This window comes from Bradyrhizobium denitrificans (genome assembly GCF_013179005.1).
Lineage (GTDB): Bacteria > Pseudomonadota > Alphaproteobacteria > Rhizobiales > Xanthobacteraceae > Bradyrhizobium > Bradyrhizobium denitrificans.
This window is the reverse complement of record NZ_JABFDP010000024.1, coordinates 112,651-157,879: the sequence shown is the minus strand read 5'-3', so window position 1 is coordinate 157,879 and position 45,229 is coordinate 112,651. Positions and strand designations below refer to the sequence as shown.

At 64.4% G+C, this 45,229-nt stretch carries 42 protein-coding genes (1 of these 42 cut by a window edge); 19 read left to right on the top strand and 23 right to left on the bottom strand.

The annotated features are described in order from the left end of the window. Positions 1-628: 628 nt before the first annotated feature. The 5 genes from HL671_RS26395 to HL671_RS26375 form a co-directional block, all read right to left on the bottom strand. Positions 629-1,924 carry a S8/S53 family peptidase gene (locus HL671_RS26395; protein ID WP_172240129.1) on the bottom strand — a complete coding sequence of 432 codons (1,296 nt, stop codon included), beginning with the start codon at positions 1,922-1,924 and terminating at the stop codon, positions 629-631. Positions 1,925-2,031: 107 nt separating this feature from the next. Further along, positions 2,032-2,820, bottom strand: a complete 789-nt coding sequence (locus HL671_RS26390; RefSeq protein ID WP_172240126.1) for a hypothetical protein — start codon at positions 2,818-2,820, stop codon at positions 2,032-2,034. Between the two features lie 488 nt (positions 2,821-3,308). Then, positions 3,309-4,238, bottom strand: coding sequence for an aspartyl/asparaginyl beta-hydroxylase domain-containing protein (locus HL671_RS26385; protein WP_172240123.1), 930 nt, complete (start codon positions 4,236-4,238; stop codon positions 3,309-3,311). A 231-nt stretch (positions 4,239-4,469) separates the two neighbouring features. Continuing rightward, the gene (locus HL671_RS26380; protein WP_172240120.1) at positions 4,470-4,625 is read right to left on the bottom strand and encodes a hypothetical protein; all 156 of its coding nucleotides are present in this window, start codon (positions 4,623-4,625) and stop codon (positions 4,470-4,472) included. A gap of 179 nt (positions 4,626-4,804) precedes the next feature. After that, positions 4,805-5,494, bottom strand: coding sequence for a PilZ domain-containing protein (locus HL671_RS26375; RefSeq protein ID WP_172240117.1), 690 nt, complete (start codon positions 5,492-5,494; stop codon positions 4,805-4,807). 842 nt (positions 5,495-6,336) lie between these two features. Here HL671_RS26375 and cpaB point away from each other — a divergent pair. From cpaB to HL671_RS26355, 4 genes are read left to right on the top strand one after another with little or no spacing between them, the layout of a single operon-like run. Next, the gene (gene cpaB, locus HL671_RS26370) at positions 6,337-7,137 is read left to right on the top strand and encodes a Flp pilus assembly protein CpaB (RefSeq protein ID WP_012045595.1); all 801 of its coding nucleotides are present in this window, start codon (positions 6,337-6,339) and stop codon (positions 7,135-7,137) included. Between the two features lie 17 nt (positions 7,138-7,154). Continuing rightward, positions 7,155-8,624, top strand: coding sequence for a type II and III secretion system protein family protein (locus tag HL671_RS26365; protein WP_012045596.1), 1,470 nt, complete (start codon positions 7,155-7,157; stop codon positions 8,622-8,624). 32 nt (positions 8,625-8,656) lie between these two features. Beyond that, positions 8,657-9,394 (top strand): CpaD family pilus assembly protein, encoded by a 738-nt coding sequence (locus tag HL671_RS26360; RefSeq protein WP_172240114.1) that lies wholly within the window; start codon positions 8,657-8,659, stop codon positions 9,392-9,394. Then, the gene (locus HL671_RS26355; protein ID WP_172240111.1) at positions 9,391-10,659 is read left to right on the top strand and encodes a CpaE/TadZ family protein; all 1,269 of its coding nucleotides are present in this window, start codon (positions 9,391-9,393) and stop codon (positions 10,657-10,659) included. The genes HL671_RS26360 and HL671_RS26355 overlap by 4 nt, the downstream gene beginning before the upstream one ends. Before the next feature lie 2 nt (positions 10,660-10,661). On the opposite strand, the gene HL671_RS26350 is transcribed toward HL671_RS26355, so the two are convergent. From HL671_RS26350 to HL671_RS26340, 3 genes are all read right to left on the bottom strand, one after another. Then, positions 10,662-11,531, bottom strand: a complete 870-nt coding sequence (locus tag HL671_RS26350) for a tetratricopeptide repeat protein (protein WP_172240108.1) — start codon at positions 11,529-11,531, stop codon at positions 10,662-10,664. A gap of 84 nt (positions 11,532-11,615) precedes the next feature. Further along, the gene (locus tag HL671_RS26345) at positions 11,616-11,861 is read right to left on the bottom strand and encodes a PilZ domain-containing protein (RefSeq protein ID WP_041751628.1); all 246 of its coding nucleotides are present in this window, start codon (positions 11,859-11,861) and stop codon (positions 11,616-11,618) included. 139 nt (positions 11,862-12,000) lie between these two features. Further along, positions 12,001-13,923, bottom strand: coding sequence for an FAD-binding monooxygenase (locus HL671_RS26340; protein ID WP_172240105.1), 1,923 nt, complete (start codon positions 13,921-13,923; stop codon positions 12,001-12,003). 101 nt (positions 13,924-14,024) lie between these two features. Between HL671_RS26340 and HL671_RS26335 the strand changes: the two genes are divergently transcribed. After that, the gene (locus HL671_RS26335) at positions 14,025-14,477 is read left to right on the top strand and encodes a MarR family winged helix-turn-helix transcriptional regulator (RefSeq protein WP_012045602.1); all 453 of its coding nucleotides are present in this window, start codon (positions 14,025-14,027) and stop codon (positions 14,475-14,477) included. 246 nt (positions 14,478-14,723) lie between these two features. On the opposite strand, the gene HL671_RS26330 is transcribed toward HL671_RS26335, so the two are convergent. Further along, positions 14,724-16,235 carry a flavin-containing monooxygenase gene (locus HL671_RS26330; RefSeq protein ID WP_283813099.1) on the bottom strand — a complete coding sequence of 504 codons (1,512 nt, stop codon included), beginning with the start codon at positions 16,233-16,235 and terminating at the stop codon, positions 14,724-14,726. 96 nt (positions 16,236-16,331) lie between these two features. Between HL671_RS26330 and HL671_RS26325 the strand changes: the two genes are divergently transcribed. Continuing rightward, positions 16,332-17,060: a hypothetical protein gene (locus tag HL671_RS26325; RefSeq protein WP_172240099.1), complete on the top strand. Its 729-nt coding sequence runs from the start codon at positions 16,332-16,334 to the stop codon at positions 17,058-17,060. Between the two features lie 144 nt (positions 17,061-17,204). After that, on the top strand, positions 17,205-17,936 hold the full coding sequence (locus HL671_RS26320; protein ID WP_172240095.1) for an alanyl-tRNA editing protein: 732 nt from the start codon (positions 17,205-17,207) through the stop codon (positions 17,934-17,936). A gap of 118 nt (positions 17,937-18,054) precedes the next feature. Here HL671_RS26320 and HL671_RS38500 read toward each other — a convergent pair whose 3' ends face one another. Next, on the bottom strand, positions 18,055-18,519 hold the full coding sequence (locus HL671_RS38500) for an ATP-binding protein (RefSeq protein WP_246579529.1): 465 nt from the start codon (positions 18,517-18,519) through the stop codon (positions 18,055-18,057). 11 nt (positions 18,520-18,530) lie between these two features. Between HL671_RS38500 and HL671_RS26310 the strand changes: the two genes are divergently transcribed. From HL671_RS26310 to HL671_RS26300, 3 genes are all read left to right on the top strand, one after another. After that, positions 18,531-18,809, top strand: coding sequence for a PepSY domain-containing protein (locus HL671_RS26310; protein ID WP_012045607.1), 279 nt, complete (start codon positions 18,531-18,533; stop codon positions 18,807-18,809). A gap of 58 nt (positions 18,810-18,867) precedes the next feature. After that, positions 18,868-19,476 carry a cytochrome b/b6 domain-containing protein gene (locus HL671_RS26305; RefSeq protein WP_172240092.1) on the top strand — a complete coding sequence of 203 codons (609 nt, stop codon included), beginning with the start codon at positions 18,868-18,870 and terminating at the stop codon, positions 19,474-19,476. 171 nt (positions 19,477-19,647) lie between these two features. Next, positions 19,648-20,670, top strand: coding sequence for a M15 family metallopeptidase domain-containing protein (locus HL671_RS26300; RefSeq protein WP_172240089.1), 1,023 nt, complete (start codon positions 19,648-19,650; stop codon positions 20,668-20,670). Positions 20,671-20,934: 264 nt separating this feature from the next. On the opposite strand, the gene ahcY is transcribed toward HL671_RS26300, so the two are convergent. The 3 genes from ahcY to HL671_RS26285 form a co-directional block, all read right to left on the bottom strand. Continuing rightward, positions 20,935-22,356: an adenosylhomocysteinase gene (ahcY, locus tag HL671_RS26295; RefSeq protein WP_012045610.1), complete on the bottom strand. Its 1,422-nt coding sequence runs from the start codon at positions 22,354-22,356 to the stop codon at positions 20,935-20,937. Positions 22,357-22,570: 214 nt separating this feature from the next. Next, on the bottom strand, positions 22,571-23,767 hold the full coding sequence (gene metK / locus HL671_RS26290) for a methionine adenosyltransferase (RefSeq protein WP_041750909.1): 1,197 nt from the start codon (positions 23,765-23,767) through the stop codon (positions 22,571-22,573). Positions 23,768-23,831: 64 nt separating this feature from the next. Then, a complete protein-coding gene (locus HL671_RS26285) occupies positions 23,832-25,181 on the bottom strand; it encodes a hypothetical protein (protein ID WP_012045612.1) in 1,350 nt (449 codons plus the stop codon). 307 nt (positions 25,182-25,488) lie between these two features. Here HL671_RS26285 and HL671_RS26280 point away from each other — a divergent pair, with 307 nt between their 5' ends. After that, positions 25,489-25,878, top strand: coding sequence for a DUF2147 domain-containing protein (locus tag HL671_RS26280; protein ID WP_172240086.1), 390 nt, complete (start codon positions 25,489-25,491; stop codon positions 25,876-25,878). A gap of 150 nt (positions 25,879-26,028) precedes the next feature. Here HL671_RS26280 and HL671_RS26275 read toward each other — a convergent pair whose 3' ends face one another. The 6 genes from HL671_RS26275 to HL671_RS26250 all read right to left on the bottom strand — a co-directional run bounded on the left by HL671_RS26275 (position 26,029) and on the right by HL671_RS26250 (position 32,289). After that, on the bottom strand, positions 26,029-27,147 hold the full coding sequence (locus tag HL671_RS26275; protein ID WP_172240083.1) for a cobalamin-independent methionine synthase II family protein: 1,119 nt from the start codon (positions 27,145-27,147) through the stop codon (positions 26,029-26,031). 355 nt (positions 27,148-27,502) lie between these two features. Next, positions 27,503-28,219: an ABC transporter ATP-binding protein gene (locus HL671_RS26270; protein ID WP_012045615.1), complete on the bottom strand. Its 717-nt coding sequence runs from the start codon at positions 28,217-28,219 to the stop codon at positions 27,503-27,505. Beyond that, positions 28,219-28,965 carry an ABC transporter ATP-binding protein gene (locus HL671_RS26265; RefSeq protein WP_172240080.1) on the bottom strand — a complete coding sequence of 249 codons (747 nt, stop codon included), beginning with the start codon at positions 28,963-28,965 and terminating at the stop codon, positions 28,219-28,221. Before HL671_RS26265 ends, HL671_RS26270 begins: the two co-directional genes overlap by 1 nt. Continuing rightward, the gene (locus HL671_RS26260; RefSeq protein ID WP_012045617.1) at positions 28,962-29,999 is read right to left on the bottom strand and encodes a branched-chain amino acid ABC transporter permease; all 1,038 of its coding nucleotides are present in this window, start codon (positions 29,997-29,999) and stop codon (positions 28,962-28,964) included. The genes HL671_RS26265 and HL671_RS26260 overlap by 4 nt, the downstream gene beginning before the upstream one ends. Positions 30,000-30,006: 7 nt before the next feature. Further along, positions 30,007-30,876 (bottom strand): branched-chain amino acid ABC transporter permease, encoded by an 870-nt coding sequence (locus HL671_RS26255; RefSeq protein WP_012045618.1) that lies wholly within the window; start codon positions 30,874-30,876, stop codon positions 30,007-30,009. A 234-nt stretch (positions 30,877-31,110) separates the two neighbouring features. Beyond that, positions 31,111-32,289 (bottom strand): ABC transporter substrate-binding protein, encoded by a 1,179-nt coding sequence (locus tag HL671_RS26250; protein WP_172240077.1) that lies wholly within the window; start codon positions 32,287-32,289, stop codon positions 31,111-31,113. Between the two features lie 327 nt (positions 32,290-32,616). Between HL671_RS26250 and HL671_RS26245 the strand changes: the two genes are divergently transcribed. Further along, on the top strand, positions 32,617-32,871 hold the full coding sequence (locus tag HL671_RS26245; RefSeq protein WP_244424131.1) for a hypothetical protein: 255 nt from the start codon (positions 32,617-32,619) through the stop codon (positions 32,869-32,871). Between the two features lie 8 nt (positions 32,872-32,879). Here HL671_RS26245 and purU read toward each other — a convergent pair whose 3' ends face one another. Further along, complete coding sequence (gene purU / locus HL671_RS26240; RefSeq protein WP_012045621.1) at positions 32,880-33,743, bottom strand: formyltetrahydrofolate deformylase; 864 nt, start codon at positions 33,741-33,743, stop codon at positions 32,880-32,882. 157 nt (positions 33,744-33,900) lie between these two features. Here purU and HL671_RS26235 point away from each other — a divergent pair, with 157 nt between their 5' ends. Then, positions 33,901-34,734: a uroporphyrinogen-III synthase gene (locus tag HL671_RS26235; protein ID WP_012045622.1), complete on the top strand. Its 834-nt coding sequence runs from the start codon at positions 33,901-33,903 to the stop codon at positions 34,732-34,734. A 63-nt stretch (positions 34,735-34,797) separates the two neighbouring features. Here HL671_RS26235 and fcl read toward each other — a convergent pair whose 3' ends face one another. The 3 genes from fcl to HL671_RS26220 all read right to left on the bottom strand — a co-directional run bounded on the left by fcl (position 34,798) and on the right by HL671_RS26220 (position 37,621). Then, complete coding sequence (gene fcl / locus HL671_RS26230; protein ID WP_211400626.1) at positions 34,798-35,748, bottom strand: GDP-L-fucose synthase; 951 nt, start codon at positions 35,746-35,748, stop codon at positions 34,798-34,800. Further along, a complete protein-coding gene (gene gmd / locus HL671_RS26225; protein WP_012045624.1) occupies positions 35,729-36,814 on the bottom strand; it encodes a GDP-mannose 4,6-dehydratase in 1,086 nt (361 codons plus the stop codon). Before gmd ends, fcl begins: the two co-directional genes overlap by 20 nt. A 132-nt stretch (positions 36,815-36,946) precedes the next feature. After that, positions 36,947-37,621 carry a Crp/Fnr family transcriptional regulator gene (locus tag HL671_RS26220; RefSeq protein ID WP_012045625.1) on the bottom strand — a complete coding sequence of 225 codons (675 nt, stop codon included), beginning with the start codon at positions 37,619-37,621 and terminating at the stop codon, positions 36,947-36,949. A gap of 337 nt (positions 37,622-37,958) precedes the next feature. On the opposite strand from HL671_RS26220, the gene HL671_RS26215 reads away from it, so the two are divergent. From HL671_RS26215 to HL671_RS26190, 6 genes are all read left to right on the top strand, one after another. After that, positions 37,959-38,780 (top strand): ABC transporter ATP-binding protein, encoded by an 822-nt coding sequence (locus HL671_RS26215; protein WP_012045626.1) that lies wholly within the window; start codon positions 37,959-37,961, stop codon positions 38,778-38,780. Beyond that, the gene (locus HL671_RS26210; protein ID WP_172240074.1) at positions 38,777-40,708 is read left to right on the top strand and encodes a long-chain fatty acid--CoA ligase; all 1,932 of its coding nucleotides are present in this window, start codon (positions 38,777-38,779) and stop codon (positions 40,706-40,708) included. Before HL671_RS26215 ends, HL671_RS26210 begins: the two co-directional genes overlap by 4 nt. A 121-nt stretch (positions 40,709-40,829) precedes the next feature. Beyond that, positions 40,830-41,723: a branched-chain amino acid ABC transporter permease gene (locus HL671_RS26205; protein ID WP_012045628.1), complete on the top strand. Its 894-nt coding sequence runs from the start codon at positions 40,830-40,832 to the stop codon at positions 41,721-41,723. A 108-nt stretch (positions 41,724-41,831) separates the two neighbouring features. Beyond that, entirely contained in the window at positions 41,832-42,905 is a 1,074-nt protein-coding gene (locus HL671_RS26200; protein WP_172240071.1) for a branched-chain amino acid ABC transporter permease, read from the top strand. Positions 42,906-42,963: 58 nt separating this feature from the next. Next, positions 42,964-44,250 (top strand): ABC transporter substrate-binding protein, encoded by a 1,287-nt coding sequence (locus tag HL671_RS26195; RefSeq protein ID WP_172240068.1) that lies wholly within the window; start codon positions 42,964-42,966, stop codon positions 44,248-44,250. A 164-nt stretch (positions 44,251-44,414) separates the two neighbouring features. Continuing rightward, positions 44,415-45,229, top strand: partial view of an ABC transporter ATP-binding protein gene (locus tag HL671_RS26190; RefSeq protein ID WP_012045631.1) — the 5' portion only. It continues 25 nt past the right edge of the window; the window shows 815 of its 840 coding nt (coding positions 1-815); its start codon is at positions 44,415-44,417; the stop codon falls past the right edge of the window.

Genomic DNA, 45,229 nt, shown 5'->3' with positions numbered 1-45,229 from the left:
AAGCAGTCTCGTCTGATCCACAATCTCAAACAGCATCGGGCTGATCAGAGACACGAGCACCCACATTCTCGCGACGCATCCCGCGCCCGAGTGATGCCCGAAAGTCCCGCCCTCTTGAGAATGGAGGGCGCGAGGAAGGCCGGACCTCGGCTGAGGCCCGTGGCCCGCCTGCTAGACAAAAAAGCAGGCGGCAGTCACCACAGGTACAGCCGGACAGACCCGGCCTTCCCCACGCGATAGTTTTAACAGGCTATAGCGCGCTCTTCCTGGTGCACCGGGCTTTCTGGCCACCATCCCCAACGCGATGCCGTTAGGCATCATCGCCAGGTTGATACTAGCGTCGGAGTATCAGAACCACGCGCCTTCACCGTCCACGAGCCGACGTTCGTCCGTGCTGACAGCACTGCGCCGACCCGCGTCCACCGCTCCCCGCTGCCAACGTCCGTGACGACCGCGAACCGTCCCCTACCGTGCAACGGGATGGCGGGACTGTAATGCTGATTTGGGTGAGCGGAAAAGAGATTTATGTTTTTCAGAACCACTTGACATTGCATTTCTGATTTACAAAAAAACTACAGAGCCATATCCCAATTAAATCGATAATTCATTCGGAGCGCCATTTCGCCTGCTAGGATCGGCCGTAGAGCGGCAGACCGAGAATCAGATCATAGTTCGCGCAATACTCCGCAATGTTGTCGACCTGCTGCTCCGAAAACACCAATGGATTTCGAGTCTGCCTAATACGATCCGCCCACACTCTCTTCTGTGGGACTCCTTCACCTAGAACATCGACGAGATCAGCATAGCGCAGCTTCAGCAACATAGCCTTGATCCCGGCAGGCGAGAGGAAGCCTTCACCGATCTGCTCGCGAGACAGTCCGCTGACCGGAGCGCTTGCTCGCACCAAAAAAGCGCGCACCGCTTTGGCGCTGTAACGAACCGATATATTGACGGCAGGTGCAACAAGCATATCCCAGGCATCCTGCTTTTCGGCCGCCGACAGGCGGACCTGCAGTGCCCCAAAATGCCTTCGGGTATCGGCAAGTCTGTTTGCAAATGCGGGATGACCACGATCGAATGTACTATCGATGTAGGCACGAATGAACGGCGGAACACTGATGTTGACATCGACATCGGTAAGCGATGATAGTTTAAGCGTAAGTAAGTTCATCGCCTGGTGCACGAGGCACACATCGCGACTTAGGATGCCCGCAGCGAAACTCGTGCCGCTGGCTAGTTCGTAGCAGGCGGCATTTTCTTGACCGACTTGACTAGCGAGGTTTGCGCGTTCTTCTGCCTCAAGCTCTTCCTTTGTTTTCGGGGCGCAACCTGCCCGAGGTCCAATCGTATCGATACCAGGTGTACCAAACATGGTCATACCAGGCGGCATGGGCGATAAGAATCGAGACGAGCGCGCCCATAATTCAGTACCTGCGTAGTTCGTCGCAGCGGCAAGCAGAACGCCAGGAACCGCCCAACGATTTGTCAACCCTGGTTCCGGTCCAGAATTGCCAACTGCAAGCACAATCGGGATATTGTGACGATCGAGAATGAGCCTGAGCACGCGCTGGACAGCACGCTCTCCGCTGGCATCCTTCCCTATCAGGGAATGCGGCGGGCCGATGCTCAGATTGAGAACACCGAACTGGAAGACCTGGATATTATCGTAAAACCCGATACGATGCAGCTGTGCGATGAGGTGATAAACGACCTGAGCCTCTCGATCATCCAGCACGTCGACAAATTCGACGTCATCGTCGTCCCGCCATGCAAGCACATCGCTGCCGGTCACTTTGACGAATATCAGCCCGAACTCCGGAACAGTTTCAGACCGCCTGATGCCAAGCGACTTAATCACGCTCGCCTCTTGGCCCTGTTTGACTCCGACGATCACCACGAAGACATGGTCCGGATCATCGCTCAACCGACCAAGGGCCTCAGTTGCCAGGGTCACCCCGGCGAGCGCTGATCCGCAGCGGAGAAGAACGAAGAGGATCCCCGCGCTCCAAAGAACAAGCCTAGTTGCGCGCTTCATTTCGCGACCGCCTCGGGCGGGAATGAGATTTTGGTACGGAAACTTGCAACCGAGATACCGGTGGTCCACCAAGGCCCGTCATAGTCGACACGAATATCCGCCGTGACCAGCAAGTCCTTCGCGAGGCTCGCAATCGGACAGGCAACAACCAGCTTTAGTGGCAAGCCGCCAACCGGTTCACTATCCTGGGTCTTAACGAGCTGCCAAAAGGCGGTTCCGGATCCATAGCCAGAAATAACGTTTGGAAACTTCGGCGTATATTTGTAGACGACCGCTCCACTGATCCCTGCCGTTGCTCCCGCGTTGATCTTTGCGCCGTAAACATCCGGTTCGAACTTCAAATCGGCTCCCAGCTTCACCTCACCATTGGCCGAGATAGCCCTAGGTGTGAATTCGGTCTTTGGGAAGACGTCGATCACCAACGGCTGCTTGTCCATCGATCCGAGGCCAATGAAAGCCAACGACACATTGACGCGTTGCGCCGTCAATCCGGATTTCGGTGCGAGCGATATTTCGAGAGGCACAACAAAGAAGCGATGCGAAGTCTTCCAGGCATCCAGTAAGGGCTTATTCTCGGGTGTCTCAGAGATGGGGTACGCAAGGCTCTGATCCGGATAGTGGATGGCGCCGGAAGCATCACCACTTGCTCCAAGCAGGCCCGAGCTGGCGGCACTTCGAACATCTGTCGCGAGCAGGAGGGCCACACTCTTATCGGCTGCATAGGCTGGCACCGTCGTCAGCAGGCTTACAAATAGCGCCAGAGTTCCCGTATCAGTTTGCAGCATGTGTCCTCTCCAGCCTTAGCAATCTTTGCAAAGCGCATTGAGTAGCACCAAACCACTGAACGGAGCCGCGGCTCCGTCCCGGGAGGCAGCCTAACTCACCGACTTAGGAAGTAGTGAAATTTCTCCAATCATAAACCTATAGTAGAGACTAGCCAAGCACCATCTCGCTTCGAAAGACCGCACGCAGCATCGCCCTCCGAATGCAAACTTGTGCGCTTTTGATGCGCCTCTTGGATGCTAAGAATCTATCTTTCGCGTTTGCTGGAGCTTGACTGGCCAGGTCCGCGCAAGATCGCGGCTACAGCACGCAGCGGTAGCCCTGCGGCGGATTAGAACCGCCGATTCAAAGAATAATTGCGCGCGCGTGCGACATCGGAGAGTAACGAATTTGCGATGCACAAGATGACCTCTAGAGGCAGCACCCGACGTTCATCAACGAAAGACGATGGCGGATTACACTCCGCAAACCCGCCCTACTCCTCCGTCCATCACCGAAACGCCGACACCACGATCGCGCCGACGATCGCAACCGTCAGCGTGTACTTCGCCGCGTAGTACACCGTTCGGTTCCACGCCTTCACCTTGCGCGTGGCCAGATGAAACTCATACAGCTTGCCGAACACTTTGTTCAGCACGCCGACATGCTCGCCCTCGACGTTCTGCGTCGCCGAGGCCTTGACGATGTGATGGCTGACCCAGCGGTTGAGGGCGGTGAAGACGCCGTATTTCATCGGGCGCTCGACGTCGCAGAACAGAATGATGCGGTTGACGTCGGTCGCGTTCTCCGCACTATGGATGAAGGTCTCGTCGAACATGAAGGCCTCGCCGTCGCGCCAGACGCAGGGCACGCCGTCGACCAGGATGCGGCACTTGTCGGAGTTCGGCGTGACCAGGCCGAGGTGATAGCGCAGCGAGCCGGCGAAGGGGTCGCGGTGGGCGCCGAGCTTGCCGCCGGGCGGCAGCATCGCGAACATCGCGCCGTGCACGTTCGGAATCGAGTTCAACAGCTCCACCGTCTTCGGGCACAGCGTGCGCGCCGAGGGCAGGAAGTCGTCATACCATTTCAGATAGAAGCGCTTCCAGCCGCTCTTGAAGAACGAGTAGAAGCCCCAATCATTATTGGCGGCGGCGGCGCGAATAAAACCCTCGTCGAACAGGCGCACCGCCTCCTCGCGGATCTCCTGCCAACTGTCCGTCAGCTTCTTGAGCTCCGGAAACTGCTCGACCGGAATGACCGGCGTGTTCGGCACGGCCGAGCCGGCATACATCAGCACATTGTAAGGCGCGAGATAGGTGGAGTGATCGCCGAGCTGCCGGGCGAAGCGAAGCCGCTGCTTGCCGCGGAAATGGACGTAGATGGTTGCCCCGATCAGGATGTACAGCCCCACGAGCTGGGGCGCAAAAAGCTGTCTCAGCATATCCGGTTCCCATGACCCGGCCGCTCAGAGCGTAGTGCGCAGAACCACGTCGCCATCCCGGACGACGATTGAAACGGTACCTGATGCAGCCGCAAGGTCGCAGCATAGCGGGAAGCCCCGCGGGCTGCATCCCTCGGATGCAAGTTGTGAACAGAACGATCCGGTAAATTTGTTTGGGCGTGCCCTGGCTGCAACAGCCCTGGGTGGTCGTGACGCCGGAGCTCGCCAGAGCTAGCCCCTGGACATCTCCTGCAGCCCCTTGAAGGTCAGGCGCTTGGGGTCGCGGACACCGGCCTGATACATGCGCCTGATGCAGGCGGCCACGGCATCGCGATCGCAACCGGTCAGGACGACGATGGCGTCCACTGCGGTCTTCTGGGCCTCCATGGGACTCAATCCTCCTGGCGTGCGAACCCGGCCCTGCAAGCGTCCACGGTCGGGCTTAACACCGCGTTAACCGTGCACAGGGCTCGGCGTTCCATGCCTCGATTCCCGCCCGTCCCCAATACGCGAAACCGCGGATGCCGGACCGACCGCATGACGAAGGCGGCACGAGGCCGCCGCAATCACACCACGAAAAACTCGTCAGCGGACTCGACGATGTCATCGGCATGGGCGGCGAGCCGCTGCCGCGTCGGCCGCGTCGGCTGCGTGACCACGCGCCGTTCAAGCTCGGTCATGCTCGCCAGCGGGTCGACGAAGCGGACGGCGAACCCGTCGTGAAAATGCCTGACCACGCGGCCGACACAGCTGCCCACCGCCAGGGGCGTGCCGATCTCCGGCTGCAGCTCCGAGGAGACGGCGACGCCGGACACCGAGGCATCGATCACCAGGCAGGGAATGCTGCTGCCATCGGCCAGCATCAGCGCCGAATGCGGACTGTCCGGCACGTAGCGCGCATCGCGGCGCGCGTCGCGGATGGTCGGATCGCGCTGTCTCTTCTCCAGCCAGACCAGCTTCTCCGCAAGCTTGGCGCGCTCGGCGCGCGTCATCTCCAGCTCGAGCAGAAAGCCGCCATGAACCGTGTCGCTGATCTGGCCCTCGAACTTGCCGAACTCGCGGAAATAGCTGGTGAGGCGGTCGCCGATCTTGCCGACGACAGGCACGTCCAGCAAGGCGCGAAACGGCGACACGCGCGTGGTGCGACACGCGAATGACCGCAGCTTTCCTTCCGGATCGTACCAGTTCGGCAGCGTATACGATCCAACCGTCTGAATCCTGACCGCGCGCTGTTTCAGGAATCGGGCAACCGACATCCCACGCCTCCCCATGAACCAACCGAAAATGTGATGGGGCCATCGCGTGTAATGTGTCGGCAGGCGCAATCAGCTGCCGGCCTCATGGTTCTCAGGGCGATGCAACCGCATCGCCTCACCGCGCCGTGCACGGCGCTCCCGACCATCAGCCTCCTGGATCTCGTCGCAACATCTGCCCGCGTCCTCGGGCGCCCGCCAAAGGCGGGCGGCCCGAAGAGCGGAAGCGAGGTCCAGCCAACCCGCGCTGCTCTCAACATGCGATCGCCCTGCATGTCCTCCGGCTGGCGCTTGCCCCGCTTTCGCAGCAGTGCGACACGCATCTTGCAATCTTTGCGTGTATTCTTGAACGCACCATCATAAGTAGAAAGGTACCAGCCATCATGCGCGGAACCTGCGCGCATAATTGCTAAGAAAGTCTGTTTTTTGAGGTCAGATTTCCGGCCAACGGAATCGTATGTCCGACCCGTTTCCGGTTGCTGAAGATGCGATCCCGTCCGACTACGGTGGTCCGCGGATCGCGCGTCTGTACCAACAAGCTTAACGAGGCACCGCGCCGTCGCGCCGCTCGTCACGCTTGGCAACCCCTGGTTTGCCGGAGCACCGGAACCAACTACTTCCCCGCGCAGACGCGGCCAGCGTTAATCATCTAACATGCTCGACAAATTGTACGAATAGCCTGCTAACGCCGGATTCACCACTTGCGCAATCGGTGCTTTGGCCGGCCCCTGCGCCCTGCCTTGTGCAAGTTCGCTTATACCATTGCCGCTTAGTCATGAAGGACGGCACGCGCTGTTAGCTGATGATCGGCTACTCCGGCGCATGAGTTGAAAGTAGTAACGCGTATGATGACCGCACGCATCGTGGTGTTGACCATCGCTCTCGGCGCAGGCGGCGTCGCGGCCTATCTCGTCAGCACCTCGGAAAGCCAGCAGCCTGTTGCCGTCGCGCCGGTCGCGCAGCTGCCGACGGTCGAGGTGCTGGTCGCCAAGAACGACATCGGCCTGGGACAGGCGATCAAGCCCGGCGACCTCGTCTGGCAGACCTGGCCGGAAGCGGCGAGCAACATCTTCATCCGCCGCGGCGATCGTCCGGAAGCCGCGAACCAGCTCGTTGGCACCATCGCGCGCGCGCCGTTCGTGATCGGCGAGCCGATCCGCGAGCAGAAGCTGGTGAAGTCCGATGGATCGGGCTTCATGGCGGCGATCCTGCCTGCGGGCATGCGCGCGATCTCCACCGAGATATCGCCCGAAACCGGCGCCGGCGGCTTCATCCTGCCGAACGACCGCGTCGACGTCATCCTGTCGAAGCGCGACAAGAACCCGGACAAGCCTGGCGGGCCGGACTACGTCAGCTCCGAAATCATTCTCTCCAATGTGCGCGTGCTCGCGATCGACCAGGCGCCGAAGGAGAAGGAAGGCCAGAACACGGTGGTCGGCAAGACGGTCACGCTCGAGCTCAAGCCCGAGCAGGCCGAGACGCTGGCGCGCGCGCGACAGTCCGGCTCGCTGGCGCTGGCGTTGCGCAGCATCGCCGACGTGAACGCGGCCGACGGCAACAAGAACGAGACGCAGATGGCGCGACGGGGCAACGCCATCGAGATCATTCGCTACGGGATCACCAGCTCGCTCACGGCGCAGAAGTGATCGAAAGGACGGGGACCATGAGGGGTGGGTATCAGCATCGTGTGAGGACGGCGACCTGGCTCGTCCGCGCATTCTCGACCGCGGCGGCGATCGGCCTCGCGATCAATCCGGCGCTGGCGCCGGTCCACGCAGCCGAGGACCGGGACACGCCGGTCGTCTCGGTCGGCTCGTCCAAAGTGCATTATCTGTCGCTCGGAATCGGCAAGTCCGTCGTCGTCGACTTTCCGCAGGACGTGAAGGACGTACTCGTCGCCGACCCCAAGATCGCCAACGCCGTGGTGCGCTCGGCGCGGCGCGCCTACATCATCGGCGCCGCGGTCGGTCAGACCAATGTCGTGTTCTTCGACGGCGAGGGTCAGCAGGTCGCGGCCTATGACATCGCGATCAAGCGCGATCTCAACGGCGTGCGCCAGGCGCTGAGCCAGAGCATTCCCGGCGTCAAGATCGATGGCGTCGGCGACGGTGTCATCCTGACCGGCTCGGTGTCGAGCCCCGTCGAGGCGCAGCAGGCCGGTGAGATCGCAAGCAGGCTGGTCGGCGGCTCCGACAAGGTCGTCAACTCCATCGTCGTGCGCGGCCGCGACCAGGTGATGCTGAAGGTCAACGTATCCGAAGTGCGGCGCGAGATCGTCAAGCAGCTCGGCATCGATCTCAGCGCCAGCATGACCTACGGCACCGCGGTGGTGAACTTCAACAACACCAATCCGTTCACGGCCTACGGCAAGTCGCTGGTCAATGGCAACGCCCTGAACGTTTCCGGCGGCGGATTGTCGTCGGTCTCGGCGACGATGCGCGCGATGGAGACGGCGGGCGTCACCAAGACGCTGGCCGAACCGAATCTGACCGCGATATCCGGCGAATCCGCCACCTTCATCGCCGGCGGCGAATTCCCGGTTCCCGGCGGCTATAATTGCGATCCGACCACGCGGGTCTGCACCACCTCGATCACCTACAAGAAGTTCGGCATCTCGCTCAACTTCACGCCGGTCGTGCTCAGCGAAGGCCGCATCAGCCTGCGCGTCATGACCGAAGTCTCGGAACTGTCGAACGACAACGCGATCACCGTGTCCTATGCGCTGACCTCGACGTCGAGCTCGTCGGTCACGATCCCCGCGATCCGCACCCGTCGCGCCGAAACCACGCTGGAGATTCCGTCCGGCGGCTCGATGGCGATGGCCGGCCTGATCCAGAACCAGACCAAGCAGGCGATCAACGGCCTGCCCGGCGTCGACCAGCTGCCGGTGCTCGGCCAGCTGTTCCGCAGCAAGGACTACGTCAACAACGAGACCGAGCTGATGGTGCTGGTGACGCCCTATGTCGTGCGCGCCGTGGCGCAGAAGGAGCTGGCGCGTCCGGATGACGGCTTCGCGCCGGCGACGGATTCGGAATCGGCGCTGCTCGGCCGCATGAACCGGCTCTACGGCATCGCCGCAAAAGTCGACACGGCCACGGGCGAGCCGGCCGGCTTCGGCTTCATCATCGACTGAGACGGCGGGATCACGGGGACGGGGGAATGATCATGTCGAACACAAACGCAGAGAATGGCCGCCGCGCAATGCGCCGGTGTGGTGCCATCATCGGTCTCGCGCTGACGCTCGGCGCCTGCAACGCCACGACCGGCGAGGTCGTGGCGACCATTCCGGACGACTACAAGATCCGCCATCCGATCGCGGTCGAGGAAGGCCGGCAATCGATCGTCGTGTTCGTCGGCAGCGGACGTGGCGGCCTGACCTATCAGCAGCGCGCCGATGTGGCCGGGCTCGCGCGCTCCTGGCAGCGCGAAGGCACGGGCGCCATCGTCGCCGAAGTGCCTGCGGACACGCCGAACGCCCGCACCGCCGCCGACACCTATCGCGAGATCCATGCGATGCTGACGAGCGGCGGCGTGCCGTCGCGGGCCATCACGCTGCGGCATTATACGCCGGACGATCCCCGCCTGCTGGCCGCGGTGCGGTTGAGCTATCCGAAGATCGCGGCCGTCGCCGGTCCCTGCGGCCTGTGGCCCGATGATCTCGGACCCAACATCGACAATCCCAGCTACAGCAACAATCAGCACTATCACAATTTCGGCTGCGCCACGCAGCGCAACCTGGCTGCGATGATCGACAATCCCGCCGATCTCGAGCAGCCGCGCGCCGAGGTGGCGGCCTATACGCCGCGCCGCTCCGCGCTGTTCGAGAAATACCGCAAGGGCGAATCGACGGCCGTGACCTATCCGGAAGCCGAGAAGGCCAAGCTCAGCGATACAGGCAAATGATCAACGCGTCCCGTCAGAGCCAGGAGGAGACCGCCGGCCCCAGCGGCGCGGCGCTCAACGACCATATCGCGCCGGTGCCGCGCGTCTCGGTGCAGGCATTCTGCGAAACCGATCAGACCTCGGCGGCGATCCTCGCCGCCAGCCAGGACCGCCGGCTCGGCAAGGCGCATATCACGATCAAGGCGGGCGGCATGCCGCGCGCCATCGAGACCTACCATTCGCAGCCCACGCCCAACGTGATCGTGCTGGAGACGAAGCCCGGCGGCGACATCCTGGGCGGGCTCGACGATCTCGCCAGCGTCTGCGATCCCGGCACCCGCGTGGTGCTGATCGGCAACCCGGCCGACGGCGTCGCCTATCGCGAGTTGGTGCGGCGCGGCGTCAACGATTATGTGGTCGGACCGGTCGAGACCATCGACGTGATCCGCTCGATCTGCAGCCTGTTCTCGGCCTCGGAAGCGGTGATCACCGGCCGCATCATCGCCGTGATCGGCGCCAAGGGCGGCGTCGGCGCATCCACCGTCGCGCATAACGTCGCCTGGAGCATGGCGCGCGATCTGACGCTGGACTCGGTCGTCATCGACCTCGACATGGCCTTCGGCACCGCCGGGCTCGACTACAACCAGGATCCGATGCAGGGCATCGCCAATGCCGTGTTCCAGCCCGACCGGCCGGACACGGCGCTGATGGACCGCCTGCTCGCCAAATGCACCGAGCATCTCAATTTGCTCGCCGCGCCGGCGACGCTTGAGCGCGTGTATGATTTCGGCGCCGATGCGTTCGACGCGATCTTCGACACCTTGCGCATGACCCAGCAATGCATCGTGCTCGACGTGCCGCATCAATGGTCGGCCTGGACGCGGCATGCGCTGATCAATGCCGACGACATCCTGGTCGTCGCCGAGCCCGACCTCGCCAATCTGCGCAACGCCAAGAACCTGCTCGGCGTGCTCAAGGCGTCGCGGCCCAATGACCGGCCGCCGCTGTATTGCCTCAACCAGGTCGGCATGCCTCGCCGGCCGGAGATCGACCTCAAGCGCTTCGCCAAGACCGTCGAGGCCGAGCCGGTCGCGGTGATTCCGTTCGACTGCAAGCTGTTCGGCACCGCCGCCAATAACGGCCAGATGATCGCGGAGATCGCAGCGCTCAACCGCACGCCGAAGCTGTTCCTGGAGATCGCAAACCGGCTCACCGGCCGCGTCGACCCGAAGCCGCAGCGCAGCTCGCTGCTGGCGCCGATCGCCAGGCTGCTCGGGGCGAAATAGGCTCAGTCGTCGGCGCGGCTGAGCGCGCGCGCGAGTGCCTTGTCGGTCTGGCCCGCGGCGGGGCGATCGCGCCGCGTCGCCAGCTCGCGCTGGGCGACCTGCCGGCGCTCGAGAATGCGCTTCACATAAGCGACATTGGCGTTGGCCTGCGCCGGCGGCAGACCTGATCGCGCAATGCTCTCGGCCTCGCTCATGCGGCCCTGCAGCCCGACGATGACGGCGAGATTGGTCCTGACCCGCGGGCTCGCATCCGGGTTCACGCTGGCCCTGCGCAGCTGCTCCTCGGCCTTGGGCAGTTCGTTCGAAAGCGCGTAGGACAGACCGAGATTGGACAGCACCGAGGGATCGTCGGGCGCGATCTTCAGCGCCGTCGCGTAATACTGCCGGGCCTCGTCATGGCGGCCGAGCTGGTCGAGCGTGGCGCCCTGCGCCGACAGGATGCGCCAGTCGGGATCCTCGGGCGAATGCGCCCGGCTCAGCACGTCGAACGCCTGCTGGAAATTGCCGTTGTCGGCCAGCGCGCGGCCATACGCCGCCAGCAGCGCCTTGTTGCTGGGATTGGCGATCGTCGCCTGCTCCAGAACGGCGACCGCCTGCGACCGCTGGCCGGTGCCGCGCAGCGCGGTGCCGTAGCGCAGCGCCACATCGGGATCGTTCGGCGTGGCACGAAAGCGCTCGCGCAGCTGGTCGAGCTCGGCGCGCGGATCGCCGCCCGGCGCGCGCGTCTTGTCGGCGCCGCCGCCGAGCGCCCCCGTGACCTCTTGCAGATCGGTGGTCTGGCAGGCGCCGAGGCCGAGCAGCACGACGGCAAAGGACAGCGCGAACGCAGCCGGCCGCAACACAGGAGAACAACGAGAGGGCCGCATACGCATGCAACTGAACTACTTCGGGACCAGATGCCGCGCAGGCTGGCAGTTTAACCCTAAGGTCCCGTTAAGCGGTCCGTCGTTGGCGCCTCAATCGATGAATTCGGCGCCGAACTCACAGCCGATCCGCCACCGCAACCTGCACTTGCGCTGGTGATCCGGCGCAAAAATGATCGTGAATTCGGGAGGAATCTCGACGAATTCCGCGACCACCTTGACGCCGCCATCGGAAATATCAGTGATCGTGCAGTCCCGCGGCAAGGTGCCGGTGCCCCAATAGATCTTCGCAAGCCTCCGGCACAGCCGACGTTCGCTCTTGCGACGGTTCGCCAACATCAACATCTCGAGGTCTCACCCACTCAGTCGTCCATCCGGAGACATCGTTTCTAACGGGCAAAGATTTGGAACTGGCTAGCGTGAGGGCCGGGAATCCGGCGGAGCGATTTGCATTTCGTTTACCGTCTCCGCGCGCGCCTCAACGCACCGGCCGCATGAAGCCGGCAAAATACGCGGCCAGCCGTTGTACATCGTCGAGCGGCAGCACGTCGGCGACGTATTGGTCCGGACGCACGATCACCAGGCAGCCGGCGGCACGGTCGATGCCGCGCATCGCGAAGATGTCATGGCCGCCCTTGAGATCGGGGCAAAACATCTTTTCGTAGTCAATGAGGCCGTGGCGCCCTTTTCGCGGCAGCAGCAGCTCCGGCATCGCCTCGATGGCGAGATCGCGATGTCCCTGCTGGAATACCGCCCGCAGATCGATGACGGAATCGATGTCGGCGCCATCAGGCGTGTAGCGCCGCAGCGGCGACGCTGGATCGTCGCTCAGGAATCGGCACAGGCGGCGGATGGCCGCGTTCGGAGCCGTCGGATCCTCGGCGCCCGCGAAGGCGAACAGGCGGAAGCGGCCGTCCGCCTGCACGACATGCCCGAGCTGCAGCGGCTTGGCATCGCCCAACCGGATCACCGGAGCCGAATGGAAGCGCTTGCCGATGACGAAGCCGGTGGCGAGCTGCTGGAACGTGGCGTCGCCGGTGAGAACCGACGGACGATAATGCGTGGCGGTTCCCGCGGTGTAGCGGCCGTGGCGAACGAAATAATCCTGCGTCTTGGCGGCATCGGCACCGCCCTGCTTGGCGGCCGACGCCAGGATCGCAGCCCATTCGCGATCGAAGTCGATCAGCTCCTGCGCGATCGCCCGGCGCTCGGCCGAGTAGCTGTGCAGCAGCTCGGGCGCGCAGCGTCGACCCAGCACGGCTGCGAGCTTCCAGCCGAGATTGAACGTGTCCTGCATCGACACGTTCATGCCCTGTCCGGCCTTGGGGCTGTGGGTGTGGCAGGCATCGCCGGCGATGAACACGCGCGGCAGCCGCGTCGCGACCTCGGCCGTCGGCACGTCGTCGAACTTGTCGGTGATACGCTGGCCGATCTCATAGACCGACCACCACGCGACCTCCTTCACCTGCAACGTAAAGGGCGCGAGAATGCGTTGCGCCTTGGCGATCACCTCGTCGACGGTGATGTTGCGTCCCGCGACGCGCTCGCCAACCTCGAGCTTGGCAAGCTCGACATAGAGCCGGACGAGATAGCCGCCCTCGCGCGGGATCACCAGCAGGCTGCCGTCATGGGCGGACTGAATGAGCGATTTGAAGCGGATGTCGGGAAAGTCGGTGACGGCGAGCACGTCCATCACGCCCCAGGCATGATTGGCGGAATCGCCGTGCAGCTCACGGCCGATCGCCTTGCGCACCATGCTGCGGGCGCCGTCGCAGCCGACGACATAGCGCGCACGCACGGTCTCGACCTCGCCCTCATGCGCCGGATCGATGCGGTCGAAGCGGACGGTCACGCCGTGATCGCCGGCGTCCTTGGCATGATCGATCTCGAGATCGCGCAGCCGCCGCGCATAATGCGGCTCGAGCTTCGCCGCCGAGCGGCGCATGACGTCGAGGAAGAAGTCGTGCACGCGGGCCTGGTTGAGCACCACGTGCGGCATTTCCGACAGGCCGTCCTCGACGTCCTGCACGCGGCCGCTGCGGGCGATGTGCGCGCTGTTGGCGTCGTCCGGCTTCCAGAACGTGGTCTCGTTGATCCAGCAGGCTTCCTTCAGCACGCGGTCGGCGAAGCCATAGGCCTGGAACATCTCCATCGTCCGGCAGGCGATGCCGTCGGCCTGGCCCAGCAGCAGCCGGCCCGGCTTCTGCTCGACGATGCAGGTCTTGATGTCCGGGAAGGCGGAGAGCTGAGCGGCGAGATTGAGCCCGGCAGGACCGCAGCCGACGATCAGGACGTCGACCTCTGCAGGCAATGGACCGGTCGCGCCGTGGCTGGCGACACGCTCGGCGGCATCGAAGATCTCGGGATCGCCCGGCTGGAAGCCATTGAGATGAAACTGCACGTGACCACCCTCCCTCACATTCATTATTGATCAGTATGCTGATCATCAGTATGCTTGTCAAGCAAGCGTGGGGGAGAACCGGGTTGAGCGAGATGAAGGACATGCCGGGCCATCTGGCGCGCCGGTTTCAGCAGATCGCGGTGGCGGTATTCCTGGCGGAGGTCGAGGCGGCGGGCTTCGACCTGACGCCCGTGCAATACGCAGCCCTGGCGGCGATCGCCGCCAACCCGTCGATCGACCAGATCACGCTGGCCGGGCTGATCGCCTATGACCGCACCACGATCACCGGGGTGATCGATCGGCTGGCGCAGAAGGGCCTTGTCGTCCGCCAGGCGAGCGCGCGCGACCGCCGCTCGCGCGAGCTCTTGATCACCGATGAAGGGCGGCGGACGCTGGACGCGATCACGCCGGCGGTCGAGGCGGCGCAGCGGCTGATGGTGCGCGGCCTCAGCGATGCCGAGGCGCGCGAGCTGGTCCGCCTGATGCAGAAGGCGATCGCCGCCGGCAACGAGCTCAGCCGCGCGCCGTTACGCGAGGGAGCAAGCGAGCGGTGATCACGCCGCTCATGGTCCGTGGGCAGCGCCGTTCCGACGCCACATCCTCATGGTGAGGAGCGCCGCGCACCGAACACCGCGACAGCGCAGGCTCTCAATGGCGGCGCATCTCGAACCATGAGGCCGAGGTGACACGGGCCTCGTCCTTCGAGACGCCCGCCTTCGGGCGGGCTCCTCAGGATGAGGGTGGAGAGGTCGGGGCGCCGAGAGAAGCAGGTTCGACCTCAGTACGCCTGCCCCCGGCCCTCACGAATACCGCATCACGCCGTCATCGACCTTGCCGAAGCGCAGCGAGATGATGTCCAGCGCGTAGTTCTGGTACAGCCGCCACGGCCGCTTCGAGCCTTGCTTCGGCAGGTCGGCGACCGCGCGCTGCACATAGCCCGAGCTGAAGCTCAGCGACGGCAGCGGCGTGACCGAGGCGTCGTCATTATGCGGCATGCATTGGCGATAGCCGTGCCGATCCATGTAATTGAGCAGACGACAGACATATTCGCAGGTCAGGTCGCATTTCAGAGTCCAGGACGCGTTGGTGTAGCCGAGCGTGGCCGCGAGATTCGGCACGTCGGAATACATCATGCCCTTGTAGTTGAGCGCCTTGGCAAAATCGACCTTGCGGCCGTCGACCATCACCTCGATCCCGCCGAGCACCTGCAGCACCAGCCCGGTCGCGGTCACGATCACGTCGGCCTCGAGCTCGCGGCCATCCGACAGGCGCAGGCCGCGCGCGGTGAAGCTCTCGATCCCGGCCGTCACCACCGACGCCCGCTGCTCGCGGATGGTCTTGAACAGGTCGCCGTCCGGCACCAGGCAGAGCCGCTGGTCCCACGGATTGTAGCGCGGCGTGAAATGGGTGGCGATGTCGTAGTCGGGGCCGAGCGCGGCCCGCACGCCGCCCAGGATCAGCTGCTTGACACGCTGCGGCTTGCGCCGGCTGAGCTGGAAGAAATACATCCCGAACAGCACGTTGCGCCAGCGGATCAGGTGATAGGCGAGGCTGGCCGGCAGATGCCGGCGCAATTTGTTGGCGAGCGCGTCCTGCGCCGGGCGCGACACCACATAGGTCGGCGAGCGCTGCAGCATCGTCACATGCGCCGCGGTCCTGGCCATCGCCGGCACCAGGGTCACGGCGGTGGCACCGGAGCCGATCACGACGACGCGCTTGCCGGCATAATCGAGATCCTCAGGCCAGGCCTGCGGATGCACGATGCGGCCCTTGAAATCGGCCATGCCCTTGAAGTCCGGCAGATAGCCCGCCTCGTAGCGGTAATAGCCGGAACACATGAACAGGAAGCCGCAGGTGATCAGCACCGTCTCCGGTGTCCCCTGCTCGGTCCGGCGCTCGACCTCCACCGTCCAGCGCGCGTCTGCGCTCGACCACGCAGCGCGGCGGACGCGATGATGAAAGCGGATGTGGCGGTCGATGCCGTTCTCGGTCGCGGTGTCCTTGACATAGTTCAGGATCTGCGGCCCGTCGGCGATCGCCTTCGGATCCGTCCACGGCTTGAACGAATAGCCGAGCGTGTACATGTCGCTGTCGGAGCGGATGCCGGGATAGCGGAACAGGTCCCAGGTGCCGCCGATCGCACCGCGGCCTTCCAGGATGGCGAAGCGCTTGCCCGGACATTTGTGCTGCAGGTGATAGGCAGCGGCGATGCCGGACAGTCCGGCGCCGACGATCAGCACGTCGACATGCTCTGTTGACATGAGGCGGTCCTGGCGTTCCCTGGTCCAGCGTCTTGCGCCGGTGGCGGACAGTCGCAACCCTGCCTGTTCCTGTCAAATCGTGCGCGCGTTCGCATTCGATCAACCCTCCTGCTCTATCAACAGGATCATCCTCAGACGGATCTCGTGATGAACGACCTCGCCCCGCAGCACGAAACGCCCGGCAACGACGTCAGCCGGGACCGCGGGAGCGCGCAGGCGCAGCGCATCGCCCTGGGGTTCACCCTCGCCGCCATCGGGCTGGCGGGATGGTCGCTCTTCCCCAGCTTTCCGGCCGGGCAGCTGATCGCGGTCGTGACCGTCATTCCGCTGCTGGCACTGATCCTCACGCTGCGCTTTCCCGGCCGGTTCCGCATCGGTCTCGGCGCGGGCTACGCGGCGGCCAATCTCGGCACCGGCTGCATCGTGGCCGCCGGCACGCTCGCCGCGCGCACGCTGTCGGACATCAACCTCGTCAGCTGGCTGCCGCTCACGGCCTTCGCGATCGCGGTCGCGATCATCTTCCTGATCGTCGCCGCACGGTTCGAAACCCAGCTGCGCCGGCGCGGCTGGCGGCTGCTGCTCGCGGCGCTGTTCGTCGGCGCCTATGCGTTCGGCGCGCTCGGCCAGTTCAACACCGCGCTCGACCGCTCGGCCCCGGCGCTGCTGCGCAGCCGGGTGCTCGCCAAGCATCTCGGCCATAGCAGGCTCGCCACCTACCAGGTGACGCTGGAGCCCTGGGGGCCGTTCGCCAGGCCCTCGGAGGCCCATGTGCCGCAGGCGCTGTACGAGCAACTGCAGCCCGGCGACACCGTGTGCCTGGGTCTGCGCGACGGGGCGTTTCGGATGGCGTGGTTCGGCGTGGCGGCGTGCCGGTGAGGGCGGCAGGCACATTGCACGGACGAACGACGCTGCGTAGAATTCGTAGCCCGCATGAGCGCAGCGACATGCGGGGTCTCACGCGATTTCGGTGAACCCGGATGTCGCTGCGCTCGTCCGGGCCACGGCGGCAAATCGTTTCGCATGACGGACTTTCTTCCGCGCCCCTTCTCCGTCGACCATCCCGAGGTCCTGGCGCTCGACGTCGCGACGCTGGACGCGCGCCCCGGCGCCGTGCTGCTAGCGCGGTCACCATTCTATCCGGGCGGCGGTGGCCAATTGCCGGACCGCGGCACGATCGCCTGGAATGGCATCGTGCGCGAAGTGGTGGGCTTCGAGGTGACGGCTGACGGCCTCTGGCACCTGATCGGGGACGACGCCATTCCCGACGGGATGATCGAGCTGCGCGTCGACCAAGCCTTCCGCCAGCGGATGTGCGAACAGCACACGGTGGCGCATCTCGTCAATAGCGCCGTCTACACGCTGTTCGACGGCGCATTGCTAACCGGCGTCCGCATGACCGAAACCGACGAATTCAGCGTCGACTTCGATCTGCCGAAGGTGGCGCCAGAGCAGCTGCGCGCCGTCCAGGATGCCGTCAACACCGCAATCGCCGACGATCGTCCGGTGCGCACCTTCGACATGGATTACGACACTGCACAGGCCACCGCCGGCCTGTTCCGCGCCAAATCCGTCGCCCCGCCGCGCCAAGCCGACGGCCTGATCCGCATCGTCGACATCGACGGTCTCGACCGCCAGGCCTGCGGCGGCACGCACCTGGCGTCGACCGCGCGGGCGCGGCGGATTCGCATTCTGAAGGTCGACAACAAGGGCCGGCAGAACCGGCGGCTTCGAATCGGGATGCTGGACGCGTAGACGCGTCGCGCATCGGCTCGCGACGCGGAGCCCGGATGAGCGCAGCGACATCCGGGTCTCACGCGCCGTCACGCTGAACCCGGATATCGCTGAGCTCATCCGGGCGACGGCCCCAGCCTCAGCTCTCCGGCCGATGGACGACGACATCGAATCCCTCCTCGGGCGCGGGCGCCACCAAGTAGAAGGTGAACAGATCGAACGCCTCGTCCGTCACAGTGAACCCATGCCGTCCCTCCGCATTGCGCGCGCGCAGCCGCACCTTGCAGATCTCGTCGGGCACGCCGAGGTGATGAAGCTGGTGCCGCACGCGGCATTGCAAGCGAAGTAATCCAGTCCAGCCGCAGATCGACAGAAGCGCTGCCGAAGCCGTCGTGGGGTCAGCCGCCCGCCTGCTGACGTGCAGCAGCGTGGGAGCGAGACCTAACGTCGCGGATCCGATGATCGTCGTCGCGACCGTTGTTTTATAGGCCCGACACAAATTTGGAAAAGCTCTAAGAGCGATTCCAGCGGCCGCTCCGTTGACACATTCGGCCGGTTGCCGTCTTCCCTGATCCCACGATGCATCGTGTTTGAATTTGCTCATTGGAGGGATTGATGAGACTGACCACCGCCGCCGTGCTCGGCGCCGCACTTGCCGGATTCGCCTTCTCGCCGGCCCTGGCCGACGGCTACAAGGATTGCACCAAGCTCGACAAGGCGTCATGGAAGCCGGCGGCCGAGGCGGAAGCCAAGGCGAAGGCGCTGGGCTATGAGGTGCGCCGCTCCAAGGTCGAGGGCACCTGCTACGAAGTCTACGGCGTCAAGGAAGGCAAGCTGTACGAGCTGTTCTACAGCCCGGAGGATCTCAGCCTGAAGCACACGATCGCCAAGTAAGCTTCCAGATCCCCGGCAGACGGCGTGCAGCACCGCTGCACGCCGTGACGCAACGGCCATGCACGGCACAGCTCCGAGATCCACCGTGAAAGACCCGGACCCGGCCGAGACCGTGCTGGTCTGGGATCTGCCGTTGCGCCTATGGCATTGGCTGCTGGCTGTGCTGGTGCTCGTTGCCTGGGTGACGCCGAACGTCCATGACGAGCTGCATCGGCTGGCCGGCTATGCGATCCTCGGGCTGCTCGCCTTCCGCCTGATCTGGGGCCTGATCGGCACGCGTCATTCACGCTTTCGCAGCCTCCGTGCCCGGCTGCGCGCCACGCCGGCCTATCTGTGGAATCTGCGGCGCGGCAGGACCGGCCGCTATCTCGGCCTGAACCCGGCCGGCACGGCCATGCAGCTTGCGCTGCTACTGCTCCTCATCGTCTCGGCCGTATCAGGCGCGATGCAGGTCACCGTACGCTTCTTCGGTATCTGGTGGGTCGAGGACACCCACGAGGTGACGTCGTATATCTTGATCCCGCTTGTCGTCCTACACGTCGCCGGCGTCGTGCTGGTCAGCCGGCTGCAGCGCGAGAATCTCGCGCGCGCCATGCTCACCGGGCGCAAGCTGCTGCGGCGGAGCATTCATGGCGCGCCGGTGTCGAGCCCGAAAGCGGGCTCATAAGCGACACCCGGAACTCACAATCCCGCATCGTTGCGCACAAGCCACAGTTCCCGCAAAAGCTGCTGACGACACGCGCTGCGTTATTGCGCCCCGCCGCCAAGCGCCGAACAATCGCAGGTATCGGATGCCTGACCGCGCCTGTTCGCAGGGGCCTGGATTTTAGGAGACCGGATGATGAGCTCGCCGTCGGTTGTCACGCGTGCGTTGTATCGGTCCGTCGTCCTTGCAGCTTCCATCGCGGCGTGGCCCGCTTGGGCCGCCGAGATCGAGGCGGCGACGCCGCCCGTCGTCACCGAGCCGGTGGCAAGCTCGGCGCAGCCGCCGGCCGCAGACGCCGCGCTCACCACGGCCTCCATCGCGCCCTCGGCCAATCTGCCTGCCGACGAGTTGGCCGCGCCCAAGGCGGCTGACGATGCGCCCAAGCCCACCGTGGCCAGCGCCGACCGCATCGAGATCCTCGACGAATGCCTCGACATCGACGCCTGTATCGACCGCTATTTGTGGGCGCTGTATGAGCGCGCGCCGAAGCTCGACAAGATCAAGGAGACCGAGCGGCGCATTGTCACGGTCAAGCGCAAGGGCCGCATGGTCAAGGTGACGCGCAGCTTCACCAGGCTGGTCGACAACGACTTTACCTGGAAGGATCCGAAGGCCGCCGAGCGTGTCGGCCTCAGCATGAAGGACTACGTGATCGGCGGCATGGACCGCAGCTTCAAGCTGAAGCTGTTTCACACCTTGCATGCCGCCGAAGCCGCCGGGCTCGCACCTGGCATCACCAGCGCGTTCCGCGACGACTACCGCCAGGAGATCGCCAGCGGGCTGAAAGCCGCCACCAACCGCTCCTATCACGGCGGCAGCCTCCGCGGCGGCTATGGCCACGGCCTCGCCGCCGACATCGTCAGCGTCAATGGCGCGACGCGCGCGCAGCGCTGGGTGGCGACGGAGCAGCTGTGGAAATGGGTCGACGCCAACGGCAAGAGTTTTGGCGTCGGCCGCCCCTATCTCGATCGCGACCCGCCGCATGTCGGACCTGTCGACGGCCAGGAATATGCCAAGCACCGCGCGCCGGCCGTGAAGGTCGCGGCGGCGGAGACCAAGAAGCACAAGCGGATCGCCGCGCGGCCGGAGCATCATGCGGCGAAGCGTGCGAAGGCCGTGCGCGCCTCGGCCCTGGCGTCGCGGCGGACGGGGTGATCATCTCGTCGCAGCGCGTGGCGACTCTCGAGTGATGTCGTAGCGCGCGACGCAGTCTCCGTCATTGCGAGGAGCGCAGCGACGAAGCAGAGTCCCGCCCACGACTCCGGATTGCTTCGCAGAGCCTGTCATCAGGCCGCGCATCCCCGCGGCCCCGGCGGCTCGCAATGACGGCGCCTTATTGTCGGAGCGTCAGGGACGCAAACAAAAAGGCCGGGGCAATGCCCCGGCCTTCGTCGTCTCCGCCGCGCGTGGTGCCGGATCTCAGTAGCGGTAGTGGTCCGACTTGAACGGGCCTTCCTGCTTGACGCCGATATAGGCGGCCTGGTCGGGGCGCAGCTCGGTGAGCTTGACGCCGATCTTCGCGAGGTGCAGGCGCGCGACCTTCTCGTCGAGCGACTTCGGCAGCACGTAGACTTCCTTCTTGTACTTGCCGTCCTTGTTGTTGGCGTAGAGCTCGATCTGCGCCAAGGTCTGGTTGGTGAACGACGCCGACATCACGAAGGACGGGTGGCCCATCGCATTGCCGAGGTTCACGAGCCGGCCTTCCGACAGCAGGATCATGCGCTTGCCGTCGGGGAAGGTGATCTCGTCGACCTGCGGCTTGATGTTGGTCCACTTCAGGTTCTTGAGCGAGGCGACCTGGATCTCGTTGTCGAAATGGCCGATGTTGCAGACGATGGCGCGATCCTTCATCGCGCGCATGTGCTCGATGGTGATGATGTCCTTGTTGCCGGTGGCGGTCACGAAGATGTCGGCGCGCGGCGCGGCGTCCTCCATCGTCACCACCTCATAGCCCTCCATCGCCGCCTGCAGCGCGCAGATCGGATCGATCTCGGAGACCAGGACGCGGCAGCCGGCCTGGCGTAGCGAGGCGGCCGAGCCCTTGCCGACATCGCCGAAGCCGGCGACCATCGCGACCTTGCCCGACATCATCACGTCGGTGCCGCGACGGATGCCGTCGACCAGCGACTCGCGGCAGCCATAGAGGTTGTCGAACTTCGACTTGGTGACGCTGTCATTGACGTTGATCGCCGGCCACAGCAGGGTGCCGGCCTTCTGCATGTCGTAGAGACGGTGCACGCCGGTGGTGGTCTCCTCGGAGACGCCCTTGATGGATGCGGCGATTGCCGCGAAATAGCCCTTCGGCTTCTCCTTGAGCTGCTTCTTGAGCAGCGCGAAGAACACTTCCTCCTCCTCGGAGGCGGGCTTGTCGAGGAACGCCGTGTCGCCGTTCTCGGCGCGCAGGCCGAGATGGACGTACATGGTGGCATCGCCGCCGTCATCGAGGATCATGTTGGGATGGCCGCCGCCATGCCAGTCGAACAGCTTGGCGGTGTAGTCCCAGTAATCGGCCAGGGTCTCGCCCTTGACGGCGAACACCGGAATGCCGGCGGCGGCAATCGCCGCGGCCGCATGGTCCTGGGTCGAATAGATGTTGCAGGACACCCAGCGGATGTCGGCGCCCAGCGCTGCGAGCGTCTCGATCAGCACAGCGGTCTGGATGGTCATGTGCAGCGAGCCCGCGATGCGCGCGCCCTTCAGCGGCTGCTTCGGGCCATACTCCTCGCGCGTCGCCATCAGGCCGGGCATCTCGGTCTCGGCGAGCGAGATCTCCTTGCGGCCGAACTCGGCGAGCGAAATGTCCTTGACGATGTAGTCGTTGAAACCTGGCTTGGCGGTCATGTGAAACTTTCCTGGTCGGATGAATTGAGATTGGCAGCACAAGGCACGCCGCACGCCTCACGACGCGGTCTGCTCCCTCTCCCCGCTTGCGGCGAGAGGGTCGGGGTGAGGGGGAGTCTCCACGAGCTCGGGGCGTGGAGAGTCCCCCTCACCCGGATTGCATCTCACGATGCAATCCGACCTCTCCCCGCAAGCGGGGAGAGGTTGGCAACAATTACACCGCGCGCTTGAACGCTTCGGCGAGATCGGTCTTCTCCCAGGAGAAGCCGCCCTCATTGTCGGGCGTGCGGCCGAAATGGCCGTAGGCCGCGGTGCGCGCGTAGATCGGACGGTTGAGGTCGAGATGGCTGCGGATGCCGCGCGGGGTGAGGTTCATCACCTCGGCCGCCGCCTTCTCGAGCTTGTCCTCGGAGACCTTCCCGGTGCCATGGGTGTCGATATAGATCGACAGCGGCCGCGCCACGCCGATGGCGTAAGCGAGCTGCAGGGTGCAGCGGTCGGCGAGGCCGGCGGCCACGATGTTCTTGGCGAGGTAACGCGCGGCATAGGCCGCCGAGCGGTCGACCTTGGTCGGATCCTTGCCCGAGAACGCGCCGCCGCCATGCGGGGCCGCGCCACCATAGGTGTCGACGATGATCTTGCGGCCGGTCAGGCCGGTGTCGCCGTCGGGACCGCCGATGAAGAACTTGCCGGTCGGGTTGATGTGCCAGATCGTGTCCTTGGTGATCCAGTCCTTCGGCAGCGCCTCGCGCACATAGGGCTCGACCCGCTCGCGGACCTGCGCCGAGGTCATGTCCTCGACCAGGTGCTGATGCGAGACGACGATTTCGCGCACGCCGACCGGCTTGCCATTCTCGTAGCGCACCGTGACCTGGCTCTTGGAATCCGGGCCCAGCACCTTCTCGACGCCCGAGTGGCGGGCTTCGGCGATCAGGCGCAGGATCTTGTGGGCGTAGAAGATCGGCGCCGGCATCAGATCAGGCGTCTCGTTGCAGGCGTAACCGAACATGATGCCCTGGTCGCCGGCGCCCTCTTCCTTCACTTCACCCGGCTGCAGCGCATCGACGCCCTGCGCGATGTCGGCCGACTGCGGATGCAGCAGGATCTCGATGTCGCAGGTCTTCCAGTGGAAGCCTGCCTGCTCGTAGCCGATGTCCTTGATGGCCTCGCGGACAACGTGCTCGATGTGCTCGTTGGTCACCGAGGCCGGGCCGCGGGTCTCGCCGGCGATCACGACCTTGTTGGTGGTGGCGAGCGTCTCGCAGGCGGCGCGGATCTGCCAGGGGTCGATGCCGGCCTTCGGCCCTTCGCGGTAGAACAGGTCGACGATCTCGTCGGAAATCCGGTCGCAGACCTTGTCCGGATGGCCCTCGGACACCGACTCCGAGGTGAACAGATATGACGCGCGCATCAAGCAACCCCTTCTTCGCCGCCCACGGCGGTCGTTGTATTGATCCCAAGTAATCCCAAGGATGTCAGTCGCGACGCCGCGAGATGACGTAGGATTCGTCGTAGAACCACAGCCCGTTGTGCTTTCGCAGAACCTCTCTGGCGGCGTCGAGCGCACGAGACGAGTGGGCCACCTCGGTCAGGCGGTCTTCCTCGATCTGCGCGACATACACCGCCGCGTTCCAGGCTGCAAAGGCCGTCGAGGTTCCGATCGCACCGGTGACCTCGTTGGGCAGAGCCTCCATCTCATACCTGAAAATCGAGCGATTGTCCGCATAGGCGTTAAAATTTAGGTCTCGCCCACTGGAGCCCAGCTCGTATTTCACGGCGCGCAATAGCTCATGACGGCTGACCGAGAAAGGATTTTCTCCAGGCCAGACCGCCTGGATGATGTCCAACCCCGGATCATGGCCGTGGGAGTGGATTCCGATCAGGCGGCCGCCCGGCTTCAAGGCCCTCGCCAGCGGCGCGATGATGCGTTTGGCGCGGAAATTGACCGAGGAACGGGCGCGGTAGGGCTGCGACGCGATGATCAGATCGAAATTGGCCTCGACCCGGCCGGCGCGCGGGATGATGCCGTCGAGCAGGAAGCGGTGGTCCTCGCGGTAGAGCACCAGCGCCACCGGGCGCTCATAGACCGGCATGCCGGTCCGCGGCGAGACATTGGCGCGCCAATTCTGCTCCAGGAACGGCTTCAGCGCAGTGATCTGGGCCTCGAAATCCCCGGACGAATCGCCCTGCAGCACGACCTCGTGCCAGATCATCGAGGCGGCGACCGATGGCGAGGCCGGCGTCAGCCACGGCGCCTCGGCATAGTTCATGTTGGTGATCACGAACACCGAGGCCGGATGCTCGAACAGCCGGTCCGGCACCTTTTCCAGCGTCAGCCGCACATCCTCCAGGCTCAGCTCCTTGCCGGCGACATAGAACGGAATGTGTGGAAAACGACCGTGCATGGTGCGCAGCACTTTCGACAGCACGGTGCCGTCGCCGACGCCAGCGTCGAACAGCCGCAGCGCCGGCGGCCTGGGATGGATGCTGGCGAGTTCGAGGCCGACGCGCTCGGCCACCACCCGCTTCTCGCTGCAGGTGTGCACGAACAGGAGGTATTTCTGGCGGTTTTCGAAGAAGCGGAAATTGCTCTTGGGATCGCGCTTCTCGGGAACAACATCGAGCCGCGGCGGCGGCAGGGTACCGGTCGACGCCGCGATATAGGCCTGAATGCGATCGAGCGTGTCGATGGTGATGCGCTTGCCCTCGCGCAGCCGGTGCACGAGCTTGCCGTCGTTGACCGCGCGGCGGCCAAACGTCGATTCCGCCATGTCCGATTGGCGGCAGAACTCCGTGATCTGAGCGAGCAGCTGGTCGTTCTTCATCCGGCCACAACGGTGGGAAATGTGGGTGGGCCAGAGCCCGCTGGCCCAACGTCCTAGCACCTTCTGCCCACCATTGGAAAGGGCCTGCCCCCGGGCCTCTCCGGGCGCAACACACCGGATTAGGACTCAGCTCTCCGGAACCGAAACCCGCCCGCCGACCCGGTCGCCGCACCGTCATCGCCCGGAACGACCGAATCCTGTTATCCCTGACGCGCCATGAAAGACGACGCGAGCGGCGTCGGCATGCCGCTCTGCCGACACGATCCGCCGGCAATGTTGGCGTCGCGAATATTGCAGGGAGGCTCGCATGGTCGGTCGGTTGATCCTTGGCGTAGGTCTTGGCGTGGGTCTCTCGCTCGCGCTGGCCGCAGGCCAGGCACGCGCCGACGACGTCACCGGCGTCTGGCTGCGCGAGAGCGGCGCGTCGAAGGTGAAATTCGCGCCCTGCGGCGGCGCCGTCTGCGGCACGCTGGTCTGGATCAAGGAAGGCACGGATACACCGGCCAAGGTCGGCCAGCGGCTGTTCTCCGACATGAAGTCGACCGGCCCCAACGCCTGGGCGGGCAGCTACAACAATCCCGATGACGGCAAGACCTACGATGCCAAGATGACGCTGTCGGGAAGCACGCTGACGACTGCGGGCTGTGCCTTCGGCGGCGTGATCTGCCGATCCTCGACCTGGACGCGGGCGAACTGACGGAAAGCCGGTTTCCCGAAAGGATCATGCTCAAGCAGAGTCTGGGTCATGATGCGCTTCTATGGAAACGCATCATGACCCAAGACACGAAAAAAGGCCGGACCAGGCAGCGCCTGATCCGGCCTCATCATCCCTCACCCGGCGTGAGATCTACTTGCCCCAGATCTCCTCGGCGAGTTCGACGCAGAGGCGCAGCTTGGCCCACTGCTCTTCCTCGCTCAGAATGTTGCCTTCCTCGGTCGAGGCGAAGCCGCATTGCGGCGACAGCGCGAGCTGGTCGAGCGGGGCGAACTTCGACGCCTCTTCCAGGCGCCGCTTGATGTCGTCCTTCTTCTCGAGCTCGCCGACCTTCGAGGTGACGAGGCCGACGACGACGACCTTATTGCCCTTCGGCAGGAAGCGCAGCGGTTCGAAGCCGCCGGCGCGCTCGCTGTCATACTCCAGGAAGTAGCCATCGTAGTTGGTGTTGGCGAGCATGGTCTCGGCGACCGGCTCGTAGCCGCCCGAGGAGATCCAGGTCGAGCGGAAATTGCCGCGGCAGACATGGGTGGTGATCGTCATGTCGGCCGGACGTTCGGCGATCGCATAGTTGATGATGCGCGAATAGATCTGCTGCAGGCCGTCCGGATTGTCGCCGCGCTCCCGCGCCTTCTTCAGCTCGTCCTGCGAGCACAGATAAGCCCAGACGGTGTCGTCGAACTGCAGATAGCGGCAGCCGGCGTCGTAGAATGCCTTCACGGCCTTGCGGTAGGTCTTGCCGAGATCCTCGTAGAAGGCGTCGAGATCGGGATAGACTTCCTTCGAGATCGACTTGCGGCCGCCACGGAAGTGCAGCACCGCCGGCGACGGGATGGTCATCTTCGCCGTCACATGCGCCGTGTCGGCGTGCTTCTTGAGGAAGCGGAAGTGATCGAGCATCGGATGATCGTCCGGGAAGTCGAGCTTGCTGATCACGCGCACCGAGTCGTGGCGGGTCTGCACGCCGGTGAACTGGATGCCGGTGTCGGGATGAAACAGCTCGCAGCCGGTCAGCTTGGCCAGGAAGTCGAAATGCCACCAGGAGCGGCGGAACTCGCCGTCGGTCGCAAGCTTCAGGCCGGTCGAGGCCTGGCGGTGCACGACCTTCTCGATCTCCATGTCCTCGATCTTGCGGAGATCGTCGGCCGAAATTTCGCCCTTCTCGAGCTTGGCGCGGGCCTCTTTGATCTTCTGCGGGCGCAGCAGGCTGCCGACTTCATCGGCGCGGAACGGGGGCTTGGTGCGTTGCATCTCTTCACTCCTTGGAAGTGTCGACGTCTTGGATGTGGTTGTTGGATCGGTTAAATCATCTACCTAGACGAGCTGCTCCTGGCCGGTGCCTGCGCGTCCTCAAGGCCACGGGCAGCCCTACCGCGTATCCGGTCAGTATACAATTCCGTTCCGATCAGGATTGTGCACGCTGCGGTCGTTCCGCACAGGACAGCGGCTCGGATCCTGACCCTACGCCTCATTCCGTAATTCCGCTGCCAGGACGCGCGTACCCGGCGATCATCTGGGCCCCCGTTCCGGTATACAGAATACCCCTCGCCTCTCGCTGCGATGGTCCTGCCCCGGTGTCCGGTGGACCACCCGAGGCGCCTGAGCGTCAGTGCGCCGCCGCGCTCGCAACCCCCAGATGCCGCTCCAGCGGCGCGGGATCTGCCTTCAGCGCACTGGAGGGCGCGTCGTGAACGATGGTGCCGCGCTCCAGGATCACGACGCGATCGGCCAGCGTGAGCAGCTTCTGCGCATGCTGCTCGACGATGATCGAGCACAGCCCGCCGGCGCGGCTGATGGTGCCGATCGCCGTCAGCAGTTCCTCGACAATGATCGGCGCCAACCCCTCGGTCGGCTCGTCCAACAGCAGCACCTTCGGGTTCAGGGTGAGCGCGCGGCCGATCGCCAACATCTGCTGCTCGCCGCCCGAGAGCTGGTTGCCGAAATTGTTGCGGCGCTCTTTGAGCCTTGGGAACATCGCGTAGACGCGCTCCACCGTCCATGGTCCCGGCTGCGCCACCGCGGTCATGTTCTCCTCCACGGTGAGCGAGCGGAAGATGTTGCGCTCCTGCGGCACCCAGCCGATGCCGGCGCGGGCGCGCTGGTCGGCGCGCAGACCGGAGATGTCGGTGCCGGCAAGCGCGATCTTGCCGGAAAAGCGCCGGGTCACGCCGACGATGGAGTTGATCAGCGTGGTCTTGCCGGTGCCGTTGCGGCCGAGCAGCGCCAGCACTTGGCCTTCCGGGAGCCTCAGCGACATGTTCGGCAGCACGACCGCCTGGCCGTAGCCGGCACGCAGGTTCTCGATGGCGAGCAGATCGGTCATCATGCGGCCTCGCCGAGATAGACGGCCTTGACCTGCGGGTCGCGCGCGACCTCATCGGGCGCGCCCTCGACCAGCAGCGCACCGGAGACGAGAACCGAGATGCGGTCGGCGAAGGAGAAGACGAGGTCCATGTCGTGCTCGATCAAGAGCACCGTCACGTCACGCGGCAGCGCGGCGACGGCAGCGAGAATGTCCTTGCGCTCGCCCTCGGGCACGCCTGCGGCGGGCTCATCGAGCAGCAGCACGCGTGGCTTGGCCGCGATCGCGACTGCGATCTCCAGCAGGCGCTGCTTGCCATAGGGCAAGGTCGAGGTGCGGTCATTCATCACGTCGAGCAGCCGGAAGCGCTCCAGGGTCTCAGCGATCTCGGCATTGATGTCGTCGCGCGTCCCCATGCGCCGCCACCAATTGCCGCCGCCGCCAAGCCGCTCGGAGACAGCGAGCCCGATCGTCTCCAACGGAGTCAGGTCAGAGTAGAGCTGGTTGATCTGGAAGGTGCGCGACAGGCCGCGCAGCACCCGCTTGTGCACCGGCAGATCGGTGATGTCCTGCCCTTCCAGCAGGATACGCCCTGCACTCGGCTCCAGCACCCCGGTCAGCTGATTGATCACGGTGGTCTTGCCCGCGCCGTTCGGGCCGATCAGCGCGTGCCGCGCGCCGGGCGCAATCTTGAGCGACAGATCGCGGGTGACGTGGAGGCCGCCGAAATGCTTGTCGAGGCCGCGCGTTTCCAAGGCGTAGGTCATGGCGCCTCGTTATCGGTGAGAGCCACCGCGGCCTTGCGGCCGGCGATCTGCCGGAGGACGAGATTGGGCAACCATAGCGCATAAGCGTGAATGCGATGGCGGCCGACGAGCACGATGACGACGAGCACCAGGCCGATCCAGAACATCCAGTATTGCGGCGTGATCCACTGGAACAGCTCCTGCAGCATCCGGAACACCGCAGCACCGATCAGCCCGCCATAGAGATAGCCGGAGCCGCCGATGACCAGCATCAGCACCAGATCGGCGGACCGCTCGAAGGAGAACACGTCGAGCGAGGCGAGCGCCGTGGTCTGGGTGAACAGCGCGCCGGCGATGCCGGCATAGAACGCCGCGACGGTGTAGATCGCGATCAGGCGCTTGTTGACGGGAATGCCGATCGCAGCCGCCCGCAACGGATTGTTCTTGATCGCGCGCAGCGACAGGCCGAACGGTGAATGCACGATCATCCGCGCCAGCAGGAACAGCACGAACAGCACTGCGAGCGCATAGAAGAAGCCGGTCTTGCCGAACATGTCGAAGGCGAACACGCCGAAGATCGGTTGGATGTCGATCCCTTGCAGGCCGTCGGTGCCGCCGGTGATGTTGGAGAAGCGCTCCGCCAGCGCTTCCATCAGCAGTGCGATGCCGAGCGTGACCATCAGCCGCGTCAGGTCGGCGCCGCGGATCACAAGGAAGCTGGTGGCGAAGCCGAGCACCGTGGCGGCCAGGCCGGCCACGATCAACGCCAGCACCGGCTCATTGATGAGGCCGTGCACCGACAGCAGGCCGGCGCAATAGGCGCCGACGCCGAAGAAGGCGGCGTGGCCCAGCGAGACAATGCCGGCATAGCCGAGGATCAGGTCGAGCGACAGCGCGAACAGCGCCAGCCGCAGGATCTCGGTCATGATCAGATAGCGCGACGGGAATGCCAGTCCGACCGCCAGCACGACGATCCAGAAGGCGAACTCGCTCCAGTGCCAGCGGCCGTGCTGCCTGGCATGAAAACCGACCTCGGTTTGTGCGTTCGTGGTCATGCGATCCTCACCGCGTCGCCGTGCGACCGAACAGGCCGTTCGGGCGCCAGATCAGGATCACGATCATGATGGTGTAGATGACGAATGGGCCGAGCTTCGGCACGTAATATTTCCCGGCGACGTCGGCGACGCCAAGCAGCAGCGAAGCCAGGAACGGCCCGGTGATCGAGGACGAGCCGCCGACAGTGACCACGATCAGGAAGTAGATCATGAACTTCAGCGGGAAATATGGATCGAGGCCGAGGATTTCCGCGCTGAGTGCGCCGCCGAGGCCGGCGAGCCCGCAGCCGAAGGCGAAAGTGAAGGCAAAGACCTGCGGCACATTGATGCCGAGGCCGCTGGCGGCGCGCGGATCATCGACCGCGGCGCGCAGCCGGCTGCCGAACCGGGTCTTGGACAGCACGAGTTGCAGCCCCACCGTGAGCAGGCCGCAGATCACGATGATCATCAGCCGATAGCGGCCGATGCCGACGCCGAAGATGTCGAACTGGCCCTGCAGAATCTCGGGCAGTTTGATGAAGATGCGCGACGAGCCCATGATGTAGTCGACCGTGGCGACCGTCATGAACACCAGCCCGATCGAGAACAAGACCTGATCGAGATGGCTGCGCGCATAGAGATGCTGATAAAGGGTCCGCTCCAGCAGCGCCCCGATCACGGCGCTCGCGACGAAAGCCAGCGGCAGCGCGGCGAAGAACGGCCAGCCGACCCGGTTGACAAGCACGGCACAGACATAGCCGCCGGCCATGGCGAAGGCGCCATGCGCCAGATTGACGAAGTTCATCAGGCCGAGCGTCACGGCCAGCCCGCAGGCCAGCACGAACAGCAGCATACCATAGGCGACGCCGTCGAACAGATTGGTGAGGATGGCGGTCATGGAGTCTGGTTCAGTCCCCGGTCTCATCCCTTGCTACGAAGGGAACGCCTACAACGCTTGCTCGGTCTGCGCCTCCCCCGCGTGCGGGAGAGGTCGGATCGCATCGACAGATGCGATACGGGTGGGGAACGTCTCTCCACACGACCCATGTGCCGTGTAGCGCCCCACCCCAGCCCTCCCCCGCAAGCGGGGGGAGGGAGCGCCGCCCGTGCGCCCGACGCTACGAGCGCAGCCTCACTTCTTCGCCTTGCCCGGATCCTTGACAGCTTCGAAGGTCTGGAACTCGACATTGTAGAGCTCGCCGTCGACCTTCTCGACCTTGCGGATATAGACGTTCTGGACGATGTCCCGCGTTTCCGGATCGATCGAGATCGGGCCGCGCGGGCTCTCCCAGGCCATGCCCTTCATCGCCGCGAGCAGGGAGTCGCCATCGGTCTTGCCGCCGCTCTTCTTCAGGGCCTCATAGATCAGGTGAATGCCGTCATAGCCGCCAACCGCCATGAAACCCGGACGGCTGTTGTAGGCCTTCTTGTAAGCCGCGACGAACTCCTTGTTCTTCGCCGACGGATGCGCCGCCGAATAGATGTGCGCCGTCACCGCGCCAAGCACGGCGTCGCCCATGTCGTTGAGCAGGTCGTCGTCGGTGACATCGCCCGGCCCGATCACCTTGATGCCGCTCTTGTCGAGACCGCGCTCGGCATATTGCTTCATGAAGTTGCCGCCCTGCCCGGCCGGCACGAACACGAACATCGCATCCGGCTTGGCGTCCTTCATGCGCTGCAGGAACGGCGCAAAGTCCGGGTTCTGGAGCGGAACCTTGACTTCCTCGACGATCTCGCCGCCACCGGCCGTGAAGCGCTCCTTGAACGAGGCCAGCGCGTCATTGCCCGGCGCATAGTCCGAGGTCAGGGTCGCGACCTTCTTGATGCCGTTCTTGACCGCCCAGTCGCCGATGATGGTGGAGGACTGCGGCAACGTGAAGCTGGTGCGGACGATGTAAGGCGACTTCTCGGTGATGATCGAAGTCCCCGCGGCCATCACGACCTCCGGGATCTTGCCCTGGGTGGCGAGCGGCGCGGCAGCGAACGCCGCCGGGGTCACGCCGAAGCCGGCAATGACGTTGACCTTGTCGTTGACGATCAGCTCCTGCGCCAGCCGCTTGGTATTGTCGGGCAGCGCAGCGTCGTCCTTGAGGATGACCTGGATCTTCTTGCCGGCGACGGTGTCGCCGTTCTGCTGCATGTAAAGCTTGATCGCGTTGTCGATCTGCTTGCCGGTCGACGCCTGGCCGCCGGTCATCGGCACGATCAGGCCAATTTTGAACACGTCCTCGGCCCGCGCCGCACCGGACGCGAGCGCAGCCGCGGCCAATGCCGCACTAGCGAGCGTCAGTGTCTTGTTTCGCACGAACATTGAAACTACCTCCCTGGTCGGATCAGGACCGCAGCCCCCGGCCATTGTTGTCTCACCTGTGCGATCTCGTTCACGATATCGCGCGCGCATCGCTGCGGACTCGGCACGTTCTTGTCAATGGCGATCATGGGAGGCTTCGTGGACGATCGGTTTCTGAAACCGACCAGCGGAGCTATACGAGGTATAATGATACTTTCACCATGGATCGGCCAAATTTTACCATTTGATGGCAAGCCGTTAGGGTCGGGGCCGCGGGGTGCCCGCAGCATGAGAGGTCATCCGTCGATGCCGGCCAGCCGCCGATCCGCAATAAGAATGGCTACGGCCATGATGGTGCTGACCACCCTCGTCCCGGCGTTATCCGGCTGCTCGTCCATCAACGCGACGGTCGGCGCCGGCATGGGCGACCTGATGCCGCAATGGGCGGGCGGCCTGCCGGCTGGCGCCCCACCCCGCCCCGGCACCGCCGAATACGACCGCTTCATGCAGGAGCGCGAGCGGCAACGGCAGCTGCCGGCCGCCGAGCGCGACAAGGGGACGCAGCCCGACGCCAACGCCCAGGCGACCGGCTCCGGCCGCTGACGGCTGCGTCAATCCATGAACACGACGGTCTTGCGGCCGTTGAGAATGACGCGGTCCTCAAGGTGGTAGCGGATCGCCCGCGCCAGCACCCGACGCTCGATGTCGCGCCCCTTGCGGACGAGATCATCAGGCGTATCGCGATGGCTGATGCGCTCGACATCCTGGTCGATGATCGGGCCTTCGTCGAGATCGCGGGTCACGTAATGGGCCGTCGCGCCGATCAGTTTGACACCGCGCTCATAGGCCTGGTGGTAGGGCTTGGCGCCCTTGAAGCCCGGCAGGAACGAATGGTGGATGTTGATGCAGCGGCCCGACAGGCTTGCCGACATCTCATCGGAGAGAATCTGCATGTAGCGGGCGAGCACGACGAGATCGGTCTTGGTCTCCTCGACCAGCTTCAGGATCGCCTGCTCCTGGTCGCGCTTGGTCTCCTTGGTGACCGGCATGTGATGAAACGGAATGTCGCCGAAATCGAGCCCGGCATAGGTCTCGCGCGGATGGTTGGAGACGATCGCGGTCGGGATCATCGACAGGTCGCGGGTACGCCAGCGATACAGGATATCGACCAGGCAATGGTCGAACTTCGAGACCAGCAGCATCACCCGGCGCTGCGCGGCGCGGTCGCGCATCTGCCAGTCCATCGAAAAGCGCTCGGCGATCGCCGCGAATCCGGTCTGCAGCGCCGGCAGGTTGACGGCGAGATCGGCGGCCGTGAACACCACCCGCATGAAGAAGTGATCCGTCTCGAAGTCGCCGAACTGCTGGGCGTCGAGAATGTTCTGACCGTTATGGGCAAGGAAGGTCGAAACGGCCGAGACGATCCCGGGACGATCCGGGCAGGACAGGGTCAGGACATATTGGTGGTCGGACATGGCGATGACGTCACCGGACGGATGAGCTGAAGATGAATGAGGAGCCGAGCTTGGCGCCCGTTCGGGCCCTGCTCTACCACCCTCTGCACGCTTGCGCCAACGCTCGGCGCGGGGGCAGGATGAACAAAAGATCACTCCTCAAGCTTCGAGCATGGCCATGGCAGACCGGCTGACCGGCAACCGCATCCTGATCCTGGAAACCCGCGAGGAGGCGCAGTTCTCCCGGCTGCTCGCCGAGCAAGGCGCCGACGTGCTGCAATGTCCGATGTTCACGATCCAGGACGCGCCGGACCCGGCTCCGGTCGAGGCCTGGATCCATCGCTGCATCGAACGGCCGCTTGACGATCTGGTGTTGATGACCGGCGAGGGGTTGCGGCGGCTGATGACGGTGGTGCGCCGAATCGGCGTCGAGCCCGCATTCATCGCGGCGCTGGGCAAGGCCCGCAAATTCACCCGCGGGCCGAAGCCGGGGCGCGCCTTACGCGAGCTCGGGCTCGAGTCCCAGGTGACGACCGAGAAACCGACGTCGGAAGGCGTCGCCGAACTGCTGGCGCGATACGATCTGAAAGGCCATCGCCTTGGCTTGCAGCTCTATCCCGACAAGGATCATTCGGCGCTGATCGGCGCCATCCAGGCGGAAGGGGCCGACGTCGACCCGGTGCTGCCCTATGTCTATGATGCCAAGGCGGCGGACGCGAACATCCTGACCGCGATCGACGAGATGACCGCCGGCAAGGTCGATGCGATCGCACTGACCAGCTCCGGCCAGCCGCGTCGGCTGTTCGACGTCGCCAAGGCGCATGGCGTCGAGGACCGGCTGCGACAGGGTCTGGCGCGCACGCAGATTGCGTCCGTGGGGCCCGTGGTGACGGAGGAGCTCGCCGCGCACGGGCTTGCGCCATCGATCGTGCCGGCGGGAGAGGCCTATTTCATGAAGCCGCTGATCTCGGCGATGGCGACGGCGCTGGGTGTGAAGGCGCAGCGGACCTGATCCCGCAGCTGGAGGCGTCATTGCGTCGGCGCAATCTCGCCCCGCAATGACAATGACGGAGAACTAGCCCTGACCCGTCTCGCGCAGGAACGCCTGGTAGGCGAGCCTGATCCCCTCCTCCAGGGGCGTCGTCGCGCGCCAGCCGAGCGCGGCGAGGCGCGAGACGTCGAGCAGCTTGCGCGGCGTGCCATCCGGCCGTGACGGATCGAAGCTGATGCGGCCCCGATAGCCCACCGCGGCCGCGGCCACACGGGCGAAATCGGCGATGGTGATGTCCTCGCCGGTGCCGATATTGACCAGTTCGGGCGCCGAAAAGGTCTTCATCAGATGCAGGCAGGCATCGGCCATGTCGTCGACATAGAGAAATTCGCGCCGCGGCGTGCCGGTGCCCCATACCACGACCTCGGCGGCGTCGCTTCGCTTCGCCTCATGGAAGCGCCGGATCAGCGCCGCGACGACATGGCTGTATTCGGGATGATAATTGTCGCCCGGACCGTAGAGATTGGTCGGCATCACATTGATGAAGTCGGCGCCATATTGGCTGCGATAGGCCTCGACCATCTTGATGCCGGCGATCTTGGCGATCGCATAGGGCTCGTTGGTCGGCTCCAATGCGCCGGTGAGCATCGCGTCCTCGCGCAAGGGCTGCGCGGCGAGCTTCGGGTAAATGCAGGAAGAGCCGAGAAACATCAGCTTCTCGACGCCGTTCACATGCGCGGCGTGAATGACATTGGTCGCAATCGCGAGATTGTCATAGATGAACTCGGCCCGCAGCGTGTTGTTGGCGACGATGCCGCCGACCTTTGCCGCAGCCAGGAACACCACTTGCGGCTTGGCGCGGGCAAACCATGCGAACACGGCGGCCTGGTCGCGCAGATCGACCTCGCTGCGCGGCACCGTCATGAGCGCGACGTTCTCGCGCACCAGACGCCGCACCAGCGCGCTGCCGACCATGCCGCGATGGCCGGCGACGAAGACGCGTTTTCCCGCGAGCTCAAAGCGTGTTGCTGCCACGAGCCGCCTCCCGCCGCGCCGCGACGAGGTCGCTCGCAACCATTTCCTTGACCAGTTGTGCAAAGCTGGTCTTCGGCGTCCAGCCGAGCTTGTCACGCGCCTTGCTGCAATCGCCGATCAGGAGATCGACCTCGGTGGGCCGGAAATAATTGGGATCGATGCGCACCACCGCCTTGCCGGACCGGCAGTCGATACCCGTCTCCTCGACCCCCTCACCGCGCCATTCGATCCGGCGATCGACCTCGGCGAAGGCAAGCTCGACCAGCTCGCGCACCGAATGCGTCTCGCCGGTCGCCAGCACGAAGTCATCCGGCACATCCGCCTGCAGGATCCGGTGCATGCCCTCGACATAGTCGCGGGCATGGCCCCAGTCACGCTTGGCCTCGAGATTGCCGAGATAGATGGCCTCCTCCAGACCGGCCTCGATGCGGGCGACGCCGCGGGTGATCTTGCGCGTCACGAAGGTCTCGCCGCGGATCGGGCTCTCATGGTTGAACAAGATGCCGTTGCAGGCGAACATCCCGTAGGCCTCGCGGTAATTCACGGTGATCCAGTAGCCGTAGAGCTTGGCACAGCCGTAAGGGGAGCGCGGATAGAATGGCGTCGTCTCCCGCTGCGGGATCTCCTGGACCAGCCCGTAAAGCTCGGACGTCGATGCCTGATAGAACCGGGTCTGTTTCTCCATGCCGAGAATGCGAATGGCTTCCAACAGGCGAAGAACACCGAGCGCGTCGGCATTGGCAGTGTATTCCGGGCTCTCGAAGCTGACGCCGACATGGCTCTGCGCGGCGAGATTATAGATCTCGTCGGGACGGATCTGCTGCACCAGCCGGATCAAATTGGTCGAGTCGGTCATGTCGCCATGATGCAGCAGAAACGGCACATTGCCTTCGTGCGGGTCCTGGTAGAGGTGATCGACCCGTCCGGTGTTGAACGACGACGATCGTCGCTTGATGCCATGCACGGTATAGCCGAGCCCGAGCAGGTACTCGGCGAGGTAAGCGCCGTCCTGCCCGGTCACGCCGGTGATCAGCGCCACCCGGCCGCTGCAATCCTTGCCCGCCATCACCACTCCAACATCGCCACCGCCCCTGCAGGCCGCGTTCCCCACGAGCAGTCCATAGCCGCCGCCGCCGGTCAAGCTCAATGGAAAACATATGTCAGATCAATGGCGTAGAAATAGGATGCAAAGGTAGGTCTAATCCCCGTAGCAGCGCAGGCGGTCGAGATCGAGCACGGTCACCCCGCCATATTCCACCCGCAACAGGCCGTCGCGCTCCAAGGTCTTGAGGCATTGATTGGCGTTCTGCCGCGACAGGCCGGAGAGTGCCCCGATCTCCTCCTGGGTGATTTCGAGGTGACGGGTCGTGTTGGGGTAGAGGATCGGGTTGAAGAGCGCGGCAATGCTGCGGGCCAGCCGCGCCGTCGCATCCAGCGTGCGGCCGACCTCGACGAGGCCAATGAACTGGCCGAGCCGCTCGTTGAGCTGAGTGACCAGAAAGCGGTTGAAGCCGACGCTGTTCTCGAACAGCCACATGAAGGTCTGCCGCTCCATCAGCGCCGCACGGGTATCGCGCAGCGCGACCACGTCGTAGCGGCGCGGCTCGTTCTTGAGCACGCTGCCCTCGCCGAACCAGGCGCCGGCCGACATGCCCGCAAACGTCGTCGCCTTGCCGCCCCGCGATACCGTGCTCATGCGGGCCAGACCCGAGACGATGCCGGTCCAATAATCGAACTGATCGCCACGCAAAAAGATGTGCTCGTTGGCCGCAAAGGAGCGCTCGACGATGCCGGCCGAGGCAGCGTCGATCTCCTCGGGCTTGAGATGGCGCGACCAGGGCGCGATGCGCAGCAGGGTGTCGGAGGAGATCAAGCCGTCGTCTCGTTACTTCGAATCCCGCGACCGTATTGCATCGCAACAATCACGTCTTGAATTTTGCCCGGGAATTGTCAGGCGCAAGACAGTTCCTAATAGCGCTTTCCCTTATCCAGGACCACCGCATTCGACTCGGGCCTCTCGGGTTCATCCCCAGCCCGGATGACGCGAAAGACCGGCATGCGGCAAAATGCGCCTGCCGTAACCGCCCGTCATTCGTCGGATGGCGCGGAACAGGCGGGCGGGATAGAGTTCGACGACAGCGGCGAGCCTACGTCGCGACACCAGGCTTGAAGAGCGCAACAAGCGCCGGCAAGGACTTCGGGAGGACGACTTGGACTATACGTTGGAAGCGCGCGGGGTGTCGCTGCGTTTCGGTGGGGTGAAAGCCCTGACCGACGTCAGCTTCGGCGTGCGCGAGGGCGAGCTGTTCTCGATCATCGGCCCGAACGGCGCCGGCAAGACCTCGATCGTCAACTGCATCTCCGGGCGCTATAAGCCGACCGAAGGCCGCCTGTTCCATCGCGGCCACGACATCACCGGCCTGCCGCCGAATGCGCGCGCCAAGATCGGCATCGGCCGCACATTCCAGAACCTCGCTTTGTTCCACCACATGAGCGTGCTCGACAACATCATGGTCGGGCGCCATCACTTGTTGAAGAACAACTTCCTCACCGGCTCGCTCTATTGGCTCACCGGCGCGCGGCGCGAGGAGCTGAAGCACCGCGAGAAGGTCGAAGAGATCATCGACTTCCTCGACCTGCAGTCGGTGCGCAAGGCGCCGGCGGGCACCCTCTCCTACGGCCTGCGCAAGCGCGTCGAGCTCGCCCGCGCAATGGCGCTCGAGCCGCATCTCATCCTCCTCGACGAGCCGATGGCCGGCATGAACTTCGAGGAGAAGGAGGACATGGCGCGCTACATCGTCGACCTCAACGAGGAGTACGGCATGACCGTCGTGATGATCGAGCACGACATGGGCGTCGTCATGGACATCTCCCACCGCGTCATGGTGCTCGATTTCGGCCGCAAGATCGCAGAGGGCGATCCGGCCGCCGTGCTCGCCGATCCCCACGTCAAGCGCGCCTATCTCGGCGAGGAGGACGAACTGCTGGTCGATCCCGACGAGGCGCCCTCCATTGCGGAGGACGCGGCATGATGGACTATGCGGGGCGCGTCAGACAGGCCGACACCTATCCGAAGCTGCTGCGGCTGAATGCCAGGGAGCACGGCCAGGAGATCGCGCTGCGCAAGAAGGATCTCGGCCTCTGGCGCACCTTCACCTGGGCCGACTACCAGGCCCGCGTCCGTGATTTCGCGCTCGGCATGGTCGCGCTCGGGCTCGGCAAGGACGACGTCATTGGCATCATCGGCGACAACCGGCCGGACTGGGTCGCAGCCGAAATCGCCACCCATGCGATCAGGGCGTTCAGCCTCGGCCTCTATCGCGACGTGCTCGACGACGAGGCCGCCTATCTCCTGAATTATGGCGAAGCGCGGCTGGTATTCGCCGAGGACGAGGAGCAGGTCGACAAGCTCTTGAATCTCGCCGATCGCGTGCCGGCGCTGAAGCACATCGTGTATTCCGATCCGCGGGGCATGCGGAAATATGACGATCCCAGGCTGATGCCGGCCGACAAGCTCGCCGAGCTCGGCCGCAACCGGGCCGCCCGCGAGCCGGATCTTTATGACCGCATGGTCGATGCCACCCAGGGCGACGACGTCGCGATCCTCTGCACCACGTCGGGCACGACCTCGCATCCGAAGCTCGCGATGCTCTCAGCCGCGCGCGTGCTCAAGCATTGCGCCACCTATCTCGCCTTCGACCCCAAGGGGCCCGAAGACGAATATGTCTCGGTGCTGCCGCTGCCCTGGATCATGGAACAGGTCTATGTGCTCGGCAAAGGTCTGCTCTGCCGGATGAAGGTCAACTTCGTCGAAGAGCCGGATACGATGATGAACGACTTCCGCGAGATCGCGCCGACCTTCGTGCTGTTCGCGCCAAGGGTCTGGGAGCAGATCGCGGCCGACGTCCGCGCCGCCGTCATGGACGCCTCGCCGCTGAAGCAGCGGCTGTATCATCTGGGCATGTCGACCGGTCTCGCGGCGCTGGAGAAAGGCCAGCATTCGAGCTTCGCCAATATGCTGCTGTTCCGCGCGCTGCGCGACCGTCTCGGCTTCACCCGGCTGCGCTCGGCCGCGACCGGCGGCGCCGCGCTCGGGCCTGACACCTTCAAGTTCTTCCGCGCCATGGGCGTGCCGCTGCGCACGCTCTACGGCCAGACCGAACTGCTGGGGGCCTACACGCTGCACCCTGCCGACAAGGTCGATCCCGACACGACCGGCGTACCGATGTCGGAGGACATCGAGATCAGGATCGACCAGCCCGACAGCCAGGGCATCGGCGAGATCCTGGTGCGCCATCCCAACATGTTCTTAGGCTACTACAAGGCCCCTGAAGCCTCGGCCGCCGACGTCAAAGACGGCTGGATGCATTCCGGCGATGCCGGCTATTTCAACGACCACAACCAGTTGGTCGTCATCGACCGCATCAAGGATCTTGCCGAGACCGCGCGCGGCGAGCGCTTCTCGCCGCAATATATCGAGAACAAGCTGAAGTTCTCGCCCTATATCGCCGAAGCGGTCGTACTCGGCGCCGGCCGCGAGCATCTCGCGGCGATGATCTGCATCCGCTACTCCATCATCTCGAAATGGGCGGAGAAGAACCGCATCGCGTTCACCACCTATTCCGATCTCGCCTCGCGCAACGAGGTCTATGCGCTGCTGCAGAAGGAGGTCGAGACCGTCAACGCGCATCTGCCGGCTGCGCAGCGTATCGCCCGCTTCCTGCTGCTCTACAAGGAGCTCGACGCCGACGACGGCGAACTGACCCGCACCCGCAAAGTCCGCCGCAGCGTCATCAACGAGAAATACGCCGACATTATCGACGGCATCTATGGCGGCAAGCCGGCTATCCCCGTCGACACCGTCATCCGTTTCCAGGACGGCACCACCCAGCGCATCCGCACGACGTTGAGGGTGGTGGATCTCGGAGGCCACGGACCCATGGCGGAGGCGGCGGAGTGATGCGCCTTCCGTCACAAGAGACAGTCATGCGCGGGCTTGAGCCGCGCATCCATCCTCTTCCGAAAACCTCCTTCGCGATGGATCGCCGGGTCGAGCCCGGCGGTGACGCGTGAGAACGATCATGAATACCTCCTTCCTTATCCAGCTCCTCGTCAACGGCCTCGTGGTCGGCACGCTCTATGGCGTGGTCGCGATGTCGTTCGTGCTGATCTACAAGGCGACGCAGGTCGTCAATTTTGCCCAAGGCGAGCTGCTTTTGATCGGCGCCTGGGTGTGCTGGCTGCTGCTGACGAAATATCAAGTCCCGTTCTGGGTCGGCATGCCGCTGACGCTCGTCTTCATGTTCGCGTTCGGCATCGCCGTGCAGGTCGTGATCCTCCGTCCCATGATCGGCGAGCCCATCATTTCCGTCATCATGGTGACGATCGGCCTGTCGACGGTGTTCCAGGCGGCGCTGAAATGGATGTTCGGCGTCAATCCGCAGCCGTTCCCGCCGGTGTTCGCGAGCAAGGCAGTCGATCTGTTCGGGCTACAGATCCAGACCGTCTATGTCATGAGCCTCGCGGTCTCGGTCGCGATGATGCTCGGCATGGCCTGGTTCTTCAAAGCCTCGAAATACGGCCTCGCGATGCGCGCCACCGCCTTCAACCAGCAGGTCGCGCAATCGCTCGGCATCTCCGTCAAGAACGTGTTCGCGATGGCCTGGGCGATCTCGGCAACCGTCTCCGCCGTGGCCGGCGTCGTCGTCGCCGTCGTCAACGGCGTGTCGTCGGGACTGTCCGCCTATGGCATCAAGGTGTTTCCCGCGGCGATCCTCGGCGGCCTCGACTCGGTCGGCGGCGCCGTACTCGGCGGCATCATCATCGGCCTGCTCGAAAACATCGCGCAATATGTCGACAGCCAATACCTGCACTGGGGCAATCTCTACGAGATCGCGCCGTTCTACGTGCTGATCCTCATCCTGATGATCAAGCCCTACGGCCTGTTCGGCACCAAAGACATCGAGCGGATATGAGCATGATCGCCGAAAAGTGGAGACCGGTTTTCGGTAACGATCATGCTCAAACCAAAGCGAAGGGCGAGCCCATGACGCAACTCAAGATCCAGGCGAGATAGGCCCGCCATGGTTGCACGCTCCACCATCCCCGCCGGTGACTTCCGCACCTCCTATGCGGCCGACACCACGATCTTCCCGACCAAGACCAGCCGCAATTTCGCGATCGCCGGCGTGATCCTGCTGTGCTTCGCGCCGCTTGTGTTCTCCGAATACTGGCTGTCGGTCTCGATCCAGATCGGCATCTTCGCAATCGCGGCGCTCGGGCTGAACATTCTGGTCGGCTTCACCGGGCAGATCTCGATCGGCCAGGCCGGCTTCTTCCTGCTCGGCGCCTTCACATCGGCCTATATCAACAACACCTATGCCATTCCGGTGTTCTTCGCGATCCCGCTGGCCGGCGTGATCACGGCGCTGGTCGGGCTGGTGTTCGGCCTTCCCGCGGCGCGGCTAAAGGGCCTCTATCTCGTCATCGCCACGCTCGCCGCGCAATATATCCTGCTCGACTTCTTCTCCCGCGCCGAATGGTTCTCCGGCGGCTCGGTGCCTGCGTCCGCCAATCCGTTCTCGATCTTCGGCTATACGCTGCGCGGCGACCGGCAATATTTCTACGTCGTGCTGGCCTATGTGCTGGTCTGCTATTTGCTCGTCACCAATTTGATGCGCACCCGCGACGGCCGCGCACTGATCGCGATCCGCGACCACTATCTCTCGGCCGAGATCATGGGCATCAACCTGACCAAGTACCGCACGCTGTCGTTCGGCCTGGCCGCGTTCTTCGCCGGCATCGCCGGCGCGCTCTATGCGCACTACCAACTGGTGATCTCACAGGAAGGCTTCGGCATCGAGCGCTCGATCCTGTTCCTGGCCATGATCATCATCGGCGGCACCGGATCGATCATGGGCACCCTGATGGGAACTGCCTTTGTCGTGCTGCTGCCGGAGTCGATGGAGTGGCTCAGCCACAATCTGAAGGGCGGCGCGATCGACAAGGCGCTCGCGCTCAACAACAACATCACCTTCCTGCGCGAGATCGCGATCGGCCTGATCATCATCGCCTTCCTGATGTTCGAGCCGGACGGGCTCGCGCGTCGCTGGCGACAGATCAAGACATACTGGAAGCTCTACCCGTTCTCACATTGATTCCAACCAACAGGGACCGGCGACAATCCGGCCCGGATGCACCACAGGAGGAAGCACTATGACGATCAAATCATGGCTCGGCTCGGCGGCGCTGGCGCTGCTCGCAGGCACCTTCGCCGCATCGGCGAACGCGCAGCAGATCGCGATCGGCCATCTGCAGGATCTGTCGGGCGGCACGTCCGACGTCGGCACGCCCTATGGCCAGGGCGTCGTCGACACCTTCGCCTGGGTCAACAAGAACGGCGGCATCGGCGGCAAGCAACTCGCGGTCGACAGCAACGACTATGGCTACCAGGTACCGCGCGCGATCGCGCTGTACAAGAAGTGGTCGGCGCCGGACAACAAGGTCGCCGCGATCATGGGCTGGGGCACGGCCGACACCGAGGCGCTCACCGGCTTCCTCGCCAATGACAAGATCCCGGACATGTCCGGCTCCTATGCCGCCGCGCTGACCGATCCGGAAGGCACCAGCGGCAAGGCGAAGCCGGCGCCGTACAACTTCTTCTACGGACCGAGCTACTCGGACGCGCTGCGCGCCGAGCTGACCTGGGCGGCCGAGGACTGGAAGGCCAAGGGCAAGCCCGGCAAGCCCAAATTCGTGCACATGGGCGCCAACCATCCCTACCCCAACGCGCCGAAGGCCGCGGGCGAAGCGCTCGCCACCGAGCTCGGCTTCGAGGTGCTGCCGCCGCTGGTGTTCGCGCTGGCGCCCGGCGACTACAGCGCGCAATGCCTGAGCCTGAAGAGCTCCGGCGCCAACTACGCCTATCTCGGCAACACCGCGGCCTCCAACATCTCGGTGATGAAGGCCTGCAAGAACGCCGGCGTCGATGTGCAGTTCCTGTCCAACGTCTGGGGCATGGATGAGAACGCCGCCAAGACCGCGGGCGATGCCGCCGATGGCGTGATCTTCCCGCTGCGCACCTCGGTCGGCTGGGGCGGCGATGCACCGGGCATGAAGACGGTGCAGGAGATCGCCAAGATGTCCGATCCCACCGGCAAGGTCTATCGGCCGGTGCACTACGTCGCCGCGGTCTGCTCCTCGCTCTACATGAAGGAAGCAATCGAGTGGGCGGTGAAAAATGGCGGCCCGACCGGCGAGAACGTCGCCAAGGGCTTCCACCAGAAGAAGGACTGGGTGCCGGCCGGCATGGAAGGCGTCTGCAGCCCCTCGACCTGGACCGAGAAGGACCACCGCGGCACGATGAAGGTCGACCTTTATCGCGCGCGCGTGACGGGACCGACCGATGGCGACCTCAACGACTTGATGGCCAAGGGCGTCATCAAGCTCGAGAAGGTCAAGACCATCGAGCTGCCGCGCAAGGCCGAATGGGCGGGTTGGTAAGTTGCTGAGCTGATGCCGAATGAGCTCGGCAGCAACTCCACGCACGATCGTCATCCCCGCGAAAGCGGGGATCCAGGACGCCGCGGCTTCTCGGTGAAGCATCGGCGTGTCTGGAATACTGGGTCCCCCGCCTTCGCGGGGGACGACAGCGGTGGACAACCACAATGACCGAGACACTCGACACTCCGCGAGCCGGCGCAGGCAGTGCCTTAGCCGCCCCCCTGCTCTCCGTTCGCAACATCGAGGTCGTCTATGACGACGTCATCCTGGTGCTGCGCGGGCTCAGCCTCGATGTGCCGAAGGGCGCCATCGTCGCGCTGCTCGGCGCCAATGGCGCCGGCAAATCGACGACGTTGAAGGCGATCTCCGGCCTGCTCAAGACCGAGGATGGCGAGGTGACGCGCGGCGAGATCATGTTCGACGGCGCGCGCATCGACGGCATCGATCCGGAGAAGATCGTCCGCCGCGGCATCTTCCAGGTCATGGAGGGCCGGCGCATCGTGGCCGACATGACCTCGCTCGAAAACCTCAAGCTCGGCGCGTTCACCCGCAGCGACCGTGAGGTCAACAGCGACATCGAGATGGTGTTCAACTATTTCCCGCGGCTGAAGGAGCGGACGGGCCTCGCCGGCTATCTCTCCGGCGGCGAGCAGCAGATGCTGGCGATCGGACGCGCGCTGATGGCGCGGCCGAAGATGATCCTGATGGACGAGCCCTCGATGGGCCTGTCGCCGCTGCTGGTGAAGGAGGTGTTCGCGATCATCAAGGAGATCAACCGTGATCTCGGCGTCACCATCCTCCTGGTCGAGCAGAACGCGCGCGCGGCGCTGTCGGTCGCCAGCCACGGCTACATCATGGAGCAGGGCAAAGTCGTGCTCGACGGCACCGCGGACAGTTTGCGCGACAACGAGGACGTCAAGGAATTCTACCTCGGCGGCGCCGGCGACCAGCGCAAGAGCTTCAAGAACCTGAAGAGTTT

Coding starts and splice junctions, on each gene's coding strand:
- HL671_RS26380 (WP_172240120.1), bottom strand. CDS start 4,625: ATGGAGGCCCAGAAGACCGCAGTGGACGCCATCGTCGTCCTGACCGGT.
- HL671_RS26285 (WP_012045612.1), bottom strand. CDS start 25,181: ATGAAGAACGACCAGCTGCTCGCTCAGATCACGGAGTTCTGCCGCCAA.
- HL671_RS26385 (WP_172240123.1), bottom strand. CDS start 4,238: ATGCTGAGACAGCTTTTTGCGCCCCAGCTCGTGGGGCTGTACATCCTG.
- HL671_RS26275 (WP_172240083.1), bottom strand. CDS start 27,147: ATGCAACGCACCAAGCCCCCGTTCCGCGCCGATGAAGTCGGCAGCCTG.
- HL671_RS26270 (WP_012045615.1), bottom strand. CDS start 28,219: ATGACCGATCTGCTCGCCATCGAGAACCTGCGTGCCGGCTACGGCCAG.
- HL671_RS26375 (WP_172240117.1), bottom strand. CDS start 5,494: ATGTCGGTTGCCCGATTCCTGAAACAGCGCGCGGTCAGGATTCAGACG.
- HL671_RS26280 (WP_172240086.1), top strand. CDS start 25,489: ATGGTCGGTCGGTTGATCCTTGGCGTAGGTCTTGGCGTGGGTCTCTCG.
- HL671_RS26255 (WP_012045618.1), bottom strand. CDS start 30,876: ATGACCGCCATCCTCACCAATCTGTTCGACGGCGTCGCCTATGGTATG.
- HL671_RS26245 (WP_244424131.1), top strand. CDS start 32,617: ATGATGGTGCTGACCACCCTCGTCCCGGCGTTATCCGGCTGCTCGTCC.
- HL671_RS26360 (WP_172240114.1), top strand. CDS start 8,657: ATGTCGAACACAAACGCAGAGAATGGCCGCCGCGCAATGCGCCGGTGT.
- HL671_RS26345 (WP_041751628.1), bottom strand. CDS start 11,861: ATGTTGGCGAACCGTCGCAAGAGCGAACGTCGGCTGTGCCGGAGGCTT.
- HL671_RS26265 (WP_172240080.1), bottom strand. CDS start 28,965: ATGACCTACGCCTTGGAAACGCGCGGCCTCGACAAGCATTTCGGCGGC.
- gmd (WP_012045624.1), bottom strand. CDS start 36,814: ATGGCGGGCAAGGATTGCAGCGGCCGGGTGGCGCTGATCACCGGCGTG.
- HL671_RS26235 (WP_012045622.1), top strand. CDS start 33,901: ATGGCAGACCGGCTGACCGGCAACCGCATCCTGATCCTGGAAACCCGC.
- ahcY (WP_012045610.1), bottom strand. CDS start 22,356: ATGACCGCCAAGCCAGGTTTCAACGACTACATCGTCAAGGACATTTCG.
- purU (WP_012045621.1), bottom strand. CDS start 33,743: ATGTCCGACCACCAATATGTCCTGACCCTGTCCTGCCCGGATCGTCCC.
- HL671_RS26355 (WP_172240111.1), top strand. CDS start 9,391: ATGATCAACGCGTCCCGTCAGAGCCAGGAGGAGACCGCCGGCCCCAGC.
- HL671_RS26250 (WP_172240077.1), bottom strand. CDS start 32,289: ATGTTCGTGCGAAACAAGACACTGACGCTCGCTAGTGCGGCATTGGCC.
- HL671_RS26310 (WP_012045607.1), top strand. CDS start 18,531: ATGAGACTGACCACCGCCGCCGTGCTCGGCGCCGCACTTGCCGGATTC.
- HL671_RS26205 (WP_012045628.1), top strand. CDS start 40,830: ATGAATACCTCCTTCCTTATCCAGCTCCTCGTCAACGGCCTCGTGGTC.
- HL671_RS26300 (WP_172240089.1), top strand. CDS start 19,648: ATGATGAGCTCGCCGTCGGTTGTCACGCGTGCGTTGTATCGGTCCGTC.
- HL671_RS26305 (WP_172240092.1), top strand. CDS start 18,868: ATGCACGGCACAGCTCCGAGATCCACCGTGAAAGACCCGGACCCGGCC.
- HL671_RS26320 (WP_172240095.1), top strand. CDS start 17,205: ATGACGGACTTTCTTCCGCGCCCCTTCTCCGTCGACCATCCCGAGGTC.
- HL671_RS26200 (WP_172240071.1), top strand. CDS start 41,832: ATGGTTGCACGCTCCACCATCCCCGCCGGTGACTTCCGCACCTCCTAT.
- HL671_RS38500 (WP_246579529.1), bottom strand. CDS start 18,519: ATGAGCAAATTCAAACACGATGCATCGTGGGATCAGGGAAGACGGCAA.
- HL671_RS26195 (WP_172240068.1), top strand. CDS start 42,964: ATGACGATCAAATCATGGCTCGGCTCGGCGGCGCTGGCGCTGCTCGCA.
- HL671_RS26365 (WP_012045596.1), top strand. CDS start 7,155: ATGAGGGGTGGGTATCAGCATCGTGTGAGGACGGCGACCTGGCTCGTC.
- HL671_RS26335 (WP_012045602.1), top strand. CDS start 14,025: ATGCCGGGCCATCTGGCGCGCCGGTTTCAGCAGATCGCGGTGGCGGTA.
- HL671_RS26210 (WP_172240074.1), top strand. CDS start 38,777: ATGATGGACTATGCGGGGCGCGTCAGACAGGCCGACACCTATCCGAAG.
- HL671_RS26350 (WP_172240108.1), bottom strand. CDS start 11,531: ATGCGTATGCGGCCCTCTCGTTGTTCTCCTGTGTTGCGGCCGGCTGCG.
- HL671_RS26325 (WP_172240099.1), top strand. CDS start 16,332: ATGAACGACCTCGCCCCGCAGCACGAAACGCCCGGCAACGACGTCAGC.
- metK (WP_041750909.1), bottom strand. CDS start 23,767: ATGCGCGCGTCATATCTGTTCACCTCGGAGTCGGTGTCCGAGGGCCAT.
- HL671_RS26390 (WP_172240126.1), bottom strand. CDS start 2,820: ATGCTGCAAACTGATACGGGAACTCTGGCGCTATTTGTAAGCCTGCTG.
- HL671_RS26260 (WP_012045617.1), bottom strand. CDS start 29,999: ATGACCACGAACGCACAAACCGAGGTCGGTTTTCATGCCAGGCAGCAC.
- cpaB (WP_012045595.1), top strand. CDS start 6,337: ATGATGACCGCACGCATCGTGGTGTTGACCATCGCTCTCGGCGCAGGC.